Source organism: Zafaria sp. Z1313 (genome assembly GCF_050563205.1).
GTDB lineage: Bacteria > Actinomycetota > Actinomycetes > Actinomycetales > Micrococcaceae > JAZDCJ01.
The window spans coordinates 111,297-166,434 of record NZ_JBNWUK010000006.1; the positions used below are offsets into that span (position 1 = coordinate 111,297).

Genomic DNA, 55,138 nt, shown 5'->3' on the forward strand with positions numbered 1-55,138 from the left:
GATCTGCGTGGTCAGCGGGTTCCAGACCAGGCCCAGGCCCTCGACGAACGTGCGCGAGACCTCCTGCCAGTCGGCCCCGGGGACGGCCGCATAGTGGGCGGCGTAGGTGCCGGTGGCCCCGTTGATCTTGCCCAGGTACTCGGTGCGCGCGATCCGCTCGAGCTGGCGCGTCAGGCGCCACGCGGTGACGGCGAGCTCCTTGCCGAGCGTCGTCGGCGTGGCGGGCTGGCCGTGCGTGCGGGAGAGCATCGGGATCTCGCGCGTCGCCTCGGCCATCGCGCCGATCTGCTCGACGAGCGAGCGAGCGGCCGGCAGCCACACGTCTTCGACCGCTCCCTTGACGCCCACGGCGTAGGAGAGGTTGTTGATGTCCTCGCTCGTGCAGCCGAAGTGCACCAGCGGTGTGAGGTCCTCGATGCCGATCGCGGGCAGGCGGCGGCCGATGTAGTACTCGACGGCCTTGACGTCATGCACCGTGACAGCCTCGATCTCCGCGAGCTCGGTCACCGACTCGCCGTTGAACCCGGTGACGATCCCGCGCAGCGCATCGACCTGCTCCGCGGTGAGCGGGGAGGTGCCCGGCAGCACGGACATCGAGGTCAGGTGGATGAGCCATTCGACCTCGACGTGCACGCGGTCGCGGTTCAGGGCGGCCTCGGAGAGGTAGTCCACCAGCGGGGCGGTGGCGGCACGGTAGCGGCCGTCGAGGGCGCCGAGGGCCAGGGGTTCGGAAGCAAGGGAATAGCGCGCGGATTCAGCCATGGGCCCCATTCTTCCATGGGCGGGGGCGCCGGACGGAGCCGGTGACGCCCCCTCCACAGCTCCCGTGGGCGGGCCCGGGTGCACAGGTACGACGCCGGAGCCCGGCCGGGCGGCACCGCGTCCCTAGCGTGGGTGGACAGGGAGGGCCCCGGCCGGGGCCGGTGGAGAGGGGGAGTGATGAGCGGAGCGGACGAGGCGTGGCAGGAGCTGCGTCGTCGGGCCCGGTGGGCCGTGGAGCACGTCGGAGGCGCGCGGACACTGCTGCTCGAGTTGGAGTCGATCCGGTGGCAGTCCGCCGCGGGGACGGCGTTCCATGGGCAGTTGCGCCGCGTGGCCTTCCAGCTGGCCGTCCTGTCGGCCGGCCTGCAGGCGCTGGAATCGGAGGTCGGTGTGGCGGCTAGCCAGGCGGCCGCGGCCCGGGAGGAGCTCCTGGCGGCGCTCCTGCGCGCGTCGATCGGGACGCTGCCGTGAGCACCGCGGGCGGGTACCTGACCCGCGGCGGCATCGGCGGGGCCGACTTCAGCCTCGCCGAGCTCGAACGGGCCGTCGGCACGCTGGCCGCCGCCGCGCTTCGGCTCCAGGCGGCCTCCGACGAGCTCGACGGTTCGTGGCCCGCGTTGGGGCGGATCCTGGCCTCCGACCCGCTCTTCGCATATCCCGTCGATGCGAGGCTGCGGCGGGCGAGCCTCGCGACCCGGGTTGAACAAGCGGAGCTGACGGCCTTCGCGCTCGCCGTGCGGTCCAGCCGCGAGGTCTACGAGCGCGTCGAGGCCGAGGTCGAGCGCCGGGTCAACGAGCTGCGCGGGCACGTGCCGGTCCTCCTGTTGAACTACGCGGCCGAGTCGCCCGGCCCCTACCCGTCGACGCGCGTCACGGAGGACGTGATCAACCAGTCGCCGGCGCTGCTCGGCATGGCGCTGCCGCTGCTCTTCCCGTCGGCGTTCCCCGTGGCCGCAGGGCTCGGCAGGCTGCGGGACCGCCGGCACGGGGGCGACTTCGACACCACGGTGGCCGAGAGGCTCTATCCGCAGCTGGCGGGAGCCGCGCAGGTGATGGGCTGGGTCCGGATCGGGCCGGTCCAGGTGCGCGGGGCGACTCCGGGGAGGACCGTGCAGTTCGGCGGCGACCTGGAGGCCGTGATGGAGCTCCAGCGACTGGCCGAGATGGACCGGGCCGGCCACGGGGCCCTGGGCGTGGCCACCGTGCCGACGCCGCGGGGGAGGGTGCACGTCGTCTCCCTGCCCGGGACACAGCCGCAGGTGCCCGGGCAGCTGAACCCGTGGGACACGGGCGGGGTCGTGGAGGCGGCGGGGCTGGGCAGCCAGCACACGGCCGCGGCCGTGCTGGAGGCGCTCGAGCGGGTCGGCGCGGAACCCGGCGAGGCCCTCGTGTTCACGGGATACAGCCAGGGCGGCATCCACGCCGCCAACCTGGCCGCCGATCGGAGGATCAACGGGATCTACGACGTGGAGCACGTCGTCACGGTCGGCTCGCCGGTGGGCAACATCGAGCTCCCCGACGGAGTGCGGGCGTTGCATCTGGAGCACCAGCACGATCTGGTCCCCGGGCTCGACGGCGCCCCGAACCCGGACCTGGCGGGGAGGGTGACCGTGTACTTCGCGGACTACGCCCCGGGCGTCGATCCCGCCTCGACCGACGCGGGCGGCTTCGGGCCGGCCCATAAGCTCGAGAACTACCGGCACCTGGCCGCGGCGCTCCCCACGGCCGGGGCGGCGGGCATCGACGACGCGGCCCCGGACCCGGTGGTGGTGGAGGCCCAGGCGGCGCTCGGCGCGGTCTTCGCCGGGGCGGGTACCGCGACGGTGCGGACGGTGCAGCTCGTCCGGAGCACGCCCCACGCGCTCGACCGGCCCGGCCCTGGCCCCCTCGGGTCGCCGACCCGGCCGGGAAACGAGCGCGAGCGGAGGACCTGGGGAGCCAAGGGGTACCGGCTACCGTGAACGGCCATCGCCGGCCGCCGAGATGGCTTCGATGCGATTCGGCGCCTTCATGGCGGCCATCTCGCGGCGCATGCAGCAAGTCAGCGCCGCGCGGTCAACCGGGGGCCGTCGTCGGGTGGAGAAGGTCGCGGATGATCTCGGTCGTGTCGTTCATTCCGTAGAGCTTGTCGAGGGTGGCCAGAATCTCGGAGACGGCGAGGGCCGGATGGTGGCGTCCCGTCCGTCGGGACATGGCTTGGACCGCAGCCAGGCCCAGATCGGGGCTCATGCTCACGGTTTCGTAGGCGAAGTCCCGTGCGCTGACGATCTGGATCCCGGCCGGCACCATTTCGGGAGGGAAGTCGCGCAGGTTGTCCGTGACGATGCTTCCGGCGCCCGCGACGACCGCTGCGGCCAACACGTGTTCGTCATCGGGGTCCGGAAGGCCATAGGTTCCCTCCAGGCCTTCCCAGTCACGGACGATCGAGTCGTCGAAGACGGTGCGCATTCGGGTAGCCAGGTGGTGGGCCTTGGCTTGGGCGTCCTCAGGGCGGTCTCCGCGTTCGAGACGCTTGATCTCCTCATTGACTTCGACCTCGTTGAGGATCGCCTCGCTGAAGACGAAACGGTACGCTCCCTCGAAGGCCAGGGAAAGGACGAAGTCCCGTTGCGTGCTGGGCCAAAGCACGCAGCTGTCCAAGAGCGCGGTGAACATTCGTCCCTATCGTGTCACCGTCACGCGGTCCTGCGGCGGCGCGCGGCCTCGCGGCGGGCCTCCTTCATCCTGTTGGCCGTGGTCTGGGGGTCCTCGTCGTCCACGGCGCCCAGAGAGGCAAGGGCCGCGTACTGCTCTTCCTTGCGGGACTCCTGGTAGGCGAGAACGTCCTCGAGCCGGACCCTGCGGTGCGTGCCTGGCTTCTCGAAGGGAATCCGGCCCTCGTCCAGGAGCCTGACGACTGTGGGCCGCGTGACGCCCAGGAGTTCGGCTGCCTGTTGAGTCGTGAGCGTCAGGGAGCTCGGGGTGAGAGTGACGGCGAGCCCCTTGCGCATGGCCTCGACGGCCTTGACGAGAACCTGATAGACCTCGTGGGGGATCTCCACCTGGTCCCCGGTCTCCGAACCGGAGAGGAAAAAGCGCGGTTCCGGCCGGAATCCCGTCTTGGCCGTGTGGGCCTCGATGAAGTCGTAGAGTTCCCCGGTGTCCGGTGCCTCGGGCGCGAAGAACGTTTCCTTACTGGCGGCGCTGGTACGCATGGAGTCCCTCACCCATCACGATCGATGGCCTTTCGTTTCTTTCGTTTCTTCGATCGTAGCCGCGGCGAATGGCCGAGTCCAGTGGGACGGGAAGGCTGGTCGGATACCCAGACATGATCTGCGGTGCGCGTCCATCAGCGGGGCATGCCCCAAAGGGCGCCACGGCAGTCTCCTGCTGGGCGGAGAACCATGCAGAAGGACCGTCAGCTTGAGGCGTTCTGTGAGGCTGGATTGATGGGGCAACGCGGCCTACGGCTTCCGCTTCCGTCGCGCCATCAGGAACGCGGCCAGCACGGCGCATGCCAGATAGGTGGCGGCGACGGCGACCCATCCGCCCTGGAATCCGCCCGTCGCGCCGATGAACGCACCCATGACGAGGGGTCCCAGCGTGAAGCCCGCGAACATGCCGGCGGAGACGATCCCGCTCGCCGAGGCCATCGACGTCGCCGGGACGCTGCGCAGCAGGGCGGCCATGAGGACCACGGAGACACCGAGGGCCGAGGCGCCGTGCAGTGCCACCGCGAGCCACAGGAAGCCGGCCATGCCGGTGGCGCCGGCGGCGAAGAACACGCCCGCCCCGGCCAGCGCCAGGAGCGCCAGGGCCAACAGGAGGACCGGGGCGGCCGTCCCGCGGGACATGACCCGTCCCCAGCCCACGCGCGCTGCCACGCCGATCGCGCCCGCTGCCGCCGCGGCGGCACCGCCGAGGACCAGGCTGAATCCCAGCTCACGGACCGCGAACAGCGGCAGGTACACATTGGTGGCCTGGACGCCCAGGCCGTTGAGGAAGCCGAAGGCGGTCAGCGCGGCGATGATGAAGTGCTGCTCCCGGTACGGTACCGGGCCGCCCGGGGGACGGGTCGGCGTCGTGCCCGTGGCCGGTGCCGGCGTGACGGACGGGCCCGCGCGGCCGGCGTCGAGGGCGAGTGGCGGGACCGCCGAGAGGGCACGGAGCGTCAGGAGCAGGAGGACGCCGGCGAGTACCGCGCCGAGCAGGGAGGCGCCGCGCCAGCCGATCCACACCGCGAGGGCCGGGAACGCCAGGCTCGCCACGAGCTGGCTGGCCTGCACTCCCGACTGCTTGATCCCCGTCCAGCCGATCCGCTGCCCGGCCGGGACGCGTTGGAGCAGGATCCGGTTGGTGACGCCGTTGGGGAAGGACTGCGCGACGCCCGAGAGCCCGGTGGCGGCCAGGAGCAGCCAGTAGCCGCCGGGGACGGCGGCGAGCGCCAGGGCCAGCCCGGCCAGGACGAAGACGGCGGTCATCAGGACGCGGTCGGAATGCCGGTCCGCGAGTCGGCCCAGGGCCGCGTTGCCGACTGCTGCGCACGCGAAGCAGGCCGTCGCCAGCAGGCCGAACTGCGCGGCGCTGATGCCGAGGTCGGCGATGACCAGGTCGCTCGTGGCGCTCAGCCCGTACGTCAGGAGCGGGCCGATGCCCACGGCGCCGAGCAGGACGGCGAGCAGTCCGGGTCCGGCCGTCCGCCGCGCCGGCCTGCGGTCCACGGTGGTCCCGGTCCGCGTCTAGTCGCGGCGGCCGGGCAGGACCCAGCCGATGACCGCGGAGACCACGCTGATGATGATGGAGCCGAGCACGGCGTCCCAGAAGAACGTCTCGACGTGGAAGCCGATCGGCGTGTAGCCGGTGATCCACGACGTCAGCATCAGCATGGCGGCATTGAGGATGATCGCGAACAGGCCCAGGGTCAGGCACGTGATGGGCAGCGAGAGGAAGCCGATGACCGGCCGCACCACCGCGTTCACGAGCCCGAAGACGAGGCCCACGAACAGGTAGGAGAGCACGACGCCGGCCGTTTCGTTGCCCGTCGCCCGCGTGGCGGCCTCCGAGCCGACGGTGATGCCGGGCAGGATCCAGGCCGCGGCGGCGAGGGCCAGGGCGTTGACGATGACGCGGACGACGAAACTCAGCATGCCCCCATCCTCACACAGCACGGACCCTCCGGCGTCAGGCGGGCAGGGGCGCCGCGGCCCGGAGCATCGCCTCGATCTGCTCCTTGCAGCCGCCGCACCCCGTGCCGGCCCGGCAGGAGGAGCCGACCTCCTCGACCGTGGCGCAACCGGCGTCGAGCGCCGCGGCGACCTCGCCGTGGGTCGCCCCGCTGCACCGGCACAGCACGTCCCCGGGACCGGCCGGCCGGGCGGCCGCCGGCGCCCCGGCGTCGTCGAGGCGGAACAGGGTGCTGCGGTCCGCCGGAAGTTCCGTCCCGCGCTCGTAGAGCAGCACGAGCTCGGCGGCCGTGCGCGGCATCCCGATCGCCGTGAAGCCCGTGAGGACCCCGTCGCGCGTCACCATCTTGCAGTACCGCCCCGCGCGCGGATCGGCCCACACCGCCACCCGTTCCGGTCCCTCGTGCCACGGCCCCGGCGTCGGATCCCCGCCCGTGGACAGGTCGATCCCGCGGGCCTTGAGCAACAGCACCGCGGCCGGCTCCGGGGGCAGCGGCGCGAGCCCGTCGTCGGCCGGCTCCGGCCCGCCCGCCGGCGGCGCGGCGTCCAGGGGCCGCGCGGCAAGGTACCCGGCGAGCCAGGCGGCCTGCGTCCACCCCGGCCCGATCAGGCCCGAGGGCCCGCGCCCCTCGACGGCGGCGCAGTCGCCGATCGCGAATACGCGGTCCTCCGTGTCCGCCCGCAGGTTCCGGTCCACGCGGATGCCGCGCTCCACCACGAGCCCGCAGCCCTCGGCGAGCTCGCCACGGGCCCGCACGCCCACGGACAGCACGAGGAGGTCCCCGGCAACCACCGTGCCGTCGTCCAGCTCGAGCCCCTCGAACCCGGCGCCGTGGCGGACGGCCACCGCCTTGGCCCGCAGCACCACCTCGACGCCCGCGGCGCACAGGAGCGAACCCAGGAGCCGCCCGGCGTCGTCGTCCAGCGCGCGGGACAGTGGGTGGCCCCCGTGGTGCACGAGCACCGCCTGCCCGCCCTGTTCCTGCACGGCGAGGGCCGCCTCGACGCCCAGGATCCCGCCGCCGAGGATCACCACGCGCCCGCCGGAACGGACCACCGGGAGCAGGGCCCCGGCGTCGTCCAGGTCCCGCAGCGCCACGACGCCGCCCGGGAGCCGCGGCTCGACGTGCGGCGTGAAGTCCAGCCCGCGCAGCGTCGGCACGACGGGCCGGGCGCCGGTCGCGAACACCAGGCGGTCGTACGCGACGGCCCCGCCGTCCTCCAGCAGCACGAGGCGGCGGGACCGGTCCACGCGGCGCACCGCGGTGCCGAGGCGCACATCGACCCCGGCCGCCGTGAGCTCGCCGGCGTCCGCGAGCGAGATCCGCCCGGCCGTCGCCCGCCCCGTGCCGACCTCCGCGACGAGCACGCGGTTGTACGCGGCGTGCGGCTCGGCGCCGAGCACGGTCAGGCGGAGCGTGCCGGCCTCGACGCGGGGCAGCAGTTCCTCGACGAGCCGTGCCGCGACGGGGCCGAAGCCGATCACCACGACGTGCTCGGCCGCCGTCACGGCGCCACCTCCGCCCCGAGCGGGGTCAGCGTGACGCGGCTGTTCTTGAACGCCGGCATGAAGCTGTGCGGGTCGGTCGCCGTGGTCGTGAGCAGGTTCGCGCTGCCGGTGCCGGGGAAGTGGAACGGCACGAACACCGAATCCGGCCGCAGGTCCGGGCTCAGCACGGCCCGGACCACGATGCGGCCCTGGGCGTTCTCGAGGGCCACGGAGTCGCCGTCGGAGACCCCGCAGGCCGCGGCCGTGGCCGGGTTCAGCTCCGCCCGCGCCTCGGGCTGCGCCGCTGCGAGCCCCGCCACGCGGCGCGTCTGCGTCCCCGACTGGTAGTGCTCGAGCAGACGCCCGGTGAGCAGGGTCAGGACGTGGCCCCGCGCGCCGGTTCCGGACCCGGGAGCACGACGCCGGGGCCCGCGCTGCCCGCCCGCGTCGCCGGCGGGCACGGGGCCGGGTTTCACCGCGACGAGGCGGGCGCGGCCGTCGGGGTGGGCGAAGCGGTCGAGGAAGAGGCGGGGCGTGCCGGCCGGCTCGGCGCCGGCCGGGCAGGGCCAGTAGCGTTCGGCGCCGGCGTCGAGGTCCGCGTAGTCGATCCCCGAGTAGTCGGCCAGCCCGCCGCGCGAGGCCCGGCGCAGCTCGGCGAAGACCTCCCGCGGGTCCACGGGGTAGCGGCCCGGGGCGTCGAGCCGCCGGGCGAGCTCGGCCAGGATCCACAGCTCGGACCGGGCCCCCGCCGGGGGCTCGGCGGCGCGGCGGCGGCGCAGCACGCGCCCCTCGAGGTTGGTCATGGTGCCCTCCTCCTCCGCCCACTGCAGCACGGGCAGCACGACGTCGGCCTCCGCCGCCGTCTCGGAGAGGAAGAAGTCGGCGACGACGAGGAAGTCCAGGGCGCGCAGGCCGTCGACGACGCGGGCGGCGTCGGGAGCGGAGACCGCCACGTTGGCGCCGTGGACGAACAGCATCCTCGCGCCCCCGGGCATCCCGAGGGTGTGCAGGAGCTCCGTCGCCGGGACGCCGGGTCCGGGGATGAGCGATTCGTCCACGCCCCAGGCCTCGGCGACGTGCGCGCGGTGGGCCGGATCGGTGATCTTGCGGTATCCGGGCAGCTGGTCCGATTTCTGCCCGTGCTCGCGCCCGCCCTGGCCGTTGCCCTGCCCCGTGAGCGTGCCGTAGCCGCCCGCCGTCGTACCCGGCAGGCCCAGCAGCAGCGCGAGGTTGATCGCCGCCGTCGTCGTGTCCGTGCCGTTGGCGTGCTGCTCCACGCCGCGCCCGGTGAGGACGTAGACGCGGGGCCCCCCGGCGCGGGCCGCGCGGGCGGCGGCGCCGAGGCGGTGCGCGGCCTCCCGGATGAGCGCGGCCGGGACGCCCGTGACGGACTGGACGCGTTCGGGCCACCACGCCGCGAGCGAGCGGGCCACGGCGTCGCGGCCCTGCGTGCGGGCGTCGAGGTACGCCTCGTCGGCGAATCCGTCGGCGGCGACGACGTGGCTGATGCCGAGCAGTAGCGCGAGGTCCGTGCCGGGGGTCGGCTGCAGGTGCAGGCCGCCGCCCTCGGCCGTGAGCCGCGCCGTGGCCGAGCGGCGCGGATCCACGACGATCAGGCCGCCGGCGTCCCGGGCCCCCTCGAGGTGGCGGACGAACGGCGGCATGGTGTCCGCGACGTTGGAGCCGAGCATCAGGATGGTCCCCGCGCCGCCGAGGTCCGCGAGCGGGAACGGGAGTCCGCGGTCCAGGCCGAACGCGCGGTTCCCGGCGGCCGCCGCGGAGGACATGCAGAAGCGGCCGTTGTAGTCGATCCGCGAGGTGCCCAGCGCCAGGCGGGCGAACTTGCCCAGCTGGTAGGCCTTCTCGTTGGTGAGCCCGCCGGAACCGAACACGGCCACCGCGTCTGCCCCGTGCCGGGCCCGGATCGAGCGGGCGCGGTCCGCGACGAGGTCGAGCACCTCGTCCCAGGGGGCAGGGGCAAGGTCTCCGTCGGCGCCGCGCACGAGCGGGGCGGTGATCCGCTCCGGATGGTCCAGGAGCTCCGCGGCGGAGAAGCCCTTGCGGCACAGCGCTCCGCCGTTGGTCGGGAACTCGCGCCCCTCGATGCCGAGCGCGCCCGCGGGGCCGGCGTCCGGCGTCGTCCTCCCGGCCGCCGGCCCCCCGGGCGTCAGCGTCATCGCGCACTGCAGGGCGCAGTACGGGCAGTGGCTCGCGGTCCCCGCGGCCGGCATGCTCAGACCCCCTGCCGGGCGAACGCGGTGCCGGGGCGCAGGTAGCAGAACCAGGTCACCGCGAGCATCAGCAGGTAGGCGGCGACGAAGCCCGTGAACGCCGCGGCGTAACCGCCCGTCGCGCCCGCCGAGGCGCCGAGGGCCTGCGGGATGAGGAAGCCGCCGTACGCGCCGATCGCCGAGATGAGCCCGAGGGCCGCGGAGGCCTTGCGCTCCGGGGTGATCGTCCCCGGGTCCCCGCCGCCCGGCAGCAGGTCCAGCGAGCGCAGCGAGAACACCGTGGGGATCATGCGGTAGGTCGAGCCGTTGCCGATCCCGCTCGCGGTGAACAGGAGGATGAACAGGCCCAGGAACACCCAGAAGCTCCCCGACGGCAGGGTGAGGATGACGGCCGTGGTGATCGCGGCCATGACCGCGAACGCGGCCACGGTGACGCGGGCTCCGCCGATCCGGTCCGCGAGGCGGCCGCCGAGGGGCCGGGCGAGGGAGCCGACGAGGGGGCCGAGGAATGCGAGCGAGAGCGAGGCGCCGAGGACGGCGAACGTCGAGAACTCGGGGAAGGTGTCCTTGATGAGCTTGGGGAACACCGCGGAGAAGCCGATGAAGGAGCCGAACGTGCCGATGTAGAGCAGGGAGATGATCCACAAGTGCGGTTCGCGCAGCGCCGCGAGCGCGCCGGAGACGTCGCCCTTGGCGTGGGAGAGGTTGTGCATGTGCTTCCGGGCGCCCCACGCGGCCCACAGGATCAGCGGGATCCAGACGAGCCCCGCGAGCGGCAGGTTCAGGGCGCCGGCCGCGAACGCGGTCACGGCGATGGGGACGACGAGCTGTGCGACGGCGGCGCCCAGGTTGCCGCCCGCGGCGTTCAGTCCCAGCGCCCAGCCCTTTTCCCGGGCCGGGTAAAAGTAGGTGATGTTGGCCATCGAGCTGGCGAAGTTGCCGCCGCCGAAGCCCGCGGTGCCGGCCAGGAGCAGCAGGACCCAGAAGGGCGTGGCCGGGTTGGAGACGGCGAGGGCGAGCCCGCCCGCGGGGATGAGCAGCAGCAGCGCCGAGACGATCGTCCAGTTCCGCCCGCCGACCTTGGCCACCATGAAGGTGTACGGGACGCGCAGGGTGGCGCCGACGAGGCTCGGCATGGAGATGAGCCAGAACAGCTGGCCCGTGGTGAGGTCGAACCCGGCGGCCGGAAGGTAGATGGCCACGATCGACCACAGCTGCCAGACGACGAACCCGAGGAACTCGCAGAAGATGGACCACTTCAGGTTCACGCGGGCCGTGGCCCGGCCGACGCCCTCCCAGAAGTGGGGGTTCTCGGCGTCCCAGTTGTCCACCCAGCGGCCGGGGCGCACCGCGAGGGCGGGCGCGGTGCCGGTGCGCAGTTCGTTGACGGTGCTCATGGTGCCTCCTGGGGCCCGGTGGTGCGTGGTGTTGCCTCCACGATCCCAAGCGCAGGTTTCGGGGCGTGTTTCCGTGTGTTGCGGTTTGCGAAACCGTCGCTCACCGGGCGCCGGGGTCCGCGTGAGGTCCGGGGCGCGCGGTGGCGGGCTCCGGCTACGCTTGAGGCATGACCCACGAGAACACCGTGCTGCCCAACGAGGTGCAGCCACGCCCCGTCCTTGACAGGCTCCCGAAGTACGCTGCCGGAAAACCTCCGGCCGCCGTCGAGGGCCTCACCCCGTTCAAGCTCTCCTCCAACGAGAACCCGCTGCCGCCGGTCCCCGGCGTGCTCGCGGCCATCGAGCGCGGAGTCGACTACAACCGCTACCCCGATCCGCTGGCGACGAAGCTGCGGAACGCGTTGGCGGGCTTCCTCTCCGTCCCCGCGGAGGACATCGTCACCGGCGCCGGGAGCCTCGGCGCGCTGAACCAGATCCTGCAGACCTTCGCGGGCCAGAACGACGACGGCGTGCCGGACGAGGTCGTCTACGCCTGGCGCTCGTTCGAGGCCTACCCGATCTGCGTCGGCACCGCCGGGGCCCGCTCGGTCCAGGTCCCCGTGCTCGCGGACGGCCGGCACGACCTCGACGCAATGGCGGCCGCCGTGAACGACCGCACCTCCGTGGTGCTGCTGTGCACGCCGAACAACCCGACGGGTCCGGCGCTCACGACGGCCGAGGTGGAGGGCTTCCTCGCGAAGGTCCCCGCCAACGTCCTGGTGGTCATCGACGAGGCCTACACCGAGTTCGTTCGCCTCGACGACGCCGTCGACGGGATCGAGATGTACCGGAAGCACCCGAACGTCGTTGTGCTGCGGACCTTCTCCAAGGCCCACGGACTGGCGAACCTGCGCGTGGGCTACTCCGTGTCCCAGCCGCACATCACCCAGTACCTGCGCGTCATGGCGACGCCGTTCGCCGTGTCCTCCCTCGCCGAAGAGGCGGCCTCCGCCTCGGTTGAGAACATCGAGCAGGTTGTGGAAAGGGTACAAACCCTCGTCGACGAGCGGGACCGCGTGGTGGAGGGCCTGCGGGCGCTCGGCTGGGAGGTCCCCGACGCGCAGGGCAACTTCGTCTGGCTCGGCCTCGGCGCCGATACCCCGGAGTTCTCCCGGCTCGCGGGGGAGCAGGCGCTCTCGGTGCGGGCCTTCGGCGAGGAGGGCGTCCGCGTGAGCATCGGCGAGGCCGAGGGCAATACGCGCTTTCTCGAGCTTTGTAGCAAGTATCCAAAAGCGCCACGCCTTTCCTAGCCGGTAACAGAACGCGGCCGGGCGCCGCGTCGCCGTTAGGGTTGGAGGAGCACTTCCGTTATATGCCTCCCGCGGAATGCATTCCGCAGGAGGCATATTTCTGGGCGGGGGAGCCGAACGGCACGGGCGAACGAAGGGTTGGGCGCATGGCAGGCAACGCACGGGGAGCGGCCGTGGACAGGGTGGACGGCTCGTCCGCGCGCGCGCAGGACGGCCGCTCGGACGCGGGCGAAGGCGTGGGCGTGGATATCGACGCCGACCTGGTCCAGCTGCTCGCGCCGGACGGCACGCTCGGCGCGGACCCGGTCTACTCGGCCTATGTCGGGGACGTCGACGCGGCGATGCTGCGCGGCTTCTACCGCGACATGGCGCTGACCCGCCGCTTCGACGCCGAGGCCACGGCGCTGCAGCGCCAGGGCCAGCTCGCCCTCTGGGTCCCGCTGCGCGGCCAGGAGGCCGCCCAGATCGGATCGGGCCGCGCGACCCGGCCGAACGACTACATCTTCCCGACCTACCGCGAGCACGGCGTGGCCCTGACCCGCGACGTCGACTTCCCGCAGATGCTGCGGATCTTCCGCGGCATCTCCAACGGCGGCTGGGACCCGCGGGAGAACAACTTCCACATGTACACGATGGTGCTCGCGGCCCAGCTGCCGCACGCCACCGGCTACGCGATGGGCGTGACGCGGGACCAGGCCGGCTGGGACCGCGCCCGGCTCGAGGAGGACGGCACCGCCGTCGTCGCCTACTTCGGCGACGGGTCCTCCTCGGAGGGCGACGCCCACGAGTCCATGGTCTTCGCCGCGAGCTTCAACGCCCCGGTGGTCTTCTTCTGCCAGAACAACCAGTGGGCCATCTCGGTGCCCTTCAGCGTCCAGTCCAAGGTCCCGCTCGCCCGTCGGGCCGCGGGCTACGGCATCCCGGGCGTGCGCGTCGACGGCAACGACGTCCTCGCGGTCCTGGCCGTGACCCGCTGGGCGCTCGAGCGCGCCCGCCGCGGGGAGGGCCCCGTGCTCATCGAGGCGCAGACCTACCGCATGAGCGCCCACACCACGGCGGACGACCCGACGAAGTACCGGCTCAGCACGGACGAGGAGCCGTGGGCGGCCAAGGACCCCCTGACCCGGCTCGAGCGCCACCTGCGCGCCTCCGGCCAGGCCGACGACGCGTTCTTCGAGGAGACGGCCGCGGCGGGCGACGAGATGGCGGCCCGCGTGCGCCGCGAGGCGCTGGCCTTCCCGGCCCCCTCGCTCGAGGACGCGTTCGGCAACGTCTACGCCCAGGCCCACCCCCTCATCCAGGAGGAGCTGGCCTGGCACCGCGAGTACGAGTCCGGATTCGCCGACGCGGGGGAGGACGCCCGATGACCACCATGACCATCGCCAAGGCCCTCACCGCGGGGCTGCGCCGCGTCCTTGCGGAGAACCCGAAGTCGCTGCTGATGGGCGAGGACATCGGCCGGCTCGGCGGCGTCTACCGGATCACCGAGGGGCTCATCGACGAGTTCGGCACTGACCGCGTCGTCGACTCCCCGCTCGCCGAGTCCGGGATCGTCGGCACGAGCATCGGCCTGGCCCTGCGCGGCTACACGCCGATCGCGGAGATCCAGTTCGACGGCTTCGTCTTCCCCGCCTTCAACCAGATCACGACCCAGCTGGCCAAGATGCATGCCCGCTCCGAGGGCCGGCTCACCGTACCCGTGGTCATCCGGATCCCGTACGGCGGCGGCATCGGCTCGATCGAGCACCACTCGGAGTCCCCGGAGGCGCTCTTCGCCCACACGGCCGGCCTGCGCATCATCACGCCCTCGACCGCGAACGACGCCTACTGGATGATCCAGCAGGCCGCGGCGTGCCCGGACCCGGTGATCGTGTTCGAGCCCAAGCGCCGCTACTGGCTCAAGGGCGAGGTGGACACGGAGAATCCGGCGCCGGACCCGTTCACCGCCCAAGTGGTCCGCGAGGGCACCGACGCCACGATCGTCGCCTACGGCCCGCTGGTCCCCGTGGCGCTCGCGGCCGCCGAGGCCGCCGTGGAGGACGGGCGCAGCATCGAGGTCGTCGACCTGCGCTCGATCAGCCCGATCGACTTCGACACCGTCACCGCCTCGGTGCTCAAGACCGGCCGGCTGATCGTCACCCACGAGGCCCCGACGTTCGGCGGCATCGGCGGCGAGATCGCGGCCCGCGTCTCCGAGCGCGCGTTCCTCTCCCTCGAGGCCCCGGTCATCCGGGTCGGCGGATTCCACATGCCCTACCCCGTCGCGAAGGTGGAGGAGCAGTACCTGCCGGACATCGACAAGCTGCTCGAAGCCCTCGACCGTTCCTTCGCCTACTAGCCGAGCCCGCCCAGGAGGCACCGTGAGCACCTTCAATCTTCCCGACGTCGGCGAGGGCCTGACCGAGGCGGACATCGTCTCCTGGAAGGTCCGGCCCGGCGACGCCGTCGAGGTCAACCAGGTCTTCGTCGAGATCGAGACCGCCAAGTCGCTCGTCGAGCTCCCGAGCCCCTTCGCGGGGACCGTCACCGAGCTGCACGCCTCCGAGGGGCAGACCCTCGAGGTCGGCGCGCCCCTGTTCTCCGTCCAGGAGGCGGGCACGACGCCGGACGCGCCCTCCCAGCCGGACGCCGGCTCCCAGCCTGGCGCCGGGGCGACGGAGGCCCCGGCCGAGGCGGTTCCCGAAGCGGGTCCCGAGGACGTTCCCGGAGTGCTCGGCGAATCCGGGCTGCCCGGCCCGCTCGTGGGGTCCGGGCCCAAGGCCGATCCGGTCCGCCGCCGCGCTCGCACGAGCCGGCCGGCGCCGTCGTCCGCCGTCGCCGCCCCGGCTTCCACTCCGGCCCCCACCCCCGCCGCCGCAGCGGCCCCCGCGAGCCGGGCCCCGGCGTCGTCCCCTCCGGCCTCCCCCTCCCGCCCGCAGCTGCCGCGGCCCGACGTCGGCGCGTTCATCGGCCGCGTCCTCGCGAAGCCGCCCGTGCGCAAGATCGCCAAGGAACTCGGCATCGACCTCTCCAAGGTCCCCGGGACCGGCGGCCGGGGCGAGGTCACGCGGGAGGACCTGCGCTCCTACCAGGCCCAGCGCGAGGCCGAGCAGGCCGCCGCGCCCACGTTCTGGACGCCCGGGCCGGGGCTCGACGGGCGGATCGAGCGGATGCCCGTCAAGGGCGTGCGCAAGGCGACCGCGAAGGCCATGGTGGAGTCCGCGTTCAGCGCCCCGCATGTGAGCATCTTCGTGGACGTCGACGCGTCGCGGACCATGGAGTTCGTGCAGCGGCTGAAGAAGTCCCGTGACTTCGAGGGCATCCGGGTCTCCCCGCTGCTGATCCTCGCCAAGGCCGTCATCTGGGCCGCGGCCCGCAACCCCAGCGTCAACGCGAGCTGGGTCGACCTCCCGGACGGCACCGCGGAGATCCAGGTCAAGCACTTCATGAACCTCGGCATCGCGGCCGCCACCCCGCGCGGCCTGCTCGTGCCCAACATCAAGGATGCGCAGGACCTGAGCCTCAAGGAGCTGGCCGTGGCGCTCAACGGGCTCGCCACGACAGCCCGCGCGGGCAAGACCCAGCCCGCGGACATGCAGCACGGGACGCTGTCCATCACCAACATCGGGGCGCTCGGGATCGACATCGGCACGCCCATCATCAACCCGGGCGAGGTCGCGATCGTCGCGTTCGGCACCATCCGGCAGAAGCCCTGGGTGGTCTCCGGCGAGGTCATCCCGCGCTGGATCACCACGCTCGGCGGATCGTTCGACCACCGCGTCGTGGACGGGGACCTCTCGGCCCGGTTCATGGCGGACGTCGCCGCGATCATGGAGGAGCCGGCGCTCCTGCTGGATTAGCCGCGGCCCTCCGGCGGTGTCGGGGAAAGCATTGGAATACGTGCGGCGACCCTGCATCTTCCCCGACACCGCGGAGGGGCGTCGGGGGATCGGGGGCACGACGCCGACTGGAGGGGGCGTCTCGTGAGCTGACGCCCCAAACGTCACCGATTCGCCGCCGCACCGTTCTCGAGGCGGCGCATCGACCGGTGCTACGGTGCCGCCATGAGCGAGAACCCAGCACCATCCGGCCGCAGCCGGAAAGCCCTCGTCGCCGTCCTCGCGGTGGCCCTCGTGGCCGCCCTGGTGTGGGTGGTGGTCCTGCTGATGCAGCAGGCTTCCGGTCCCGGGGCCGGCGCCCCCGGCACCTCGTCGCCCGCCGCGAGCCCGACGGACACGCAGGCGCCGGGAACCACCTCGCCGCCGCCCACGACCATGCCGGCCCCCACGAGCGCGCCGACGACCCCGGGGCTCCCCGCGGAGGAGGCCGCCCAGGTGGTGTGGCCCGATCCGGCCGGTACCCTGCGCTACGACACCCCCGAGGACGCGGCCGCGGGCTTCGCGGAGGACTTCGCCGGCTTCACGGACCCGCTCTACGGCGAGTTCCAGCAAGGCGACTCGCGCTCGGGCGAGCTGGAGGTCACGGCCGTTACCGACGGCGCCGTCACCACCGTGCTGCTGCGCGAGCTCTCCGACGGGAACTGGTACGCGATCGGCGCCACGAGCAGCGAGATCCAGGTCGAGGTCCCGGAAGCGGGTGCGCAGATCAACGCCCCGGTGGCCGTGTCCGGGCAGTCCCGCGCCTTCGAGGCCGTCGTCGAGGTCGCCGTCCGCGCCCACGGATCCTCCGAACCTCTCGGGACCGGGATCGTGATGGGCGGCGCGGGCCCCGAGCTCGGGCCGTTCAGCGGGAGCATCGACTGGAACAACCCGGAGTCGGGGGCCGGTGCCCTGCTGTTCTTCCAGAGCAGCGCGAAGGACGGCACGGTATGGGTCGCGGCGGCCGTCCCGGTGGGCTTCGCCCCGCAGCCGTAGGCCGCCGTGTCGGCGCCGACGTGTTCCAACGCTGATCTCATCGACCAGGCCTCGAAACGGATGTGCTGGATTCATCACGCCTGACGTGGTCGCGGCAATGCTCGACGGGAACCGATGCGGGAACGCATCATCCTGGCGTAGCCTCGGCAGAAGAAGAGTTGTGGCGCATTCTCCAGCTGGGCGCTGACGGGCGGGCTATCGGCCGTGGTCGGGCTGCAGCCGGCGTACGACCATAGCCAGTTCGGATCCTCGCGATGGACCGTCGTGGCCGCGTGTTCCGAGGCCGGCACGGTGGAGGCGAGTTCCACGATCGAGATCGCCGTGGTCCCTCGTGAAGCGCTGGGCAGTGAGGAGGTCGAGGCCGCCCGCCACGGAAAGTACAGGGAAGCGGTAACGTGCGACTTCTCGACCGAGGAGTCGTGACCGGCGTCCGTCCCAGTGGGCTTCGCCCCGCAGCCGTAGGCGCCGTCCGTGACATCAAACGGTTGCCGCGGACAACCATCGTTACGGCTTCGTGATGTGCAGAAGGCCCCGGGCGTGCCCAGACTGGACACAGACCAGCTGAAGGACAAACCCGGCCTCGAGCCGGTACGACCCGAGGGGAAGCCATGTCCCGCACCACCGTCAGCCCGCCCGCCGCCCGCCCCGGCCCCCGCCGCGCCCTGACCGGCGCCGCGCTCGCCGGGCTGCTCGCGCTCACCGCGTGCGGGTCCCAGGGCCCGGGAACCGGGGACGACGACGGAAGCGGCGCCCCGGCGTCGTCCGCGTCCTCCTCGGCGCCCCCGAGCGCGAGCGGCTCCGCCTCGCCGGGTCCGGGCGCCCCGACGGAGTCCACGCCGGCCCCCGAGCCCTCCGCCGACGCCGGCGGGATCTCCATGGAGGGCTGGAAGACCTGGTCCAAGTGGGACCTGAGCTTCAAGTACCCCGCCCAGTGGAGCGTCGAATGGCACCCCTACGACGTCGAGAACGAGTACTCCAGCTACGACGTGTTCGACGCCCGCGGCAAGCTGATCGCCACGTTCGCCGGGGTCTCCGCGACCGATACCGACGGCGACATGGGCACCTACGAGTACACCGACCTCGAGCGCACGCCCCTGCCCGGCTTCGCGGACGGCGACCCGGTGCTGATGTTCGAGCACATGGACATCACGCAACCGGACGACCTCCCCGAGGGTGCCGACGTCGAGGACTCCCAGCGCGCCCGGCTCATGCTCACCGACGAGTACACGGTCGACCAGCGCGGTGACCGGCCGACGCTCTCCGGATTCCGCTTCAGCACCGAGCGCAACCCGGACTTCGTGAGCGCCGAGGGGTTCCTGGACTTCAACGGGATCGACCCGACGGCCGTCACCGTCGACCAGGCCCGGGAGTTCATGAAGACCGAGCGCTACCGGGCGCTGCGCCAGATGATGCTCTCGCTCGAATACACCGGATAGCCCGCGCGAATCGCGCGCCGCCCGGCCCGTCGGATAGGCTCCGCTGTGGAGAGGCGAGGTGGTTCGATTGGCCCAGAAGACCGAGGAAGTGGTGCTGCTCGGGGCGTACCAAGAGCCCATCGGGACGGCCCCCAAGGCCACCGTGCACACGGAGGCCACGCCCCTGCATCTGGCGTTCTCGTGCCACGTGTTCGACGCCGACGGGCGCGTCCTGGTGACCCGCCGGGCCCTCGATAAGAAGACCTGGCCGGGCGTCTGGACGAACTCCGTCTGCGGCCACCCCGGCCCGGGCGAGCCCGTCGAGGACGCCGTGCACCGGCGCGCCGGGTTCGAGCTGGGCCTCGAGATCGAGGACCTCGCCGTGGCCCTGCCCGAGTTCAGCTACCGGGCCGTGGACGCCTCCGGGATCGTCGAGAACGAGTTCTGCCCCGTCTACACCGCCCGCGCGGCCGGCGTCCCCGATCCGCGGCCGAGCGAGGTCTCCGAGTTCCGCTGGGTGCGGCCGGGGGACCTGGCGGCCGCGGCCGCAGCGGCGCCGTGGGCGTTCAGCCCGTGGATGGTGTGGCAGCTCGAGGAGTTCTCCCGCCGCGGGCTCGGGCTCTACGCGGGCTGAGGCCGGCGCCGGGCGCGTGGCGCCCGAGGTGGCGTCAGCGCCGGCCCTGGTTCCAGTCGGCCAGGGAGATGCGGTCGACGCCGAACACCTCGCCGAGCGCGGACCACTGGTTCCCGCCGAGGCGGGCCAGGGGATCGAGCTTCGCGGCGTCAGGCCGGCCCTTCTCGTTGAGCGCCTCCTCGGCGACGGCGATGTGCCGCACGAGCCCGAGCACCAGGAACGAGTTGCCGACCTCCACCACTCGTTCGAGCCCGCACTCGATCGCGGCCGGCGAATCGGCGACGCGTGGAGGGGCCACGGTGAGGCTGGCCTCGGGCCGGACCACGGCCTCCGCGAACTCGCTCGTGCCGTGCGGGAAGGACGTGCCCGTGGCGTTGACCTGGGTCAGCAGCTTCCGCGGCGCCAGGTTCACCACGAACTCGCCCGTGGCCTCGACATTGCGCAGGGTGTCCTTGCGGGCGGTGGCGGTGAACTGCACGATCCCCGGATCGGTGGAGGCGACCGTGAAGAAGGAGTGCGGGGCCAGGTTCGGTACGCCGTCGCCGTCGATCGTGGAGACCCAGGCGATCGGGCGGGGCAGGACGAGCGCGGTCAGCAGGCGGTAGACGGCCACGGGATCGAGATCGGCGGCGGAGTAGTCGATGCGCATGCCTCCATCGAAGCACACTGGGCGGGCGGATCGGCCAGGAGATCCAACGACGTCGGGCCGCACCCCGGCGGGTGCGGCCCGACGAACGGCAGCCTAGTTCGCGACCGTGAAGCGGCGGTGGCGGTTCTTCGGCTCCTCGAGCTCGTCGAGGACGGCGACGGCGAAGTCCTGGGTGGAGATGCGCTCGCCGACCGGCGAATCCACGCCGGGCTTGTACTGGCCCGTGCGCTCGCCGGGGGCGATGACGGGCGCGGGGGCGAGCATGGTCCAGTCCAGGCCGGACGCCGAGTTGTAGTTCTCGAGCACGGCGACCATGGCGCGCGCCTCGGACTCGTACTCCGCGGGGAAGCCGGGCTGGTCCACCAGGAGGCCGCCGTCCACGACGGTCCCGCCGGCGCCGCCGACGACGAACACGCGGGCCGGGACCAGGGTCTCGCTGATGGCCTCGTGGGCGTCGACGAAGTCCTGCGGGTCGCCGCCCTCGCGGGACGGCGGGACGGAGAACACCACGGCGTCGTGCTGGGCGGCGAGCGTCCGGTAGGCGGCGAGGTCGCCGAGTTCCGCGGCGGCAGACGCGGCGCCTTCGACGGCCCGGCCCTTCCGTGACACGGCGGTGACCTCGTGGCCGCGGGCGAGCGCCTCGGCGACGATCTGGCTGCCGACCATTCCGGTGGCTCCGTAGACTGCGATCCTCATCTGCATCCCTTCGTCCGTGGGGCGTGCGCCCCTGTTGCGCGGGCCTCTCCCCGCGGTGGCGGGCTCCGTGGCCCGACGACTGCAATGGTATCTATTTGATACCGGGCACTTCAACGTCATATGGTTACCCCATGGATACCCCGGCGGCGTTCAACGTGATGATCCCCGACTGCCCCTCCCGCGTGGTCCTGCAGCGGATCGGCGACAAGTGGACGCCGCTTGTGCTGCATGCCCTGGCGGACGGCCCGCTGCGCTTCACCGTGGTGCGGCAACGCGTCGGAGGGGTCACTCCCAAGGTACTGACGCAGACGCTGCGCGCCCTCGAGCGTGACGGATTGGTACGCCGCGAGGTCCACGCGGAGGTCCCGCCGCGGGTCGAATACGAGCTGACCGGCCTCGGGCGGACCCTGCGTGGCCCGCTCGAGGCCGTGCGCGAGTGGGCCGAAGCCAACGCGGGGTCCATCCTCGACGCGCGGGACGCCTACGATTCCCTCCACGGGGTCGGCGCATGAGCGCCGCGTGGCTTGATGCGGCCACGACCGTCCTGTTGCGGGACGGCGCCGCCGGTCCCGAGGTGCTGCTGTTGGAGCGGCTGCGCCACCGGGGATCCTTCGCCGGCGCCTGGGTGTTCCCCGGCGGGCACGTGGACCCGGAGGATGACGACGGCGGGGCCGGGCCGGGCGCGTCGGCGGAGGAGGCGCTGGGGCGGGCGGTGCGACGGGCCGGCGCCCGCGAGGCGTGGGAGGAGACCGGTTTGCGGCCAGATCCCGAGGAGCTCGTGCCGTTGTCCGTGTGGATGCCGCCCGCCTCGGCGCCGAAGCAGGTGCGGACCTGGTACTTCGTGGGCACCGCCCCGGAGGGCGACGTGGTGGTCCACGACGCCGAGCACCATGGATACCGCTGGCTGACGCCGGCGCGGGCCCTCGAGGAGCATGCGGCGGGGCGGATGCAGCTCGTCCCGCCGACCTTCGTCACCCTGACCCGTCTCGCCGGGCACCCCGACGCCGCCGCGGCGCTCGAGGCGGCGCGGGCCTCCGGCGTCGAACGCTATTCCAGCCGCCTGCTCGAGGCCGGCGGACGACGGCTTGTGCTCTGGGATGGCGACGAGGACTACGACCGCGCGGACCACGCCGCATCAGGCCGGACCGCATCCGGCCCGATCGATTCCGGCCTGACCGGAGTGGACGAGGCCGGGGAGGGGCGGCCCGCGGCGGCCGGTCCCGCCGGAGCGCGCCACCGCCTGGACGTCACCGGGCTGCCGTGGCGCTACGAGCGGACCGTGTGAGGCGCCCCGGCCGCCGGCCCGCCCTGGCCGCGGCCGCGGTGCTGACGGTCGCGCTCGGCCTGGGCGTCCGGGGCCTCGGCGAGGGGGCGTGGACCGGGCCCGCGGGCGACGCCTTGTATGCGGTCCTGGTCTACGTCCTGGTCGCGTTCGTGCTTCCGCGCCGGCCCCGGGCGTTCGTGGCGCTCCTGGCCGTCGGCGTGTGCGCGGGCATCGAGCTGTTCCAGCTCACGGGCCTCCCGGCGGAGCTCGGCCGCGCGTGGCCGCCGGCCCGGCTCGTCCTCGGCACGACGTTCGGCCTGGCGGACCTGGCCGCGTACGCCGTGGGCGTCGCCGCGGCGTGGACGGCCGACTCGGCCGCGGCCCGCCCCGCACCCTAGACCGGGACCCGCCTCACAGCCTCGACCACGACGCACTCCGCAGCCTTGACCGCGGCCCGCCCCACCGAGACTCGACCACGACTGACTCCGCACCCTCGCGCCCAGTTCACGTCATCTCGGCGAGACAACCAACCGGAAGCGACAGCACGGGGTAGACCCCATGGTCTCGCCCAGTAGACGTGAACTGGGCACGGGGGGGGAATTGGGGACGGGGTGTCAGGCGTTGGAGACGGCCTTCGCCAGGACCGGGGCGAGGCGCTGGACACCCTCGCGGATCTTGTCCGCCGCGACCGCACTGAAGGCCAGCCGCAGCTTGTTGCTCGGCGCGTCGCCCGGCGAGAACGCGGCCCCCGGAATGAAGACCACTCCCGCCTCGATCGCCTCATGCAGCAGGGGGTACGTGTCGACGCCCTCCGGGAGGGTGACCCAGATGAAGAAGCCGCCCTCCGGCGTCGTCCACTCGACGCCCGCCGGCATGAACTCCTCGAGCGCCGCGAGCATCGCCGCGCAGCGCTCCGCGTAGAGGGCGCGGTACGCGTCGATCTGCCCGCGCCAGTCGTGGCCGTCGAGGTAGGCGCTGACGATCATCTGGTTCAGCGTCGGCGGGCACAGTGTCACGGCCTCGCTCGCGAGGTAGAAACGGCGGTGCAGGTGGCGCGGCACGAGTGCCCAGCCGATCCGCAGGCCCGGGGCCAGGATCTTGGAGAACGAGCCCATGTAGAGCACGTCTTCCGGGTTGTCGGCGCGCAGCGGGCGGTGCGGGGCGCCCTCGAACTTCAGCAGGCCGTAGGGGTTGTCCTCCATGACCAGGATGTTGGCCTCGCGGCAGATGTCCACGATCCGCTGCCGGCGCTCGGCGGACAGCGTAATGCCGGAGGGGTTGTTGAAGCTGGGGATCGTATAGAGCAGCTTGATCGAGGCGCCCTCGGCCCGGAGCTCGGCGATGCGCCGCTCGAGCTCCTCGGGGACCAGTCCGTCCTCGTCCACGGCGACCGGCTCCGCACGGACCTGCTGCGCCTCGAAGGCGTTGAGCGCGCCGACGTAGGTGGGGTCCTCGACGAGGACCACGTCGCCCGGGTTGCAGAAGACCTTGACCGCGACGTCCTGCGCGGACTGCGAGCCCGTGGTCACCACGATGTCCTCGGCGGACGCGTCGGTGATGCCCTCCTCCGCCATGACCTCGCAGATCTGGCGGCGCAGCTCGTCGGTGCCCTGCCCGCTGCCGTACTGCAGCGCCGTCAGCCCCTGCTCGGTGACGAGCCGGTAGGCCATCCCGCCGATCTTCTCGAGCGGCAGCGATTGCAGGAACGGGTTGCCGCCGGCCAGGGAGACCAGGCCGGGGCGCAGCGAGATCTCGAAGACGTCCCGGACCGCGGACTGCTTGATGTTGGCGGCGCGCTCCGAATACAGCGATTCGTGGCGGTGTGCGGCGCCCGCGCGGGCGAGGGCCAGATCGGCCTCGGTCGCGAGCTGCTCGCCGGACGTGGTGGAGGGGGTCAGGGGTGTGGTCACGGACACATTCTAACCACGGAGGTTGCCGAATAGGCAACGGTTGTAGCCTCAGGCCAGTAGTGCGACGCACCCTCAGCCGCTCGCGTCGAGCAGCCGCCCGATCGGCGTCCCGTCCACGAGCACCACGGCCTCGCCGACCCCGGCCGCGAACCGTGCCGTCTCCTCGAGCTGCTCCCGCAGGCGCGGGGCATCGCACGTGCCGGCCGAGACGAGCCGGCCCGTGAGCATCACCGTCACGCTATCGCCGTCGACCGTCGCCGAGACGAAGCGCAGCTCGGAGCGAGCCAGGGCATTGACGAGGCCGGCGTCCCGTGGCGGGGTCCCGGCGTCGAGCAGGCGTTCCAGGGACGCCTCGAGCTGGTCCGTGAAGCGCACGGGCTCCGTCGCCGCCGCCACAAGCGAGTCACCGCACCCGATCCGGCGCCCCGCGATCCCGCGGTCGTCGAGGGCCACGTAGTACACGGTCAGCGCGGCCGTCGCCGGGCTCGGGGCGGAGGCCCGGGGTACGACGGCGTCCGCCTCCGTTCCGGCCGCGGGTTCCGTGGCGTCAGGCCCGGCATCGGGCCCGGTTCCGGAGGAGGAGCCCGGCTCGGCGGTGGGGCTCGGCGGAGCGGTGGACGACGGCGGCTGCGTTCCCGGGGCGGCGCATCCGGCCAGCAGCAGCGCGGCGGCGATCAGGGCGGCGCCCGCCCGCGACGTCGCCGTTCGCGCAGAGGGCCTTCGCACGGTCGGCGGTCGCCCGGTGACTGCTCGCGCGGTAGCTGCTCGCCCGGTAGCGCTCCACGCGCTCGTGGCGCGGGCCGATGCCAGGTGCCTCATCCGCGTCCTCCCGCCCCCGGCCGGTCCCGTGCTGGCGGGCCGGCGTCGCTTCCTGGGGCCAGAGTAGGACCGCATCCGCGGCGGCCACAGCACGGCCGGGTGGCGGATCGGGCAACGATCCGGCACCGGACCGGACGGGCGGACGGGGCTCAGGTCACGGCGAGGGCTCGGTGTCCGGGGCGGCCACCGGGGTGCCCGTCTCCGCGGCGCTGGCCTCATGCTCCGCCTGGGCGGCCGTCCGGGCCGCTTCCCGCGCCGCGAGCCAGGCCTGCACGTCCTCCGGCCTGATCCGCCGGTGCGTGCCGCGGTACTGCACGGGGATGGTTCCGGCGTCGGTGAGCTGGCGCATGTACGTGTTGGAAACGCCCGCGAGCTGCGCCGCCTGCGAGGTGTTCAGCCAGCGCTCGGCCGTGCTCACCGAGACCGATTCGTGGCCCGCAAGCCGCTCCAACACGTCCACGACGGCGGCGACGGCACCGTCCGGCAGGCGCACCGCGGTCCCGTCGACGAACACGGTCACGTCACCGGACTCCTCGAGGGCGCGGGCCAGCCGGTCCGCATCGGACGCGGGCAGGGCGGGGTGCCGGGTGGTCTTGGTCAGCGCGGAGGTCTCGGCGGGCATGGCACCATCATGCCCCGGCCGCGGCGCCCGTGCCGGCCGCCGCATACTCGAGGCGGTGCTGGAGCACCTTGCGCAGCCAGTGGTAGGAGGCCTTGGGCGTCCGCGCGAACGTGTCCCGGTCCACGTGGACCAGCCCGAACTTCTGCCGGTAGCCCGCCGCCCACTCCCAGTTGTCCATGAGCGTCCAGATGAAGTAACCGCGCAGTTCCAGGCCCTCCGCGGGACCGCCCGGACCCACGGCGTCGAGCGCCGCAAGCAGGTGCTCGTAGAGGTACGCGGCGCGGTTGGCGTCCTGCACCTGGCCGTCCAGCGGCACCTCCTCGAAGCTCGCCCCGCCCTCGGTGATGTAGACGGGCGGCAACTGCGGGTAGCGCTCGCGCATCCGGCCCAGCATCACTCCCAGGTGGCCGGGGACGACGGGCCACCCGTAGGCCGTCTTGGCCGCGTGGGGCCACTCGACGACGTGCAGCGGGGTCGGCGCCGAACCGTCCACGGAGCCGCCCGTCGGCAGGACCATCGACGCCGGGAGCGGGCCGTCCCTGCCGGGCCCCGCGGCCACGAGCGTGGGCATGTAGTAGTTCAGGCCGTAGAAGTCGAGCGGCGCGGAGACCACGGCCAGGTCGCCGTCCTCGATCTTCAGGCCCGCGACCCCGGCCACCGCGTGGACCGCCGTCGGATAGTCGCCGAGCAGCACCGGATCGGCGAAGATCCGGTTGTACGTCGTGTCCACCAGGTCCGCCGCCGTCCGGTCCAGGATGCTCCCCGGGTCCCTCGGCTCGACGGGGGAGTGGACGTTGGAGAGGCCGATCCCGCCGGCCACGCCCACGGCCCGCAGCGCCCGGGCGGCGAGCCCGTGGCCCAGCAGGAGGTGGTGCACGGAGCGCAGGGCCGCGACCCCGTGGTTCCCCGCCGGGGCGTGGACGTCCGCGGCATAGCCGTTGCCCGCCACGGTCGCCGGTTCGTTGACGGTGCACCACCAGCGCACCCGGTCCCCGAGGACGCGGCCCACCTGCTCCGCGTAGTCCGCGAAGCGGTAGGCGGTGTCCCGCTCCATCCATCCGCCGGCCTCCTGCAGGTACTGCGGGGTGTCCCAGTGGAAGAGCGTCGCCATCGCCTCGATCCCGGCCGCGCCGAGCTCGTCCAGTAGCCGGTCGTAGAAGTCCAGTCCCTTGCGGTTCACGGTCCCGCCGGGCTCCGGGACGATCCGCGGCCAGGCCACGGAGAAGCGGTAGGCGTCGAGCCCCAGGCCGCGCATGAGCCCCACGTCCTGCGGCATCATCCGGTAGTGCTCCGCCGCCCGCCGCGCGTCCGAGCCGTCCACGGTCCGGCCGCCGTCCGCGAGCCACGCGTCCCACACCGATTCCGTGCGCCCGTCCTCCCGCGTCGCGCCCTCCACCTGGTAGGCGGCCGTCGCCGCCCCCAGGACGAAGTCCGGGGGAAGTCGCCGCGCGAGCGTGCGGGCCGAGATGCTCAACTCGACGTGTGCGGGACCCAGCTGTTCGGGCGCGACCGGGGCCCCGGCGTCGTACGGAAGGGCGGACATAGGGACATTGTCCACCCCCGCCGCCCCGTGCGTAAGATTCCCGGCCGGTTTCCCTTGCGGGCCCCGCGGGCCGTACCGTGGGAGCACGGTCTAAAGAAAGTACTGACCAGCTGCGAACGCGCCGCGCGCCGACACCCCCCGGCCGGCCACCGCAGAGCAGGCAGGATCACACGCGTCCAAAGGCGGCCGCGGATCCCGCGGAACCCGCGCCATGCCCGCCGACCGATCAGGCACTTTCACAGGAGCAGCCCCATGCCCACCGCCACCACGCCCCAGACCGCCCCCATCACCGACGCCGAGATCTTCGAGGCGCACGAGGGCGGCAAGCTCAGCGTCGAAACCACCCGCCCGCTCGATTCCAAGCGGGCCCTCTCCATCGCCTACACGCCCGGCGTCGCTCAGGTCTCCCGCGCCATCGCCGCCGATCCGGCCCTGCACGCCACGCACACGTGGGCCTCGCGCCTCGTCGCCGTCGTCTCCGACGGCACCGCCGTCCTGGGCCTCGGGGACATCGGCGCGGCCGCGTCGCTGCCCGTCATGGAGGGCAAGTCCGCGCTGTTCCGCGAGTTCGGCGGGCTCAACTCCATTCCGCTCGTGCTCAACACCACCAACGTCGACGAGATCATCGAGACCCTGGTCCGGCTCCGCCCCAGCTTCGGCGCCGTGAACCTCGAGGACATCTCCGCGCCGCGCTGCTTCGAGCTCGAGGAGCGGCTCATCGAGGCCCTCGACTGCCCCGTGATGCACGACGACCAGCACGGCACCGCCGTCGTCGTCCTCGCGGCGCTCACCAACGCCGCCAAGGTCACCGGCCGGGAGATCTCCCAGCTGCGCGTCGTGATCTCGGGCGCGGGCGCGGCCGGGATCGCGATCGCCGAGATCCTGGTCAACGCCGGGGCCGGCGACGTGCTGCTGCTGGACTCCAAGGGGATCATCCACCGCGAGCGCGACGACCTCAACGCCATCAAGGCCCGCTACGCCGTCAAGACCAACAAGGAGAACCTGATCGGCGGGATCCGCCAGGCCCTCGACGGGGCGGACGTGCTCGTCGGCGTGTCTTCGTCGAAGGTCGCGGAGGAGGACCTCGCGCGGATGGCGCCGGAGGCGATCGTGTTCGCGCTGTCCAACCCGGACCCCGAGGTCATGCCGGACGTCGCCGCGAAGTACGCCGCCGTCGTGGCCACGGGCCGCTCCGACTTCCCGAACCAGATCAACAACGTCCTCGCCTTCCCGGGGATCTTCCGCGGGGCGCTCGACGCCGGCGCCCGACGCATCACCCCGGCCATGAAGCTCGCCGCCGCTCAGGCGATCGCCGCGCTCGCCGCCGAGGACCTCGCCCCGGACCACATCGTGCCCTCGCCCCTGGACCCGCGGGTCGCCGACGCCGTGGCCGCCGCGGTCGCCGAGGCCTCGCGGGAGCAGTAGCGCCCGACCCCGCCGGGCAGGACCGGGGAACGACGCCGGGGCCGCACCTTCGCTTCAGAAGGTGCGGGCACGGCGTGCCCACTTCACGTCGTCTCGGCGAGACAGCCGGCCGGCATCGAGAGCACGGGGTCTACCCCGCGCTCTGGCCGGCAGGCCATGAGCTCGCCGACAAGACGTGAACTGGGCGGGGGTCGGATGCCGTCATCGTGTCCGGGTCGGGGAGCGGGCGTGGACGGCCTGCCCACTTCACGTCGTCTCGGCGAGACAGTCGTCCGGCGTCGAGAGCGAGGGGTCTACCCCGCGTTCTGGCCGGCAGGCCATGAGCCCGCCGAGACGACGTGAACTGGGCCGGGTATGTCTCGACGGGCCCGCGACGTTCCGGCGTGATCGCGGGACGGCCGAGCAGCGGACGCAAGGGAACGACGCCGGGGCCGCACCTTCTGAAGCGAAGGTGCGGCCCCGGCGTCGTACTGCTGGGCAAGCGGCGTCAGCGGCTCACGAGCTCCGCGCGCTCCCGCGCCACCTTGGCCTCGTGCGCGGCCCGGATCCGGGCATGCTCCGGATTGCGGCGCAGCAGCAGATAGCCGGCCCCCAATGCCACAAACCACAGCGGCGTGAAGAGCAGCGCCTGCAGCGTGTCGGTCTGGGTCGTCAGCGCCCAGAGGATGAACACGAAGAAGCCCATGACGACGTACGGCATGAACGACCCGCCCGGCATCTTGAACTTGCTGGCCGCGTGCAGCTGCGGGCGGCGGCGGCGGTAGACGATGTAGCTGACCAGGATGATGGTCCACACGAACATAAAGCACAACGCGGAGACCGTCGTGACCATCGTGAACGCCTCGGAGACGCTGCCCTCCGCGTACAGCAGGACGACGCCCGCCAGCAGGAACATGCAGGAGAACAACAGCGCGTTTCGGGGCACGCCGCGGCGCGAGAGGATGCCGAAGCGCTTCGGCGCGTCGCCCTCCAGCGCCAGGCCGTAGATCATCCGCGACGTCGAGTAGATGCCCGAATTGGCGCTCGAGGTCGCCGACGTCAGGACCACGAAGTTCACGACGCCGGCCGCGCCGACCAGGCCCGCAAGGGCGAACATGCCCACGAAGGGGGACTCGTCCGCGGTGAAGCCCGTCCACGGCCGGACCGCCATGAGGATCACGAGCGCGCCCACGTAGAAGAGCAGGATGCGGATCGGGATCGAGTTCACCGCGCGCGGCAGGTTCTTCTCCGGGTCCTTGGTCTCCGCGGCCGTCGTGCCGACCAGCTCGATGCCGACGAACGCGAAGACGGCGATCTGGAAGCCCGCGACGAAGCCCATGAAGCCGTGCGGGAACATGCCGTCGTGGGCCCACAGGTTGGAGAAGGAGGCGCGCGCGCCGTCGTGCTCGAAGCCCGTGATGATCATCGCCAGGCCCACGACGATCAGCGCGAGGATCGCGACGATCTTGATCAGCGCGAACCAGAACTCGGTCTCGCCGAACGCCCGCACCGTGGGGAGGTTGAGCGCCACGAGCAGCAGGATGCACGCCAGGGCCGGAATCCACAACGGCAGGTCCGGCCACCAGAACGCCACGTAGTGCGCGATCGCGACGACGTCCGCGATGCCCGTGACCACCCAGCAGAACCAGTAGGTCCAGCCGGTGAAGAAGGCTGCCCAGGGGCCCAGGATGTCTCCGGCGAAGTCGCCGAAGTTCTTGTACTCCGTGTTGCTCAGGAGCAGCTCGCCCATGGCGCGCATGACGAAGAACAGCATGAAGCCGATGATCATGTACACGAAGATCACGGACGGACCTGCGACGGAGATCGTCTTGCCGGAGCCCATGAACAGCCCCGTGCCGATCGCCCCGCCGATCGCGATGAGCTGGATGTGGCGGTTGGAGAGCGCGCGCTGCAGGTGCGGGGCCTCGTCCTGGGGTCCTCCGCCGGCCGGACGCGCGTCCGTGGTGTCGGTATGGGTCATGGAACTTCCTTGGAACTCGGGTGGAACTCGGTCGGGGGCGCGCGCATCCGGACGTGATCCGGACAACACAGCAAACCGTTCGAGGGTACGCCCCGCAGCCAGGGGGACCGTGTGGCGGATCCCGGGGTCCGGCGTCGTCATGCGGTAAACGACGGGCCCCGCGCGGTGAGCAGCGCCCAAGGTGGGCCATGCCACAGGGCCGGGCATCGCCGTCGTCCGGCGGGGAAGGCGCGTCAAGCAGTGGAACGCCGCGCGCGCAGGTGAGTAGGCTGGACGCATGTCCCTCCGCAACCGCCGCGCGGCCTCCCTCCCCGCCAAGCTCTCCCGTTCCTGGCTGCTGGTGAACGCCGCCAAGCCCGAGACCTACGCCCCGGCGCTGGCCTCCGAGGCGGACTCCGTGATCTTCGACATGGAGGCGGCCGTCCCCGACGACCAGAAGGACGCAGCGCGGGCGAGCGTCGTCGAGGCGCTGAACAGCGGGATGACGGCCTGGGTGCGCGTGAACGGCATCGACACCGACTTCTGGGCCGAGGACCTCTCCGCCCTGTCCAAGACCAAGGGCCTGCGCGGCGTCATGCTGGCCATGACCGAGAAACCGGAACAGGTCACCTACACGGCCATGCGTCTGCAGGCCGGCACGCCCGTGCTCGCGCTCATCGAATCCGCGATCGGGATCGAGAACGCCACCGCCATCGCGTCCGCACCCGGTACGTTCCGCCTCGCGTTCGGTACCAACGACTTCCGCAAGGACACGGGCGTCTCCGACGACCCGCTGGCGCTCGCGTATGCCCGGGGCAAGCTCGTGGTGGCCTCGCGCGTCGGCCAGCTGCCCGGCGCCATCGACGGCCCGGCGCTCGGCACCGCGGCGCGCGACGAGGTCCACGAGGCCTGCCGGGTCACGGCGTCGATGGGCATGACGGGCAAGCTCGCCCTGAACGTGGACCAGGTCGACGACGTCAACAAGGGCCTCTCCCCGAGCGAGGACGAGCTGTCCTGGGCGCACGAGCTGCTCGTGGCCCATGCCGAGGGTGCGTCCGTCGGCGACGGCTCCTACCTGCCCCGCCTGGCCCGAGCGCAGAAGATCGCCGACCTGGCCGACTCCTACGGGCTCTGGAACGCCTGACCCGCGACCGCCGACTCACGGCCCGCCGGACCTGCCGCGCGGCCCCGCGCATTCTCACCCACTTCACGTCATCTGGGCGGCACCACGTTGATCGGGCCCCCGCGATTTGCCCAGTTGACGTCATCTGGGCGAGACCGCGGTTTGCTGGCGACCGCATGGCGTAGACCCCGTGAAGTCGCCGACGCTTCGTGAACTGGGCGGACGAGGGCGGGCCGCCTGACCGCACAACGACAGCTAGCTGGCAGCAAGGCCCGCCGTGCGGCCGGCCGCACGGATCGCCGGCTGCAGATGGGCGACGAGGCGGTCCTTGAGCCTGGGGTCGTCCAGATCCTTCCACCACAGGTTCAGCGGCTTGAGTCCGGCCTCCATGAGGGCGGCCTCCCGCTTCCTTTCGGCGAGCACCTTGGACTCGACGCTCCCGTCGAGCGCATACTTGCCGTCGCCGTGGACCTCGACGACCAGGCCGAACTCGGGCCACGCGAAGTCGGGCCGGTAGACGCTGCCGTTGATCAGGTACTCGCGCTGAAGCACCGGAGCAGGAAGCCCGAACTCATGCATCAGGAGGCGGAGCCTCGACTCGGCGGGCGACTCGGAGCGCCGGTCCGCGAAGTCGACGGCGAACGCGGCCCGACGGACGCCGCGCGCCTTGGGCGACTTCTCGAGGAGGTCACGCAGCTGTTGTCGGGAAACGCCCCGGCGCAGGACCGAGTCGAGCAGGACGACGGCGGCAGACATCGGCAGCACGCGGGCACAATCGGCCGCCGTCTGGAGGAGATCCGTGGTCCGCAACCCGTTGACGGTGGCCAGCCGCCGATCCGGATAGCGCAGGCTGTGGTTCACCGTGACGGGAGTTCCCTGGTCTCGTCCGCGCCGTCTGGGCCGTGCCACGTGGATCGCGGAGTCGACACGGTAGAGGTCAAGCTGCCAGATACGCGCTGCCGACGTGAAGCAGTAGATGGGCGGCGCCGCGGCGGTCAGCGCGTGCGCGTGGATGGATACCACGGACCGGTCCCAGGGCCGAAGGGGCGCGTAGGCGTCGGCCGATACGTAGACCCCGCGCCGGATGCGGATCAGTTGGCCCGATTCGCGGGCGAGCCGCACGTCGTGGGCCAGGAGGCCGCGGGAGGCAAGCTCGGTCGACGTCGTGAGCTCGTCGACCGCCTTCGCCAGCCGCTTCGGATAGTACGTCGTGGATTCTAGGAGAGTGTGCATGCGACGATGCTGCCCCGCAGTCCACCCGTCCTCCGGCCCGCATGCGCTGGTTGTGGATAACGACATCGTCTGGCCGGCAGTGGCGGGCGAGTCGACTTCACGTCGTCTCGGCGAGGGCGTGGGGTGTGCGGCGTGGTCTGGCCACCCCAAGGTTGTCTCGCCCAGTAGACGTGAACTGGGCCGGGGTGGGTTTGGACGGGCGTCGGGGGGTAGGTGCGTGGAGAGGCGGGCGGGCGTGGAGAGGCGGGTGGGCGTGGAGAGGCGGGCGGGCGTGGAGAGGTGGGGCCGGCGGGCGGGTCAGGGCTCGACCAGGATGCCGTCCTCGTCGCTCCACAGCCGGGCTCCCGGCCGGAAGACGACGCCGCCGAACTCGACCTCGACGTCCACCTCGCCGACCGAGTCCTTCGCCGACTTGCGCGGGTTGGAGCCGAGGGCCTTCACGCCCAGCTGGAGACCGGCCACGGCCACGCGGTCCCGGATCGCCCCGTGGATGACGACGCCGGCCCATCCGTTGGCCACCGCGGCCTCGGCGATCATGTCCCCCATGAGCGCCGACTCGAGCGAGCCGCCGCCGTCGACCACGAGGACGGCGCCGTCGCCGAGGGAGTTGAGGATGGACTTCACCAGCCCGTTGTCCCGGTGGCAGCGGACCGTCCGCACAGGCCCCGTGAAGCGGGGCAGGCCGCCCAGGTTCAGCAGCGGGAGGGAGACGGATTGCAGCGATTCGTCGGCGTCGAAGAGGTCGCACGTCGTGAAGTCCATGGGCCCAGCGTAGGCGAACCGACCGCGCCCTGGCAGGCCCGTTGCGCCGTGCGGGCGGGCGGTGGAGACTGGCGGCAACGAGCAGCGGCCAGCGGTGGAAGGAGGACGCGTGGGCCTCTACGCCAAGCACGTCCTGCCGCGGCTCCTCCACGCCAGCTGCGGCAACCACGAGCTGGACGCCCTGCGCGCCGAGGCCTGCGCGCCCCTGGCGGGCCGGGTCGTGGAGATCGGTTTCGGCTCCGGATCCAACGTGCCGTTCTACCCGGACGCCGTGGAGGCGGTCGACGCGGTCGAGCCCTCCTCAACCGCCTGGAAGCTGGCCGGGCCGCGCCTCGCGGCCTCGCCCGTCCCGGTCCGGCGCAGCGGGACCGACGGCCAGGCCCTGCCCCATCCGGACGCGTGCTTCGACGCCGCGCTGAGCACGTGGACGCTGTGCACCATCGAGGACCCAGCGCTCGCGCTCGCCGAGCTCCGCCGCGTCCTGGTGCCGGGCGGGAGGCTGCTCTTCCTCGAGCACGGGCTGGCCCCGGACCCCGAGGTGCGTCGGCTCCAGCACCGGATCGAGCCGTGGCAGAAGCGACTCGCCGGCGGGTGCCATCTGACGCGCCGGCCCGTGGAGCTCCTGGAAGACGCCGGCTTCGAGATCACCGTGGTGGAGTGCTTCTACCAGCCCCGGGTGCCGCGGTTCGAGGGGGCGGTCTGCCGCGGGACCGCGGTCAGTCCCTGAAGCCCCGGCCCTGTGCGGCCAGGGCCTCGCGGAGGATCGCCACGGCCTTGGGTCCGACCCCGTGGAGGGCCAGGAGCCCGCGTTCGCTTCGGGCGGCGACGTCGTCGAGCGTCGTGATGCCCTCCGCCCTCAACGCGGCGGTCGCGGGCCGCCCGATCGCCGGCAACGCGTCGCCGCCCCGTGGATCGCCCCCGGCCTCCGAGCCGCCGCCGAACCGCTCGGCTTCGAGGCGTTTCGGCGCCTTGGCCAGCCACGCCTGAAGGAGCAGCCCGTTCAGATCCTTCCCGCCGATTCCGTCGAGGGGCACGCGGATGCCGATCGGCGTCCCGTTCCGCACGAGCTGCTCGGCCACCGGGTGGGCGGCCAGCGCGGCGCCGGCGTCGGCGTCGGACAGGTGGAGCTGGACGTGGGCATCCCGGGTGAGCACGGCGAAGTTCCGCCCGCGCACGGCGAACGATGGCAGGCCGAAGTGCGTTCCCTCCTCGACCTCGGGCAGGGACAGGGCGCTCTTGCGGGCGTGGGACCGGGTCGTCATGTCACTCCGCGACGATGCGGTTCCGCTGCGTGCCGAGGCCCTCGATCTCGGTCTCCAGCACGTCGCCGTCGACGAGCCACGGGTGCCGTCCGGCCTCGTTCCGCCGGCCCAGCGCGACGCCGGCCGGCGTGCCGGTGAGGATCAGGTCGCCGGGGCGGAGGGTCACCATCGTGGAGAGGTAGGAGACCAGCTGCGCCGGCCCGAACACCTGGTCCGCGACGGAGTCCTCCTGCACCACCTCGCCGTTCACGCGCGTCGTGATCCTCGCGGCGGGATCGAACTCGTCGGGCGTCACCAGGAACGGGCCGACGGGTGTGGAGGCCTCCCAGCACTTGCCCTGCGTCCACTCGCTCGTCCGGCCCTGCCAGCCGCGCATCGAGACGTCGTTGGAGACCGCGAAGCCGGCGATGTGCGCGGGGGCGTCGGCCTCGGAGATCCGCCGCCCGGCGCGCCCGACGACGATCGCGAGCTCGCCCTCCCAGTCGATCCGGTGGTCCTCCGCCGGGATCCGCACGTCGTCGTGCGCGCCCGCGAGCGAGTCGGCGAACTTCGTGAAGACGGTCGGGAAGCGCGGCTCCTCGCTGCCCGTCTCGGCGATGTGGTTGCGGTAGTTCAGCCCGATGCAGAAGACCTTCGACGGCGCGGTGACCAGCGTCGCGAACGCCGCGTCCCCCAGCGGCACCCGCTCGGCCGCCGCCTCGAGCGCGGCCCGGCGTCCGGCGTCGTCCGCGGCCAGGAAGGCGCCCACGTCCGCGAAGCCCGGCAGGAGCGCGGCGGTGTCCCCGAGGACGACGGCGGCGCTCGTCCCGCGCGTGATGCCCGCCTCGGCGGGCGGCTCGGGGGAGGGCTGGCCGGCGGGCAGGCGGAGCGTCGCGAGTCTCATGGCCCCATCCCATCACACGGCCGGATTCAATATGAACAGTACGGCTGCAGGGCCGTCATGTGCCGCGGGCCACCCGGTGTCCTTGCTAGGTTGACTCATCGAGTCAAGAACGTGCTGGCCGCGCCGAACCCGGCCGGCCGCGGAGAAGGAGGCAGGCATGACGAGCGTCAAGGAAGGCGAGCCGTCGCTGAAGAAGGTGCTGGGGCGCCTCGACGTCCTCGCGCTCGGCTTCGGGGCGATGATCGGATTCGGCTGGGTGGTGCTGACCGGAGACTGGCTGTCCAACGCCGGCACGATGGGCGCCGTGCTGGCCATGGTCACGGGCGGCGTCATCATGGCCGTCGTGGGGCTCACCTACGCCGAGCTCTGCGCCGCGATGCCCAAGGCCGGCGGCGAGCACAACTACATCATGCGCGCGATGGGCCCGCGGCCGTCGTTCATCGGCTCGTGGGCGATCATCGGCGGCTACGTCACGATCGTGGCGTTCGAGGCCGTGGCGCTGCCGCGGACCGTTGAGTACATCGTGCCCGGGCTCAGCCAGGTCCCCCTGTGGACCGTGGCCGGCGACCACGTGCACCTGACCTGGGCGCTCGTCGGCGCCGTCGCCGCCGTCGTGATCACGTGGATCAACATCCGCGGCGTGAAGGAGGCCGGGATCGCGCAGAACTTCGTGGTGCTGTTCCTCCTGGCCATCGGCGCCGTCATGGTGGTCGGCGCGTTCACGGGCGGCGAGCCGGCCAACATGGAGCCGTGGTTCACGGGCGGGACCGCCGGGTTCTTCGCCGTGCTCGTCGTCGTCCCGTTCCTGTTCATCGGCTTCGACGTCATCCCGCAGTCCGCCGAGGAGGTCAACATCCCGGCCCGGCAGATCGGCCGGCTCGTGGTGCTCTCCGTGGTGCTCGCGACGGTCTGGTACGTCATGGTCATCCTGACCACGTCCTCCGCGATGCCGGCCGGCGAGCTGGCGGGGGCGGACATCGCCACCGCCGACGCCTTCGGCGTGCTGTTCGGCTCGGACATCATGGCCAAGGTCCTCATCGCCGGCGGCATCGCGGGCATCCTGACCTCCTGGAACTCGCTGCTGCTCGGCGCCTCGCGGCTGATGTTCTCGCTGGCCCGCTCCGGCATGCTCCCGGCCTGGTTCGGCCGCCTGCACCCCAAGTACTCCACGCCGCACAACGCCCTGATGTTCATCGGCGCGCTGAGCTTCATCGCGCCGTTCTTCGGGGCGGAGATGCTCGGCTGGCTCGTGGACTCCGGGGCGCCGAGCATCGTGCTGGCCTACACCCTCGTGGCCGTGTCCTTCCTGATCCTGCGCCGGCGCGAACCGGGCATGGACCGGCCGCTGCGCATCGGCGGCCGTGGCCAGGGCGGCATCGCGATCGGCATCGCCGCCGTGATCCTCGGCGCCGCGCTGTTCAGCCTCTACATGCCGGGCATGCCCGCGCAGCTCGGCCTGCAGCCGTGGATCCTGTTCGGCCTGTGGTGGGTCGTCGGACTCGTCTTCTACCTGCGCGTTCCCGGTGGGGTCGCGGCCGGGGAGGACGCGGAGGAGCGTTTGCTCGCGAAGCTGCGCGGCAAGTAGCCCGTGCCCGGTCCGGACTGCGGCGTCCGGTTCCGCGCAGTCCCGTCCTGCGGGGGCTCGTTTCGCGGCGCTCCGGCCCGTGGCGCCCCGGCCCGCCACGCCGCGACGGCGGCGAGCAGCAGGCCCGCGCACAGGACGGCGCCGTGGGCGATCCGCAGGCCGGCCGGGGCGAAGAACTGCGGCAGGTAGAGGGCCAGGGCGCTCCCGGCGAGGACCCCGCCCCAGCGCGCGAGGGGGCCGGAGCTCAGGAGCGCGCGGGCGAACTGGACGCCGACGACGGCGAGGCACGCCAGGCCCAGCCCGAACGTGGTCATCGCGAACGGCGCGTAGCGGAATGCGTCGGCGATGGACAGGACCGCCGGGTCGCCGGTCTCGACGGCGTAGCGCCCGAGCTCGTTCAGGCCGTACGCCTCCGCCCCGTAGTAGGGCAGCAGGAGGACGACGGCGGTCCACGCCCACGCCTCCATCGCCCGCCCCGGGCTCGGGGGTCCTTCGGAGACGTGGTGGGCGGCCCTGCCCGGGCCGGCCGTGCCCGAGCCCGCGGAACTCGTCCGGTCCGCGCCGGCAGCTCGGCTTTCGGCGGCGGCGCGGAGCCCGAAGGCCAACAGCGTGAAGCCGGCCATGCCCAGCGCGTGGGACGCGAGCCAGGCCGTCGAGGCGAAGTCCGCGGCGCCCTCGGGTCCGGCCTCGGGGCCGTAGGGGCGCAACGCCGGATAGAGGATGAAGGCCAGGCCGGACGCGGCGTAGAACGCCGCGGTCGTGCGGTCCGGAGTGAGATGGCGGCGCATGGACTGCCCTTTCTGTGAGCGCTGCTCTCTATTGATGGTTCGAGTGTCCACCCGGCGTCGGCGAATTGCAAGAGCGGTGCTCACTTAAGTGACCGGTGATCCCGAATATGGCAAGCTGTCTCCATGCCCCAGGGACCCACGCCGCGGCAGCGCGCCCGCGCCGACAACATCGCCCGGATCAAGGAGCTCGCCCTCGGGCAGCTCGCCGAGTCCGGGGCCGCCGATCTCTCGCTCCGGGCGATCGCCCGCGAGCTGAACCTGGTCTCCAGCGCCATCTACCGCTACTTCCCGAGCCGCGACGAGCTCATCACCGCCCTCATTGTCGACGCCTACAACGACCTCGCCGCGTCCCTCGAGGCGGCCGGCTCCATGCGCGCCCCGCATCGCGTTCGGTGGTCGGCCGTCACCGGCGCCTTCCGTTCCTGGGCCCGGGAGCAGCCGCATCGATTCGCGCTGGTCTACGGCTCGGCGATCCCCGGCTACCGGGCCCCCGGCAACACGATCGAACCCGCGGCCCGCGTGGTCCGCGCCTTCTGCGCCCCGGCGGTCCGGGGTCCGGGCGCCCGGTTGCCGGGAGGGGCGGCGGATGGGCTGGCCGGGCAGCTCGACGTCTTCGCCGACGCCGTCGGCGTGGAGCGCGACCCCGATGCCGTGCTCGATCTCGCAGCGGCGTTCGCGAGGATGGTCGGCGCCGTCCAGCTCGAGCTCAACGGCCATTTCGTCGGCACCTTCGACCCGGCCGACGCGCTCTTCTCCCGGCTCGCCGAGCGCGAGGCGGATGCGCTGGGACTCTAGCCCCGGCGTCGTCCTCCGCCGCCCCGCCCGTCCCCCGGCGCCCCGGGACTAGAGCCGGTCCACCGGCACGATCTCGACGTCCCGCAGCGCGCCCGCGTCGGCGACCGCCCGGAGGTAGGTGCAGGCAGGCTGGCGGCGGCGGTCGGTCGGGGAGCCGGGATTGAGCAGGCGCAGGCCCGTCTCCGCGACCGTGTCCCACGGGATGTGGCTGTGCCCGAACACCAGGACATCGGCGTCCGGGAACCGCTGCGCGCAGCGCGCCTCCCGCCCGCGCGCCGGCCCCGTCTCGTGGGTCATCGCGAAGCGGACGCCGTCGAGCTCGAAGCGCGCCGTCTCCGGCAGCCGCGCGCGCAGGCCGGGCCCGTCGTTGTTCCCCCACACGCCGATCAGGCGCCGCGAGCGCGCCTCGAAGGCGTCGAGCGTGGCCTCGTCGACCCAGTCACCGGCATGCAGGACCACGTCGGCGTCCTCGATCCGCTCCCAGAGCTCCGGGTGCAGTCCGCGGGCGCGCAGGGGCAGGTGGGTGTCGGCGACGATCAGCAAGCGGGTGGCCATGCCCCCATCGTGGCACGGGGCGCCGGGCGTCCGGGGCCCGCCTAGCATGGTGGGCATGGAGCGGACGACGGCGGAGCGCGCGGCCTGGTGGATCAGCGAGCTGTATGCGCCCGCCGTCGTCGCGACCGCGTACCTGCTGAGCCGGCCCCTCGTCGTGCCGGGCATCGGCTGGCCGCACGCCCTCGTCGCGGTCCTGTTCACCACGGTGCTGCCCTTCCTCGGGGTGCTGTGGTTCGCCCGCGGCGGCGTCGTCTCGAGCCGGCACATCCCCAAGCGGCGGCAGCGCTACTGGCCGTTCCTGACCTCCGGCTTCTCGATCCTCGGCGGGGTGTGGACGCTGCGCCTCATGGACGCGCCGGACGCGTTGTTCCTCGATCTCGGCGGGATCTTCACGGGGCTCGTGCTGTGCCTCGTCGCGAACGCGTTCTACAAGGTCTCCGTGCACACGGCCGTCGCGGTCTACGTGGCGCTGCAGTTCCTGGGGCCCGTGCCGGCCGTGGGGGTCGCCGGGCTCGCGGCGGCGGCCGCGGTGGGCTGGTCGCGCCTCGTCCTGCGGGCGCACACCCCCGGCCAGGTGGCGGCCGGGGCGGCGATCGGCGTCGCGACGCACCTGCTCCGCACGCTCGTCTACGGCTGAGGCCCGCCGCCCCGGCCCCGCATCACGATCCCGATTTCCGTTGTATGAGCGGCCCATCACCGCCCGGGAGTGGATAACGTGGGGGGATGGCGGGTGACGGATCGCGATTGGTGTTCGGCTGCATGGGACTCGGCGGCGGGTGGGACGACGCGCCGCCGGACGCCGGCGACCTGGCCACCGCCCACGCCGCGGTCGACGCGGCCCTCGAAGCGGGCATCACCCTCTTCGACCACGCCGACATCTACACGCGCGGCAAGGCGGAAGAGGTCTTCGGCCGGGTCCTCGCGGAGCGGCCCGGCCTGCGGGACGATATCGAGCTGCAGTCCAAGTGCGGGATCGTGCTCGCGGGCCCCGACGGGTCGGGCGGCCGCTACGACTCCTCGCCCGCCGTCCTCACGGCCCGCGTCGAGGACATCCTGCGCCGGCTCGGGATCGAACGGCTCGACGCGCTGCTGATCCACCGCCCGGACCCGCTGACCCCGATGGAGGACGTCGCGGCCGCGTTCGCCGGGCTGCGGGACGCCGGCAAGGTCGGCCGGCTCGGCGTCTCGAACATGTCGGCGGCCCAGATGCGCGCGCTCCAGGACGCGCTCGGCGAGGCGCCGGCGGTCAACCAGCTCGAGATGGGCCTGCACCGGCGCGATTGGCTCGAGTCCCAGGTCCTCGTCAACCACCCCGAGGGCGGGGCGCTCTCCTTCCCCGAGGGCACGATCGAGTACTGCCGCGCGGAGGGCGTGGAGCTGCAGGCGTGGGGCGCGCTGGCCCAGGGGCGCTACTCGGGCAGGAGTACGACGCCGGAGCCCGGCCCGGGTGCCGCGCCCCGCCCCGGGAGCGGGGCGGCGTCGCCCGAGGAGGAGGCGTCCGGCGTCGTCCGGGAACTCGCCGACGGCCTCGGCTGCGCGCCCGAGGCCGTGGTGCTGGGATGGCTCATGCGCCACCCGGCCCGGATCCGCCCGGTCATCGGCACCACGAACCCGGCGCGGATCGCCGCGTGCGCCGGCGCGGAGCGGGCCGCCGCGGCCATGGGGGCCGTGGACTGGTACCGCTTGTGGACCGCGGCCCGGGGGCGCCCGCTGCCGTAGGGTCCCGCCGTCGTCCGGCCCGCCGCGGCCGCTCGGGCCGGCCTCAGTCGGCGTTGACCGCGAGCTCGACGCTGACGGGGGTCGGCCGGGCGAAGAGGTCCAGCACCGGGCAGCGCGCGTCGACGACCTGGTGCAGCTCCTCGTAGCGCTCGGGGGTTTCCGGCCCGTTGAGGTGAACGGTCAGGCGCACCGCCGTGAAGCCGGGGCGCGTGTCCGGATCGGCGCCGAAGATCCCGCGGACGTCGAGGTCGCCCTCCGCCGTGATCTCGAGCGAGTCGATCGCGACGCCGAGCTGGTGCGCGTAGAGCCGGTAGACCACGACCTGGCAGGACACGAGCGCGCCGAGGGCGTACTCGACGGGGCTCGCGTCCGAATCGTCGCCGGCCAGCGCGGCGGGCTCGTCGACGACGAACTCGTGGCGGCCCGCCGTGACGCGCGTGGCGACGGAGCGCTCCGAGACGCCGTGGGCGCGGTAGACGGCCTTCGCGTTGGCCGTGTCCTCGCCGATGCGGCCCGCCCAGAAGGACGCGGCGTCGTCGAGGCGGCGGGCGCGCTCGGCGTCGAGGTCGGTGGTCCTCGGGGTGGCGGATCCGGTGGGAGACTGCTGGCCGGTGCCCGCAGCCTGTTCTGTGGTGGAGGTCATGTTGGGTCCTGCCCTTCGCGTCGTGGCGCATGCGGGCGCGTGCGCCGTACTTACGCCCGCCGCCGCGGCGGGCGTCGAATCGTCACCTGGGGCACCCCGCTACAGCGAGGAGGGTTGCCGCCCGACCGGCCAGGGCCTTCAGGCCGGGTCTCTTGATTCCTGGCCACGAGTCTCACGCTCCGGCCCGGGCCGCGGCAAGGACTTCCGTCACGCGGGGTCACCTCGTCATCCGCCGTCACGGGAGGCGGCCAAGGTCACGTGGCCTGCAGTTGTGCAAAGATTGCACTGGTGCATAAACTGTACCCATGCATGATTCACCCCTGAGCCTGCGCGAGCGCAACCGCCTCGAGACCTGGCGGGCCGTCCACGAGGCGGCCTCGGCCCTCGCCCTCGAGGACGGCCTCGCCGCCGCCACGGTCGATTCGATCGCCCGCCGCGCCGGCATCTCCAAGCGCACGTTCTTCAACTACTTCCCCTCCAAGGAGGACGCCGTCCTCGGGATGCGCGCCCCCGAGCTCCGGCAGGAGTTCATCGAGCGCTTCCGCGCCTCGGACGCCGAGCTGCTCGAGCGCACCGTGCGGCTCATGGCGGAGGTCCTGTCCACCGTGGTCGGCGATGGGAGCCGCTTCGAGCGCCGCAAGGAGCTCGTCGGCCGCTACCCCGAGCTGCGCGGGCGCGTGGTCCAGCACCTCAACGACGCCGAGGTCCTCGTGGACTCGGCCGTCAACGACCGCCTCAGCGAGGACCCGGCCACCGTCTCCGCCGAGCTCGGCGAGGACCCCGCGGCCCGCCGCGCGCTGCTCATGGCCGCCGCCACGATCGTCCGCTTCACCTACCGCCAGTTCCCCGGCGCCCCGCTCGAAGAGCTCGGCGCCCACCTCGGCGAATCCACCGACGTCTTCAGAAAGGTCCTGCGTCCCCGGCCATGACCACTTCCACCACCACGCCCGGCACCACCGCGCAGCCGCCCGCCCCCGAGGCGGACCGCAAGAACCACCTCGTCCTGCTCTTCGGCGGCCTCATGGTCACCATGCTGCTCGCCTCCCTCAACCAGACCGTGCTCGCCGCGGCCCTGCCGACGATCGTCGGCGAGCTGCACGGCGTCGAGCACATGGCCTGGGTCATCACGGCCTTCATCCTGGCCTCGACCGTGATGATGCCCGTCTACGGCAAGCTCGGCGACATGTTCGGCCGCAAGCCGCTCCTGCTCTTCGCGATCATCGTGTTCATCGGCGGCTCCGTGATCGGCGCCCTCGCCCAGGACATGAACGTGCTCATCCTCGGCCGGGCCATCCAGGGCATCGGCGGCGGCGGGCTCATGATCCTCTCGCAGGCGATCATCGCCGACGTCGTCCCCGCCCGCGAGCGCGGGAAGTACATGGGCATCATGGGCGGCGTGTTCGCCTTCTCCTCCGTCGCCGGACCACTGCTCGGCGGCTGGCTCACGGAGGGCCCGGGCTGGCGCTGGACGTTCTGGATGAACATCCCGCTCGGCGTGCTCGCCGTCCTCGCCGCCGTCTTCCTGCTGCACATCCCGCGCCCCTCCGCCGCCCAGCGCGGCCGGATCGACTACCTCGGCATGGCGCTCCTCGCCGTCGCGACGAGCGCACTCGTCCTCGCCGGCACGTGGGGCGGCGGGACCTACGCGTGGGATTCCCCGACGATCCTCGGCCTCTTCGCCGCGGCCGCCGTCGCCGGCGCCCTGTTCGTGTGGGTCGAGTCGCGCGCCGCCGAACCCGTCCTGCCGCTGGCCCTCTTCCGCAACCGCAACTTCAACCTGACCACGGTCGCCGGGCTCATGACCGGCATCGCCATGTTCGGGGCGATCGGCTACATGCCGACCTACCTGCAGATGGTCACGGGCTTCGGCCCCACCGAGGCCGGCCTGCTCATGATCCCCATGATGGGGGGCCTCCTGGTCACCTCGGTCCTCGTCGGCCGCCGCGTCTCGGTCACGGGCCGGTACAAGGCCGTCATGATCACGGGAACGCTCGTCACCGCGCTGGGCCTGGTCCTGCTCTCCACGATCCACGCGGACGCCCCGGTCGCCCTGATCTGCGCGTACCTCGCCGTCATGGGCATCGGCCTCGGCGCGAGCATGCAGCTGCTGACCCTCGTGGCGCAGAACTCCTTCCACCTCTCGATGGTCGGCACCGCGACGGCCGGGCAGAACTACTTCCGCCAGGTCGGCGCGACCCTGGGCTCGGCCGTCGTCGGCTCGCTCTTCGCCAGCCGGCTCAAGGAGCTCCTCGTCGAGAAGATGCCGGCCGGGGCCGGTGCGGGCGACGGCGGCAACTCGCTGACCCCCGCGCTCGTCGCCTCCCTGCCGGAGCCCGTGCGGGAGCTCATCGTCGCGTCCTACAACGAGGCCCTCGTGCCGCTGTTCCTGTGGATCGCGCCGCTCGCGCTCCTCGCGGCGCTCGCCCTGGCGTTCGTCACGGAGGACCCGCTCGCGACCAAGATCGAGCGCGATCTGCCGGCCGAGTCCCTCGGCGAGGGCCAGCTCGGCCACCTGCATGACACCCCGCAGGGCGGCGCCGGCGGGGAAGACGAGGGCGCGACCCCGCCCGTCGCGGCCGCCCCGGCTTCCGCGGGCGCCGCGTCCCCGGCCCGCCACGTGGCGGAGCCGCACCGGGACGCGAGGGGCTAGCTCCGGCGTCGTCCACGTCCCGCGCCGCCGCGGCATCCCGCGCGCGGCACCAGGGGGCCCGGTTTGCCGCCGCGGCCCCCTGCGGTGTGGGATGGAGGGGAACCCGCCGGGACCCCGGACGGGCAGCGTGAAGGAGCAGAGATGGCCGAGCCGATGAACGTCGGGTCCGTGGACGAGATCCCCGAGGGCGAGGCGATCGTCATCGAGGGCCAGGACAACCCCACGGGGAACGACATCGCCGTGTTCCACACCGAGTCCGGCGACTTCTACGCCCTCGACGACGAGTGCACGCACGAGACCGCCTCGCTCGCCGAGGGCTGGATCGAGGACGACTGCGTCGAGTGCCCCGTCCACGCCGCGAAGTTCTCCTTCGCCGACGGGGCCGCGCTGTGCCTGCCGGCCACGACCGGGGTCAGGACGCATAAGGTCGAGGTCGTCGACGGGCGGGTGCTCCTCTACCCCGGGACCCCCGCCGGATAGCCCGGCCCCTGGCTAGGACCAGGCGACGACGAGCCGCGCCGCGTCGCGGGGGATCGTCGGGTCGATGCCGGTCAGCTCGGTGAAGCGCCGCAGCCGGTTCATGAGGGTGTTGCGGTGGCAGAAGAGCCGCACGGCCGACGCGGAGACGCTCCCCGTTTCGAGGTAGGCGCCGACGGCCTCGCGGAGCCGGACCCGCTCCACCTCGCCGCAGCCCGCCAAGGCCAGCACGACGTCGGAATCGGCGCCCAGCCCGGCCTCGCCGAGGCGCACCCTGGCCAGACGCGCCCAGGCGGTGAAGGGGGTGAGCGCGGCGGTGTCGTCCGGAGTCGTCAAGAGGGCGAGCTCGCGGGCCAGCCGCGCCGCCGACCACAGGCCGGCGAGGCCCTCCACGGACGGGACCAGCCCGCAGCGCAGGCCCAGGACCCGCTCGAGCGCCTCCTGCCCGGCGGCCCCGCGGCCCGGCCCGGGCACCCAGAACGCCGCGAGCGCGTCGGCGAAGGGATGCGTGAACACCTCGAGCCCGCGCCGGGCGGCCAGCGCGAGGGCGACGCGGAGCCCGGCCGCGTCCTCCCCGGCAGCGACGGCCACGGCCAGGGCGGCGTCGGGATCGAGGCCGAGGCCGTCGGCGACGCGTTCGAGCTGCCCGGGCGGGGCGAGCGAGGGGCCGAACAGCGCGGCGACGAGGCCCTGCTTGACGGAGGACTCCTCCTGGGCCATCCGCGTCCGCTCGGCCATGTAGACGCCCTGGGTCTGGCTCGCGTAGCTGTCGACGACGTCCCACACGAGGTCCGCCCGGCCCACGAGCAGCGGCGCGTCCCCGGGGCCGGCGATCGCGGTCAGCGCGCCCCACAACACGGAGAAGTCGAGCCGGATCGCGGTCATGAGCGACTCCACCGGGATGCCGGCCCGCGCGCGGGAGACCCCGACGTCGGCGGCGATCCCCGCGAGGACCTCGGAAAGCCGGGCCGAATCGGGGTCCGGGCGCAGGCTCTCGATGAGCGCGGCGAACGACCCCGTGCCCGTGCGGCGGATCTCCGCGACGGGCAGGAGCGCTTCGGAGTAGTCGGAGAGGCCCAGGACGCGCTCGAGGAACGCCTCGGTCAGCGCGTCGACGGAGAGCCGGTCGAGCAGGGCGTCCCAGCGTCGGTCGAGCTCCTTGTTGTGTCCATCCACAGAACGTGATGCCTTTCGAGGGGTCACATGGGCACAAATTGTGCTTTTGCACACCATCGTGCGTCATTTCCGGGGCGAAACCAAGCCCCGTGACGGCCCTCACAGTGGAATGCTGGACGCAGGATCCCTCCCGTTCCGATCCCCACTCGTTCCCCTTCCCCACCAGCACCCCTTGCGGAGGCACAGCATGACCCAGACCAACCTCGAGGCCGGGGCCACCCGGACCATCACGGACAAGGAGGCCACCAAGGTCGCGGTCGGCGCCCTCGTCGGCACCGCGATGGAGTGGTACGACTTCTTCCTCTTCAGCGCCGCGGCCGCCCTGGTCTTCAACGTCCAGTACTTCACCAACGAGAACGCCACCGCCGCCGCGATGGCCTCCTTCGCCACCTTCGGTGTGGGCCTCGTGGCCCGCCCGATCGGCGGCATGATCTTCGGCGCGATGGGCGACAAGATCGGCCGCCGCAAGACGCTCATGGTCACGATCGTCGGCATCGGCATCATCACGGGCTTCATCGGCCTGCTGCCCACCTACGCCGCGATCGGCATCGCCGCCCCCGTCCTGCTGGTCCTGCTGCGGATCGCCCAGGGCCTGTTCGTCGGCGGCGAATGGTCCGGCGCCATGACGATCGTCGTGGAGAACGCCCCGCTGCAGCGCCGGGCGCGCTACGCCGCCCTGCCGCAGATCGGCTCCCCGATCGGCACGATCTTCTCCTCCGGCGGCTTCTTCCTGATGACGCTGTTCTTCTCCCAGGAGTCCTTCGATTCCTTCGGCTGGCGCATCCCGTTCCTCGCGGCGTTCCCGATGCTCCTGATTGCCCTCTACATCCGCTCGCGCCTCGACGAGTCGCCCGTGTTCCTCGAACTCCAGGAGCAGGAGCAGACGGAGCACGCCCCGGTCCGCACCGTGCTGCGCGAAAGCTGGAAGCACATCATCATCGGCATGGCCGCGGCCCTGCTCGGCGTCGGCGGCTTCTACCTGGTCACGGCGTTCGTGGTCTACTACGGCACGCAGATCCTGGGCTACAGCGCCTCCCTGATGCTGGCGGGCACGGTCATCGCGGCGATCGTCGAGATCCCCGTCCTGATCGCGGGCGGCCGCCTCGCGGAACGCTTCGGCGCCTCCAAGGTGATCATCTACGGCGGCATCGCCTCCGCGATCGCCGCGATCCCGGCGTTCCTCATGCTCGAGACGGGCGTCGACGCCCTCGTGATCGGCGGCATGGTCCTGGCCGTCTCCACGCTGTCCTTCCCCTACGCCGCGTCCGGCACGGTCCTGACCGGCCTCTTCCCGGCCCGGACCCGCTACACCGGGGTCGGCTTCGCCCAGAACGTCGCGGGCATGGTCTCCGGCTTCATCCCGCTCGCCGCGACCGGCTTCGTCGCCGCCGCGGGCGGGCACTGGTGGCCCGCCGCCGCGATGCTCGCCTTCCTCGGCCTGTTCACCGCCGTCGCCGGCTCGATCGCCCCGCGCATGAGCGTGGACCTGCCCGGCTTCAAGCACTAGGACGACGCCGGCGCGCGCCCCGGGCGCGCGCCGGTTCCGTCTGGCGGCCATCGGTTCCGCCACCGCCGCCGTTCTCCCCGATGTCCCCGAAAGGACCCCGCATGCCGACCTCCGCCGGCCACCTGATCGTCCGCCAGCTCGAAGCCCACGGCGTGCAGCGCGTGTATTCGCTGCCGGGCGAGAGCTTCCTGGACGTGCTCGACGGGCTGCACGATTCGCCGATCCGCACCGTCGTGGCCCGGCACGAGGGCGGCGCCGGGTTCATGGCGCTCGCCGAGGGCCGGCTCACCGGGTTGCCGGGCATCGCCATGGTGACGCGGGGGCCCGGGGCCGCGAACGCGCTCATCGCCGTGCACACCGCGTGGCAGGACGCGACCCCGCTCGTGCTGTTCGTCGGGCTCATCCCCGTCGCCGACCGCGGCCGCGACTCCTTCCAGGAGTTCAGCCTCGAGGGCTGGTTCGGCTCCACCGCCAAGCGCGTCCTGGTCCTCGACGACGAGCACCGCGCCGCCGAGCTCGTCGCCGAGGCGATGCATGCCGCCGCGTCGGGCCGTCCGGGTCCCGTGGTGGTGGGCCTGCCGGAGGACGTCCTGGTCCGGACCACGGAATCGGGCGCCGTCCCGCCGCGTCCGGTCCCGGCTCCCGCGCCCGACGCGGGGACCGCGGCCGAGCTCGCGGCCCGCCTCGCCACGGCCGAACGCCCGCTGATCGTCGCCGGCGGGGACGGCTGGACCGTGCCCGTCACGGGATCCGGGAACGACGCCGATGCCTCCTTCCCCGGGCGGCCGGCCTCGGGCGCGGCGCGGGACGATGCCGCGGGGGCGGGTCCACGGACCGCGGGCGCCGTCCTCGCGGCGTGGGCCGAGGCCGCGCACGTCCCGGTGGCCGCGGACTGGAGGGCGTACGACGCCGTCCCGCACTCCAGCGGCGCCTACGCCGGCTACCTGGGCTATTACCGTTCCGACGAGCTCGCCGCCCGCTACCGCGAGGCCGACCTGCTGGTGTTCGTGGGCTGCGGGCGCTCCGACGTTCCCTCCGATGGATACACGGCCGGGCTCGACGCGACGACCGTCGTCGTCCTGCCCGACCCGGGCGCGGCGACCCACGCGGGCCGGATCGACCAACAGATCGTGGCCACCCCGGCGTCGTTCGCCTCCGCTCTCCCCGCGCCGCGGGACGCGCGCGGCACCCGCGGCAGCGCGTGGATGGACGCGCTTGACGAGGCGAGGCGCCGCTTCGCCGACGCGGCCCCCGAGGACCCGGCGTCCGGCGTCGACCTCGGCGTGGCGTTCGGCCTGCTCGAGCAGAAGCTGCCCGCGGACCGCACCGTCACCTACGGCGCCGGGAACGCGACCCTGTGGGGCCACCGCTACCTCCGCCACGCCGGGCCCGGCACGCTCGTCGGCCCGCGCAACGGGGCCATGGGCGTATCCGTGCCCGCCGCCGTCGCCGCGTCGATCATCGACCCGGACCGCCTGGCCGTGGCCGTTTGCGGCGACGGGGACTTCCTGATGAACGGGCAGGAGCTCGCCGTGGCCGCGGCGCATGGCACGGCCCCGCTCGTCGTGGTGGTGGATAACGGGGTGTTCGCGACGATCGTCCAGCACCAGGAGAAGCACTACCCGGGCCGGCCCTCCGGCACCGGCATGACCAACCCGGACTTCGCCGCCCTCGTGGCCAGCTTCGGCGGCCACGGCGAGACCGTGCGGGACACCGCGGGGCTGGCCGGCGCGATCGACCGCGTCGTCGAGGCCGCCACGGTCCGCAGGGTCCCCGCCCTGCTGCACCTCGTGATCGATCCGGCGACCATGCCGCCCTCGACCGCGGCGGCGTCTTCGGCCGGGGAGCGCGCGTGAGGCTCGACCTGATCCTGCGCGACGCGGACATCGTCACCCTCGAGGCCGGGCGCCCGCGCGCCCACAGCGTCGGCGTCCTGAACGGGCGGATCGCCGGCTTCGACGAGGAGCTCGACGGTTGCACGGCCGATCAGGACCTCTCCCTCGGCGGCGCCACGGTGGTCCCCGGCTTCATCGACGCACACTGCCACACCACCTGGTGGGGGCTCGGCCTGGGCTCCGTGGACCTGTCCGCGGCGCGCGGGCTCGATGAGGTCTACGCGCTCCTGGAGGAGGAGGTCCGCCGGCTCGACGCGCAGGCGTCCATGGAAGCCGCCGCTCCCGCATGGGTCCACGGCACGGGCTTCAACCACGAGCACCACGGCGGCGCCTTCCCCGAGCTGGCCCGGCTCGACGCCATCACGGGCGGCCGCCCCCTTTACATCCGCCACACCTCGGGCCATCAGTCGGTGACCAACACGGCGACGCTGCGCCTCGCCGGGGCGCTGGTGCCGGGCTTCGAGGATCCCGTGGGCGGTTCCGTGGTCCGGGACGCGGATGGCGCGCCCACCGGCGTCGTCGAGGAATCCGCGCAGGCCCTGATCCAGGCGCTCCTGCTCCCGTACTCCCGGGAACGGATCGTCGAGGCGCTCGACGCCGCCACGTCCCGCTACGCCGCCGAGGGCATCACGAGCTTCACGGAGGCCGGGGTCGCCGGCGGGTGGATCGGGCACAGCCCGCTCGAGGTCGCCGCGTACCAGGCCGCCCTCCGCACGGGTCGGCTGCATGCTCGGGCGCAGCTCATGCCCACGCTCGACGCCCTCCACCCGGTCGCCGGCCACGCCTCCGACCTGCACGGAGCCGGCGAGGGCCGCGGCCTGGACCTCGGCCTCGCGGCCGGCTTCGGCGACGAGCGGCTCTCGCTCGGACCCGTCAAGGTGTTCCTCGACGGATCGCTGCTCGGCGCCACCGCCGCCGTGACGGAGGACTTCTGCGGGCACCCGCACAACCACGGCTACCTGCTGGACGACGCCGCCGCCTTCCGCTCCCGCGTCGACGACGCCTATCGCGCGGGCTGGCCCGTGGCCCTGCACGCAATCGGCGACGAGGCGATCGACCTGGCCCTGGAGATCATCACCGGCTGCCAGGAGGCGTACGGGCCCAACGCGCTGCCCAACCGGATCGAGCACTTCGGCATCGCGAGGCCCGATCAGGTCGAGGCCGTCGCGCGGCACGGGATCGCCGTGACCCCGCAGGCCTCGTTCATCGGCCCGCTCGGCGACCAGATGGCCGCCCTCGTCGGGCCGGAACGCGAGGGCTGGCTCTACCGCGGGCGGTCGCTCGTCGACGCCGGGGCGCTGCTGGCCGGCTCCTCCGACCTGCCCGTCGCCGACAACCGCGTCCTCCGCGCGCTGCAGTCCAGCGTGGACCGGCTGACTGACGGCGGGCGCGTCCTCGGCGGGACGACGGACGGAGTCCCGGCCGAGGGCCTCACACCCGAGGAGGCCCTGCGCAGCTACACCGACTGGGCCGCGAGGGCCACGGGCTGCGGCGCGGACAAGGGCACGCTGCGCGCCGGCAAGCTCGCTGACTTCGCCGTGCTCTCCGGCAACCCCCTCGAGGTCCCGGACATCTCCGCCCTCGAGGTCCTCGCGACCCTCGTCGGCGGCTGCTTCACCCACAACGCGCTGCCCCTCGACACGTCGACCCCCGACACCCCGACCCACCATGCGCTGCCCGGCGACCCGCCGGCGGCCAACGACCCGACCCTTCCCGCGCACGACGCGGCGTCCGGCACCCGGCCGGGCCCCGGCGTCGTCCTCCCCGCATCCTGACGAACGGAGCCGTGACATGAGCACCACCGCCACCACCACCCAGACCGCCCGCGCCGCAGAGGCAGCCCGGGCCTTCCTGGCCGACTTCCGTTCCATGAGCACCTTCGGCGCCACCGCCGGCGGGGGAGTGGACCGCCAGGCCGCGACCCCCGCCGACGGGCAGACCCGCCACTGGTTCCGCGGGCTCGTCGAAGGCCACGGCTTCGAGGTCCGCTACGACGCGGTCGGCAACCAGTTCGCCCTGCTCGAGCTCGTGCCCGGCGCGCCCTACGTCGCGATCGGCTCCCACCTGGACTCGCAGCCGCTCGGCGGACGCTTCGACGGAGCCTACGGAGTGCTCGCCGCGGCGCACGCCGCGATCCGGCTCCAGGAGCGCTTCGCGGCAGAGGGGGCGCCGGCCTTCAACCTGGCGGTCGTGAACTGGTTCAACGAGGAGGGCTGCCGCTTCAAGCCCTCGATGATGGGCAGCTCCGTGTTCACCGGCAAGCTCCCGGCCGAACAGGTCCTCGCCACGACCGACCCCCAGGGCGTCACCGTGCGGGAGGCCCTCGAGGCCATCGGCACGGTCGGCGACTTCAGCCTCGACGTGGCCGCGTACCTGGAGATCCACATCGAGCAGGGGCGATCGCTCGAGGACAACGGGCTGACCATCGGCCTGGTCGAGTCCACGTGGGGGGCCAACAAGTACGAGTTCGTGGTGCACGGCGAGCAGGCCCACACGGGCGCCACCGTGATCGCCGACCGCCACGACGCGCTGCTCGGCGCCTCCGCGCTGGTCGTGGCCGCGCGCGAGATCGCCGAGGAATTCAGCACCGAAGAGCACGCCGTGATCACCTCGTGCGGGGAGTTCACGGTGTTCCCGAACTCGCCCGTCGTCGTGGCGAGCCGCGTGAACCTCCTCGTGGACCTGCGCAGCACGGACGCCGAGGTGCTCGCCGCGGCCGACGCCGAGCTGCACCGGCGCGTCGCGGCGATCGAGGAGCGGGCCTCCGTGCGGATCGAGCGCGGGGCGGAGCACGTGTGGGCGTCCAAGGCCTACGACGCCTCCGGCATGGAGCTCGCCGCCGCGTGCGCCGAGGACCTGGGGCTGCCCTACGGCACGGTCCGCACGCTCGCCGGGCACGATTCGACCAACATGAAGGACATCGTGCCCACGATCATGCTGTTCGTGCCGAGCGTCGAGGGCGTCTCCCACAACGAGAAGGAGCTCACGAGCGATGAGGACATGCTCGCCGGAGTCGAGCTGCTGACCGAACTCGTCGGCCGGGTCGCCCGCGGGGAGTTCGTCGACGCCCCGGGCCGATAGGCCGTGCGGTGCGCCCGGATCCCGTGAAGTCGGCGAGACTGCGGTCTGGAGCTCAGTTCACGGGGTAGACCCCATGGTTTCGGCAACGGCCCGCGGTCTCGCCCAGATGACGTGAACTGGGCACGGGATGGGCATGCCGCGGACAGCATTCGACCCTGCCTGCGCCGTCCCGTCCTGATCTGGATGGCCGGTTCACGCCGCGGGTCGGCGCCGTGCCCACGTGAGCCGTCTCGCCTCTGACTGGTCCCGCGCGGTGCGCCCGGATCCCGTGAAGTCGGCGAGACTGCGGTCTGGAGCTCAGTTCACGGGGTAGACCCCATGGTCTCGGCAACGGCCCGCGGTCTCGCCCAGATGACGTGAACTGGGCACGGGATGGGCGGGCCGGGATGTCACGAAAGGGTCACGGTCTGACCGGTTTGACCGGATGAGCGCCCGGCGCGTCGAACCCTGTGTCTAGGGTGGAAATCCCTGACGAGGACCTGGAAAGCCCTGTCGGGAACTACGCAACCAGGGTGAAGAAGGTCAAAACGTGTGGGAATTCGTGGGCGAGAGGTCTCGCCAAATACTGTTTGCCTCGTGGCAGCACTTGAGCCTGGTGGTCCAGTGCCTTGTGCTCGCGACGGTGATCGCCGTCGTCATCGCCGCGCTCGTCTACCGCAGCAAGGCCGCCAGCAGCGCGGCCAACAGCGTCTCCGCGATCGGCCTGACGATCCCGTCGTTCGCGATGATCGGCCTCTTGATCGCCCCGTTCGGTTTCGGCGTCCCGCCGGCGGTGATCGTGGTGGCCTTCTTCGCCGCCCTGCCGATCCTGCGCAACGCCGTCGTCGGCCTGAACGGCATCCCCCCGAGCATCGTCGAATCGGCGCGCGGCATCGGCATGAGCCGGATGCGCACCCTGGCCACCGTTGAGATCCCCATGGCCTGGCCCGTGATCCTGGCCGGCGTGCGCGTGTCCGCGCAGATGGTCATGGGAGTCGCCGCCGTCGCGGCCTACGCGCTCGGCCCCGGTCTCGGCGGCTTCATCTTCTCCGGCCTGTCCCGCCTCGGCGGCGCCAACGCGTTCGAATCGGTCCTCGTCGGCGTCGTCGGCGTGATCATCCTGGCCTTCCTGCTCGATCTTCTCCTCGCCGGCCTCGGCCGGCTGACCACCCCGCGAGGTATCCGTGTCTGACACCCAAACCACCCAGGCCCATCGTCCCGAGGGCGTCACCGGCGCCTCGATCCTCCTACAGGAGGTCACCAAGCAGTACCCCGGGCAGGTCAAGCCCGCCGTGGGCGGCCTGACCCTGGAGATCCCGGCGGGCAGCGTCGTGATGTTCGTCGGCCCGTCCGGCTGCGGCAAGACCACCACGCTGAAGATGATCAACCGGCTCATCGAGCCCAGCAGCGGAAGCATCGTCATCAACGGCGAGGACGTCACCGGCATGGACGGGGACAAGCTGCGCCGCCAGATCGGCTACGTCATCCAGGCGGGCGGGCTCTTCCCGCACATGAGCGTCGCGACGAACATCGGACTGGTGCCCAAGATGCTCGGCTGGGACAAGGCGCGGATCGCGGCCCGGGTCGACGAGCTGCTCGAGCTGGTCTCCCTCGACCCGGACACCTACCGCGACCGCTTCCCCAAGGAGCTCTCCGGAGGGCAGCAGCAGCGCGTCGGCGTGGCCCGCGCGCTCGCCGCCGATCCGCCCGTCCTGCTCATGGACGAGCCCTTCGGCGCGGTGGACCCGATCACGCGCCAGCGCCTGCAGGACGAGCTGATCAATATCCAGTCGGAGCTGCAGAAGACGATCGTGTGCGTGACCCACGACTTCGACGAGGCCGTGAAGCTCGGCGACTGGATCGCGGTGTTCGACGAGGGCGCGCAGCTGGTCCAGTACGACTCTCCGGACCGCATCCTCGCGAACCCGGCCAACGAGTTCGTGGAGAACTTCATCGGCTCCGGCGCCGGCCTCAAGCAGCTCACCCTGGCGCGCGTCGACGACGTCGAGCTGGCGGAGGCCGTCACGGCGTCCCCGGGTGACCTCGCGAGCGACGTCCTCTCCCGCCTGCAGGGCGCCGGGCACAAGAACGCGGTGGTCCTGGACCGGCGCGACCGCCCCATCCAGTGGCTCTCGCGCCGTCAGCTGAGCCGCATGCAGGTCGTCACGGAGCAGGTGGACCCGAACCTCCCGCTCGTCTCGGACCGCTCCACGCTCAACGACGCGCTCGACGCGATGCTGGTCGGCAGCGCGAGCGCGGCCCTGGTCACGGGCCGCCGCGACGTCTTCCGCGGTCTCGTCACCGTGGACACGGTCATGGACTCGATCCGGGCCGCGCAGGAGGCCGCCCTCGAGGACTCGGATTCCCCGGTGGGCCTGAACAGCGGCGCCCTTCCGACGACGGCGGCGGCCTCCGCGGTCGCCGCGGCGGGGAACGACGACGGGGCCCCGCCTGCCGCTTCCGGCCCGGCCCCCACGACGCCCGGGGACGGCCCGGGGGAGGGAGGCGGGCGATGAGCACCGCCGCCGTCCCCGCCGCCGGCGGGCCCCGGGAGGTCGACGCCGGCCTCGCGACGTGGAAGGCGCTGTGGTGGCAGATCGGCGGGATCGGCCTCGCCTTCGCCGTCGTCGTGGCCTGGCTGCTGACCGCGGACCTCACGGAGACCGAGCGCACCACCCTGGCACCGTCGGCCCTCTGGGGCTACACGGTCGAACACCTGCAGCTCACGGCCGCCTCCGCGCTGATCGTCCTGCTCATCGCCATCCCGCTCGGCATCCTGCTGACGCGCGGACGCATGCGCCGCTACGCCGGGCCCATCATGGCCGTGGCGAACTGGGGCCAGGCCGCCCCGGCCATCGGCCTGATCGTGCTGCTCGCGATGTGGCTCGGCTTCACCGCGTGGACGGCCGTCGTCGCGCTCGTCGCC

Annotated in this window: 53 protein-coding genes and 1 riboswitch (2 of these 54 only partly in view); of the genes, 30 read left to right on the top strand and 23 right to left on the bottom strand. The window is 72.7% G+C overall.

The window, feature by feature from the left end:
- On the bottom strand, positions 1 to 762 hold the 5' portion of the coding sequence (purB, locus tag ACQ3I4_RS08215; RefSeq protein WP_430633304.1) for an adenylosuccinate lyase. Its footprint begins 648 nt before the window's first position; the window shows 762 of its 1,410 coding nt (coding positions 1–762); the start codon lies at positions 760 to 762; the stop codon falls past the left edge of the window.
- A 177-nt stretch (positions 763 to 939) separates the two neighbouring features.
- On the opposite strand from purB, the gene ACQ3I4_RS08220 reads away from it, so the two are divergent.
- Together ACQ3I4_RS08220 and ACQ3I4_RS08225 are read left to right on the top strand one after the other, a co-directional pair.
- Positions 940 to 1,233 carry a hypothetical protein gene (locus ACQ3I4_RS08220; RefSeq protein ID WP_430633305.1) on the top strand — a complete coding sequence of 98 codons (294 nt, stop codon included), beginning with the start codon at positions 940 to 942 and terminating at the stop codon, positions 1,231 to 1,233.
- Positions 1,230 to 2,723, top strand: coding sequence for a hypothetical protein (locus ACQ3I4_RS08225; RefSeq protein WP_430633306.1), 1,494 nt, complete (start codon positions 1,230 to 1,232; stop codon positions 2,721 to 2,723). Before ACQ3I4_RS08220 ends, ACQ3I4_RS08225 begins: the two co-directional genes overlap by 4 nt.
- 94 nt (positions 2,724 to 2,817) lie before the next feature.
- Here the strand turns inward: ACQ3I4_RS08225 and ACQ3I4_RS08230 are convergent, their stop codons facing one another.
- The 7 genes from ACQ3I4_RS08230 to ACQ3I4_RS08260 form a co-directional block, all read right to left on the bottom strand.
- Complete coding sequence (locus tag ACQ3I4_RS08230; RefSeq protein WP_430633307.1) at positions 2,818 to 3,390, bottom strand: PIN domain-containing protein; 573 nt, start codon at positions 3,388 to 3,390, stop codon at positions 2,818 to 2,820.
- Between the two features lie 47 nt (positions 3,391 to 3,437).
- Entirely contained in the window at positions 3,438 to 3,956 is a 519-nt protein-coding gene (locus ACQ3I4_RS08235) for a helix-turn-helix domain-containing protein (protein WP_329861209.1), read from the bottom strand.
- A gap of 249 nt (positions 3,957 to 4,205) precedes the next feature.
- Positions 4,206 to 5,462 (bottom strand): MFS transporter, encoded by a 1,257-nt coding sequence (locus ACQ3I4_RS08240; protein ID WP_430633308.1) that lies wholly within the window; start codon positions 5,460 to 5,462, stop codon positions 4,206 to 4,208.
- 18 nt (positions 5,463 to 5,480) lie between these two features.
- A complete protein-coding gene (locus tag ACQ3I4_RS08245) occupies positions 5,481 to 5,888 on the bottom strand; it encodes a phage holin family protein (RefSeq protein ID WP_329861206.1) in 408 nt (135 codons plus the stop codon).
- A 34-nt stretch (positions 5,889 to 5,922) separates the two neighbouring features.
- Positions 5,923 to 7,434, bottom strand: a complete 1,512-nt coding sequence (locus tag ACQ3I4_RS08250; RefSeq protein ID WP_329861205.1) for an FAD-dependent oxidoreductase — start codon at positions 7,432 to 7,434, stop codon at positions 5,923 to 5,925.
- Positions 7,431 to 9,644, bottom strand: coding sequence for a molybdopterin oxidoreductase family protein (locus tag ACQ3I4_RS08255; RefSeq protein ID WP_329861204.1), 2,214 nt, complete (start codon positions 9,642 to 9,644; stop codon positions 7,431 to 7,433). The genes ACQ3I4_RS08250 and ACQ3I4_RS08255 overlap by 4 nt, the downstream gene beginning before the upstream one ends.
- 2 nt (positions 9,645 to 9,646) lie before the next feature.
- Positions 9,647 to 11,041, bottom strand: a complete 1,395-nt coding sequence (locus ACQ3I4_RS08260) for an MFS transporter (protein WP_329861202.1) — start codon at positions 11,039 to 11,041, stop codon at positions 9,647 to 9,649.
- Between the two features lie 167 nt (positions 11,042 to 11,208).
- Between ACQ3I4_RS08260 and ACQ3I4_RS08265 the strand changes: the two genes are divergently transcribed.
- The 8 genes from ACQ3I4_RS08265 (at position 11,209) to idi (ending at position 19,232) form a co-directional block, all read left to right on the top strand.
- Positions 11,209 to 12,330: a histidinol-phosphate transaminase gene (locus ACQ3I4_RS08265; protein WP_329861201.1), complete on the top strand. Its 1,122-nt coding sequence runs from the start codon at positions 11,209 to 11,211 to the stop codon at positions 12,328 to 12,330.
- Between the two features lie 146 nt (positions 12,331 to 12,476).
- Positions 12,477 to 13,697: a pyruvate dehydrogenase (acetyl-transferring) E1 component subunit alpha gene (pdhA, locus tag ACQ3I4_RS08270; protein ID WP_329861199.1), complete on the top strand. Its 1,221-nt coding sequence runs from the start codon at positions 12,477 to 12,479 to the stop codon at positions 13,695 to 13,697.
- Positions 13,694 to 14,668, top strand: a complete 975-nt coding sequence (locus ACQ3I4_RS08275; protein WP_329861197.1) for an alpha-ketoacid dehydrogenase subunit beta — start codon at positions 13,694 to 13,696, stop codon at positions 14,666 to 14,668. Before pdhA ends, ACQ3I4_RS08275 begins: the two co-directional genes overlap by 4 nt.
- Before the next feature lie 22 nt (positions 14,669 to 14,690).
- Positions 14,691 to 16,169 carry a dihydrolipoamide acetyltransferase family protein gene (locus ACQ3I4_RS08280; RefSeq protein ID WP_430633309.1) on the top strand — a complete coding sequence of 493 codons (1,479 nt, stop codon included), beginning with the start codon at positions 14,691 to 14,693 and terminating at the stop codon, positions 16,167 to 16,169.
- A 204-nt stretch (positions 16,170 to 16,373) separates the two neighbouring features.
- Entirely contained in the window at positions 16,374 to 17,183 is an 810-nt protein-coding gene (locus ACQ3I4_RS08285) for a Gmad2 immunoglobulin-like domain-containing protein (protein WP_430633310.1), read from the top strand.
- A 264-nt stretch (positions 17,184 to 17,447) separates the two neighbouring features.
- Complete coding sequence (locus ACQ3I4_RS08290) at positions 17,448 to 17,606, top strand: hypothetical protein (protein WP_430633311.1); 159 nt, start codon at positions 17,448 to 17,450, stop codon at positions 17,604 to 17,606.
- A gap of 185 nt (positions 17,607 to 17,791) precedes the next feature.
- Complete coding sequence (locus ACQ3I4_RS08295) at positions 17,792 to 18,619, top strand: hypothetical protein (protein ID WP_329861192.1); 828 nt, start codon at positions 17,792 to 17,794, stop codon at positions 18,617 to 18,619.
- Between the two features lie 67 nt (positions 18,620 to 18,686).
- On the top strand, positions 18,687 to 19,232 hold the full coding sequence (gene idi, locus ACQ3I4_RS08300; RefSeq protein WP_329861191.1) for an isopentenyl-diphosphate Delta-isomerase: 546 nt from the start codon (positions 18,687 to 18,689) through the stop codon (positions 19,230 to 19,232).
- 34 nt (positions 19,233 to 19,266) lie between these two features.
- On the opposite strand, the gene ACQ3I4_RS08305 is transcribed toward idi, so the two are convergent.
- Together ACQ3I4_RS08305 and ACQ3I4_RS08310 are read right to left on the bottom strand one after the other, a co-directional pair.
- Positions 19,267 to 19,881: a flavin reductase family protein gene (locus ACQ3I4_RS08305; protein ID WP_329861189.1), complete on the bottom strand. Its 615-nt coding sequence runs from the start codon at positions 19,879 to 19,881 to the stop codon at positions 19,267 to 19,269.
- 93 nt (positions 19,882 to 19,974) lie between these two features.
- Positions 19,975 to 20,577, bottom strand: a complete 603-nt coding sequence (locus tag ACQ3I4_RS08310; protein WP_329861186.1) for an NAD(P)-dependent oxidoreductase — start codon at positions 20,575 to 20,577, stop codon at positions 19,975 to 19,977.
- Positions 20,578 to 20,708: 131 nt separating this feature from the next.
- Between ACQ3I4_RS08310 and ACQ3I4_RS08315 the strand changes: the two genes are divergently transcribed.
- From ACQ3I4_RS08315 to ACQ3I4_RS08325, 3 genes are read left to right on the top strand one after another with little or no spacing between them, the layout of a single operon-like run.
- Entirely contained in the window at positions 20,709 to 21,089 is a 381-nt protein-coding gene (locus tag ACQ3I4_RS08315) for a winged helix-turn-helix transcriptional regulator (RefSeq protein WP_329861185.1), read from the top strand.
- Positions 21,086 to 21,862, top strand: coding sequence for an NUDIX hydrolase (locus ACQ3I4_RS08320; RefSeq protein ID WP_430633312.1), 777 nt, complete (start codon positions 21,086 to 21,088; stop codon positions 21,860 to 21,862). The genes ACQ3I4_RS08315 and ACQ3I4_RS08320 overlap by 4 nt, the downstream gene beginning before the upstream one ends.
- Positions 21,859 to 22,239, top strand: coding sequence for a DUF2809 domain-containing protein (locus ACQ3I4_RS08325; RefSeq protein ID WP_430633313.1), 381 nt, complete (start codon positions 21,859 to 21,861; stop codon positions 22,237 to 22,239). The genes ACQ3I4_RS08320 and ACQ3I4_RS08325 overlap by 4 nt, the downstream gene beginning before the upstream one ends.
- 216 nt (positions 22,240 to 22,455) lie before the next feature.
- Here ACQ3I4_RS08325 and ACQ3I4_RS08330 read toward each other — a convergent pair whose 3' ends face one another.
- The 4 genes from ACQ3I4_RS08330 to ACQ3I4_RS08345 form a co-directional block, all read right to left on the bottom strand.
- Positions 22,456 to 23,751: a PLP-dependent aminotransferase family protein gene (locus tag ACQ3I4_RS08330; protein WP_430633314.1), complete on the bottom strand. Its 1,296-nt coding sequence runs from the start codon at positions 23,749 to 23,751 to the stop codon at positions 22,456 to 22,458.
- A 72-nt stretch (positions 23,752 to 23,823) separates the two neighbouring features.
- Positions 23,824 to 24,477, bottom strand: a complete 654-nt coding sequence (locus tag ACQ3I4_RS08335; protein ID WP_329861180.1) for a hypothetical protein — start codon at positions 24,475 to 24,477, stop codon at positions 23,824 to 23,826.
- 247 nt (positions 24,478 to 24,724) lie between these two features.
- Positions 24,725 to 25,192 carry a helix-turn-helix domain-containing protein gene (locus tag ACQ3I4_RS08340; RefSeq protein ID WP_329861179.1) on the bottom strand — a complete coding sequence of 156 codons (468 nt, stop codon included), beginning with the start codon at positions 25,190 to 25,192 and terminating at the stop codon, positions 24,725 to 24,727.
- 7 nt (positions 25,193 to 25,199) lie between these two features.
- A complete protein-coding gene (locus ACQ3I4_RS08345; RefSeq protein ID WP_430633315.1) occupies positions 25,200 to 26,735 on the bottom strand; it encodes a glycoside hydrolase family 1 protein in 1,536 nt (511 codons plus the stop codon).
- 252 nt (positions 26,736 to 26,987) lie between these two features.
- Between ACQ3I4_RS08345 and ACQ3I4_RS08350 the strand changes: the two genes are divergently transcribed.
- A complete protein-coding gene (locus tag ACQ3I4_RS08350; RefSeq protein WP_329861177.1) occupies positions 26,988 to 28,160 on the top strand; it encodes an NAD(P)-dependent malic enzyme in 1,173 nt (390 codons plus the stop codon).
- A 487-nt stretch (positions 28,161 to 28,647) separates the two neighbouring features.
- Here the strand turns inward: ACQ3I4_RS08350 and cycA are convergent, their stop codons facing one another.
- Entirely contained in the window at positions 28,648 to 30,120 is a 1,473-nt protein-coding gene (gene cycA / locus ACQ3I4_RS08355) for a D-serine/D-alanine/glycine transporter (RefSeq protein WP_329861171.1), read from the bottom strand.
- Positions 30,121 to 30,397: 277 nt separating this feature from the next.
- On the opposite strand from cycA, the gene ACQ3I4_RS08360 reads away from it, so the two are divergent.
- Positions 30,398 to 31,243, top strand: coding sequence for an HpcH/HpaI aldolase/citrate lyase family protein (locus tag ACQ3I4_RS08360; RefSeq protein WP_329861169.1), 846 nt, complete (start codon positions 30,398 to 30,400; stop codon positions 31,241 to 31,243).
- A 234-nt stretch (positions 31,244 to 31,477) separates the two neighbouring features.
- Here ACQ3I4_RS08360 and ACQ3I4_RS08365 read toward each other — a convergent pair whose 3' ends face one another.
- The gene (locus tag ACQ3I4_RS08365) at positions 31,478 to 32,455 is read right to left on the bottom strand and encodes a type IV toxin-antitoxin system AbiEi family antitoxin domain-containing protein (RefSeq protein WP_329861168.1); all 978 of its coding nucleotides are present in this window, start codon (positions 32,453 to 32,455) and stop codon (positions 31,478 to 31,480) included.
- Positions 32,456 to 32,752: 297 nt separating this feature from the next.
- Positions 32,753 to 33,217 (bottom strand): ribonuclease E activity regulator RraA, encoded by a 465-nt coding sequence (gene rraA / locus ACQ3I4_RS08370; protein WP_329861166.1) that lies wholly within the window; start codon positions 33,215 to 33,217, stop codon positions 32,753 to 32,755.
- Positions 33,218 to 33,326: 109 nt separating this feature from the next.
- Here rraA and ACQ3I4_RS08375 point away from each other — a divergent pair, with 109 nt between their 5' ends.
- Complete coding sequence (locus tag ACQ3I4_RS08375; RefSeq protein ID WP_430633316.1) at positions 33,327 to 33,944, top strand: class I SAM-dependent methyltransferase; 618 nt, start codon at positions 33,327 to 33,329, stop codon at positions 33,942 to 33,944.
- On the opposite strand, the gene ACQ3I4_RS08380 is transcribed toward ACQ3I4_RS08375, so the two are convergent.
- Positions 33,934 to 34,479, bottom strand: a complete 546-nt coding sequence (locus ACQ3I4_RS08380) for a hypothetical protein (protein WP_430633317.1) — start codon at positions 34,477 to 34,479, stop codon at positions 33,934 to 33,936. The two genes, ACQ3I4_RS08375 and ACQ3I4_RS08380, sit on opposite strands and share 11 nt — an antisense overlap.
- A gap of 1 nt (position 34,480) precedes the next feature.
- Positions 34,481 to 35,362, bottom strand: a complete 882-nt coding sequence (locus ACQ3I4_RS08385) for a fumarylacetoacetate hydrolase family protein (RefSeq protein WP_430633318.1) — start codon at positions 35,360 to 35,362, stop codon at positions 34,481 to 34,483.
- A 157-nt stretch (positions 35,363 to 35,519) separates the two neighbouring features.
- Between ACQ3I4_RS08385 and ACQ3I4_RS08390 the strand changes: the two genes are divergently transcribed.
- Positions 35,520 to 36,947 (top strand): APC family permease, encoded by a 1,428-nt coding sequence (locus tag ACQ3I4_RS08390; protein ID WP_329861160.1) that lies wholly within the window; start codon positions 35,520 to 35,522, stop codon positions 36,945 to 36,947.
- Here ACQ3I4_RS08390 and ACQ3I4_RS08395 read toward each other — a convergent pair.
- On the bottom strand, positions 36,869 to 37,735 hold the full coding sequence (locus ACQ3I4_RS08395) for a hypothetical protein (protein ID WP_430633319.1): 867 nt from the start codon (positions 37,733 to 37,735) through the stop codon (positions 36,869 to 36,871). The two genes, ACQ3I4_RS08390 and ACQ3I4_RS08395, sit on opposite strands and share 79 nt — an antisense overlap.
- 123 nt (positions 37,736 to 37,858) lie before the next feature.
- On the opposite strand from ACQ3I4_RS08395, the gene ACQ3I4_RS08400 reads away from it, so the two are divergent.
- Positions 37,859 to 38,530: a TetR/AcrR family transcriptional regulator gene (locus tag ACQ3I4_RS08400; protein WP_430633320.1), complete on the top strand. Its 672-nt coding sequence runs from the start codon at positions 37,859 to 37,861 to the stop codon at positions 38,528 to 38,530.
- A 48-nt stretch (positions 38,531 to 38,578) separates the two neighbouring features.
- On the opposite strand, the gene ACQ3I4_RS08405 is transcribed toward ACQ3I4_RS08400, so the two are convergent.
- Positions 38,579 to 39,085, bottom strand: coding sequence for a metallophosphoesterase family protein (locus ACQ3I4_RS08405; protein WP_329861154.1), 507 nt, complete (start codon positions 39,083 to 39,085; stop codon positions 38,579 to 38,581).
- A gap of 55 nt (positions 39,086 to 39,140) precedes the next feature.
- Here ACQ3I4_RS08405 and ACQ3I4_RS08410 point away from each other — a divergent pair, with 55 nt between their 5' ends.
- Positions 39,141 to 39,722, top strand: a complete 582-nt coding sequence (locus ACQ3I4_RS08410) for a phosphatase PAP2 family protein (protein WP_430633321.1) — start codon at positions 39,141 to 39,143, stop codon at positions 39,720 to 39,722.
- Between the two features lie 86 nt (positions 39,723 to 39,808).
- Positions 39,809 to 40,804, top strand: a complete 996-nt coding sequence (locus ACQ3I4_RS08415) for an aldo/keto reductase (protein ID WP_430633322.1) — start codon at positions 39,809 to 39,811, stop codon at positions 40,802 to 40,804.
- Positions 40,805 to 40,847: 43 nt separating this feature from the next.
- Here the strand turns inward: ACQ3I4_RS08415 and ACQ3I4_RS08420 are convergent, their stop codons facing one another.
- The gene (locus ACQ3I4_RS08420) at positions 40,848 to 41,447 is read right to left on the bottom strand and encodes an OsmC family protein (protein WP_329861150.1); all 600 of its coding nucleotides are present in this window, start codon (positions 41,445 to 41,447) and stop codon (positions 40,848 to 40,850) included.
- A 41-nt stretch (positions 41,448 to 41,488) separates the two neighbouring features.
- A riboswitch (SAM riboswitch) is annotated at positions 41,489 to 41,605 on the bottom strand.
- 147 nt (positions 41,606 to 41,752) lie between these two features.
- Between ACQ3I4_RS08420 and ACQ3I4_RS08425 the strand changes: the two genes are divergently transcribed.
- The 3 genes from ACQ3I4_RS08425 to ACQ3I4_RS08435 all read left to right on the top strand — a co-directional run bounded on the left by ACQ3I4_RS08425 (position 41,753) and on the right by ACQ3I4_RS08435 (position 44,577).
- On the top strand, positions 41,753 to 42,376 hold the full coding sequence (locus ACQ3I4_RS08425; RefSeq protein ID WP_329861148.1) for a TetR/AcrR family transcriptional regulator: 624 nt from the start codon (positions 41,753 to 41,755) through the stop codon (positions 42,374 to 42,376).
- On the top strand, positions 42,373 to 44,097 hold the full coding sequence (locus tag ACQ3I4_RS08430; protein WP_329861147.1) for an MDR family MFS transporter: 1,725 nt from the start codon (positions 42,373 to 42,375) through the stop codon (positions 44,095 to 44,097). Before ACQ3I4_RS08425 ends, ACQ3I4_RS08430 begins: the two co-directional genes overlap by 4 nt.
- Before the next feature lie 141 nt (positions 44,098 to 44,238).
- Positions 44,239 to 44,577, top strand: a complete 339-nt coding sequence (locus tag ACQ3I4_RS08435; protein WP_329861146.1) for a bifunctional 3-phenylpropionate/cinnamic acid dioxygenase ferredoxin subunit — start codon at positions 44,239 to 44,241, stop codon at positions 44,575 to 44,577.
- Positions 44,578 to 44,589: 12 nt separating this feature from the next.
- On the opposite strand, the gene ACQ3I4_RS08440 is transcribed toward ACQ3I4_RS08435, so the two are convergent.
- The gene (locus ACQ3I4_RS08440) at positions 44,590 to 45,750 is read right to left on the bottom strand and encodes a helix-turn-helix domain-containing protein (RefSeq protein WP_329861144.1); all 1,161 of its coding nucleotides are present in this window, start codon (positions 45,748 to 45,750) and stop codon (positions 44,590 to 44,592) included.
- Between the two features lie 187 nt (positions 45,751 to 45,937).
- Between ACQ3I4_RS08440 and ACQ3I4_RS08445 the strand changes: the two genes are divergently transcribed.
- The 7 genes from ACQ3I4_RS08445 to ACQ3I4_RS08475 form a co-directional block, all read left to right on the top strand.
- Positions 45,938 to 47,257 carry an MFS transporter gene (locus tag ACQ3I4_RS08445; RefSeq protein ID WP_329861143.1) on the top strand — a complete coding sequence of 440 codons (1,320 nt, stop codon included), beginning with the start codon at positions 45,938 to 45,940 and terminating at the stop codon, positions 47,255 to 47,257.
- 101 nt (positions 47,258 to 47,358) lie between these two features.
- Positions 47,359 to 49,113: a thiamine pyrophosphate-binding protein gene (locus ACQ3I4_RS08450; protein ID WP_430633323.1), complete on the top strand. Its 1,755-nt coding sequence runs from the start codon at positions 47,359 to 47,361 to the stop codon at positions 49,111 to 49,113.
- On the top strand, positions 49,110 to 50,927 hold the full coding sequence (locus ACQ3I4_RS08455) for an amidohydrolase (protein WP_430633324.1): 1,818 nt from the start codon (positions 49,110 to 49,112) through the stop codon (positions 50,925 to 50,927). Before ACQ3I4_RS08450 ends, ACQ3I4_RS08455 begins: the two co-directional genes overlap by 4 nt.
- Before the next feature lie 16 nt (positions 50,928 to 50,943).
- Positions 50,944 to 52,233 (top strand): M20 family metallo-hydrolase, encoded by a 1,290-nt coding sequence (locus ACQ3I4_RS08460; protein ID WP_329861140.1) that lies wholly within the window; start codon positions 50,944 to 50,946, stop codon positions 52,231 to 52,233.
- A 529-nt stretch (positions 52,234 to 52,762) separates the two neighbouring features.
- Positions 52,763 to 53,404 (top strand): ABC transporter permease, encoded by a 642-nt coding sequence (locus ACQ3I4_RS08465; protein WP_329861139.1) that lies wholly within the window; start codon positions 52,763 to 52,765, stop codon positions 53,402 to 53,404.
- Positions 53,397 to 54,728, top strand: a complete 1,332-nt coding sequence (locus tag ACQ3I4_RS08470; RefSeq protein ID WP_430633325.1) for an ABC transporter ATP-binding protein — start codon at positions 53,397 to 53,399, stop codon at positions 54,726 to 54,728. The genes ACQ3I4_RS08465 and ACQ3I4_RS08470 overlap by 8 nt, the downstream gene beginning before the upstream one ends.
- Positions 54,725 to 55,138, top strand: the 5' portion of a protein-coding gene (locus ACQ3I4_RS08475) for an ABC transporter permease (protein ID WP_430633326.1). The gene runs 363 nt beyond the window's last position; the window shows 414 of its 777 coding nt (coding positions 1–414); its start codon is at positions 54,725 to 54,727; the stop codon falls past the right edge of the window. The genes ACQ3I4_RS08470 and ACQ3I4_RS08475 overlap by 4 nt, the downstream gene beginning before the upstream one ends.

Bases quoted from the DNA above. Each gene is read 5' to 3' on its own strand.
- ACQ3I4_RS08220 (WP_430633305.1), top strand. From the start codon at position 940: ATGAGCGGAGCGGACGAGGCGTGGCAGGAGCTGCGTCGTCGGGCCCGG.
- ACQ3I4_RS08235 (WP_329861209.1), bottom strand. From the start codon at position 3,956: ATGCGTACCAGCGCCGCCAGTAAGGAAACGTTCTTCGCGCCCGAGGCA.
- ACQ3I4_RS08245 (WP_329861206.1), bottom strand. From the start codon at position 5,888: ATGCTGAGTTTCGTCGTCCGCGTCATCGTCAACGCCCTGGCCCTCGCC.
- ACQ3I4_RS08255 (WP_329861204.1), bottom strand. From the start codon at position 9,644: ATGCCGGCCGCGGGGACCGCGAGCCACTGCCCGTACTGCGCCCTGCAG.
- ACQ3I4_RS08260 (WP_329861202.1), bottom strand. From the start codon at position 11,041: ATGAGCACCGTCAACGAACTGCGCACCGGCACCGCGCCCGCCCTCGCG.
- ACQ3I4_RS08265 (WP_329861201.1), top strand. From the start codon at position 11,209: ATGACCCACGAGAACACCGTGCTGCCCAACGAGGTGCAGCCACGCCCC.
- pdhA (WP_329861199.1), top strand. From the start codon at position 12,477: ATGGCAGGCAACGCACGGGGAGCGGCCGTGGACAGGGTGGACGGCTCG.
- ACQ3I4_RS08275 (WP_329861197.1), top strand. From the start codon at position 13,694: ATGACCACCATGACCATCGCCAAGGCCCTCACCGCGGGGCTGCGCCGC.
- ACQ3I4_RS08285 (WP_430633310.1), top strand. From the start codon at position 16,374: ATGAGCGAGAACCCAGCACCATCCGGCCGCAGCCGGAAAGCCCTCGTC.
- ACQ3I4_RS08295 (WP_329861192.1), top strand. From the start codon at position 17,792: ATGTCCCGCACCACCGTCAGCCCGCCCGCCGCCCGCCCCGGCCCCCGC.
- ACQ3I4_RS08305 (WP_329861189.1), bottom strand. From the start codon at position 19,881: ATGCGCATCGACTACTCCGCCGCCGATCTCGATCCCGTGGCCGTCTAC.
- ACQ3I4_RS08310 (WP_329861186.1), bottom strand. From the start codon at position 20,577: ATGAGGATCGCAGTCTACGGAGCCACCGGAATGGTCGGCAGCCAGATC.
- ACQ3I4_RS08315 (WP_329861185.1), top strand. From the start codon at position 20,709: ATGGATACCCCGGCGGCGTTCAACGTGATGATCCCCGACTGCCCCTCC.
- ACQ3I4_RS08320 (WP_430633312.1), top strand. From the start codon at position 21,086: ATGAGCGCCGCGTGGCTTGATGCGGCCACGACCGTCCTGTTGCGGGAC.
- ACQ3I4_RS08340 (WP_329861179.1), bottom strand. From the start codon at position 25,192: ATGCCCGCCGAGACCTCCGCGCTGACCAAGACCACCCGGCACCCCGCC.
- ACQ3I4_RS08345 (WP_430633315.1), bottom strand. From the start codon at position 26,735: ATGTCCGCCCTTCCGTACGACGCCGGGGCCCCGGTCGCGCCCGAACAG.
- ACQ3I4_RS08350 (WP_329861177.1), top strand. From the start codon at position 26,988: ATGCCCACCGCCACCACGCCCCAGACCGCCCCCATCACCGACGCCGAG.
- cycA (WP_329861171.1), bottom strand. From the start codon at position 30,120: ATGACCCATACCGACACCACGGACGCGCGTCCGGCCGGCGGAGGACCC.
- ACQ3I4_RS08360 (WP_329861169.1), top strand. From the start codon at position 30,398: ATGTCCCTCCGCAACCGCCGCGCGGCCTCCCTCCCCGCCAAGCTCTCC.
- ACQ3I4_RS08365 (WP_329861168.1), bottom strand. From the start codon at position 32,455: ATGCACACTCTCCTAGAATCCACGACGTACTATCCGAAGCGGCTGGCG.
- rraA (WP_329861166.1), bottom strand. From the start codon at position 33,217: ATGGACTTCACGACGTGCGACCTCTTCGACGCCGACGAATCGCTGCAA.
- ACQ3I4_RS08380 (WP_430633317.1), bottom strand. From the start codon at position 34,479: ATGACGACCCGGTCCCACGCCCGCAAGAGCGCCCTGTCCCTGCCCGAG.
- ACQ3I4_RS08385 (WP_430633318.1), bottom strand. From the start codon at position 35,362: ATGAGACTCGCGACGCTCCGCCTGCCCGCCGGCCAGCCCTCCCCCGAG.
- ACQ3I4_RS08390 (WP_329861160.1), top strand. From the start codon at position 35,520: ATGACGAGCGTCAAGGAAGGCGAGCCGTCGCTGAAGAAGGTGCTGGGG.
- ACQ3I4_RS08395 (WP_430633319.1), bottom strand. From the start codon at position 37,735: ATGCGCCGCCATCTCACTCCGGACCGCACGACCGCGGCGTTCTACGCC.
- ACQ3I4_RS08400 (WP_430633320.1), top strand. From the start codon at position 37,859: ATGCCCCAGGGACCCACGCCGCGGCAGCGCGCCCGCGCCGACAACATC.
- ACQ3I4_RS08405 (WP_329861154.1), bottom strand. From the start codon at position 39,085: ATGGCCACCCGCTTGCTGATCGTCGCCGACACCCACCTGCCCCTGCGC.
- ACQ3I4_RS08410 (WP_430633321.1), top strand. From the start codon at position 39,141: ATGGAGCGGACGACGGCGGAGCGCGCGGCCTGGTGGATCAGCGAGCTG.
- ACQ3I4_RS08415 (WP_430633322.1), top strand. From the start codon at position 39,809: ATGGCGGGTGACGGATCGCGATTGGTGTTCGGCTGCATGGGACTCGGC.
- ACQ3I4_RS08420 (WP_329861150.1), bottom strand. From the start codon at position 41,447: ATGACCTCCACCACAGAACAGGCTGCGGGCACCGGCCAGCAGTCTCCC.
- ACQ3I4_RS08425 (WP_329861148.1), top strand. From the start codon at position 41,753: ATGCATGATTCACCCCTGAGCCTGCGCGAGCGCAACCGCCTCGAGACC.
- ACQ3I4_RS08430 (WP_329861147.1), top strand. From the start codon at position 42,373: ATGACCACTTCCACCACCACGCCCGGCACCACCGCGCAGCCGCCCGCC.
- ACQ3I4_RS08435 (WP_329861146.1), top strand. From the start codon at position 44,239: ATGGCCGAGCCGATGAACGTCGGGTCCGTGGACGAGATCCCCGAGGGC.
- ACQ3I4_RS08445 (WP_329861143.1), top strand. From the start codon at position 45,938: ATGACCCAGACCAACCTCGAGGCCGGGGCCACCCGGACCATCACGGAC.
- ACQ3I4_RS08450 (WP_430633323.1), top strand. From the start codon at position 47,359: ATGCCGACCTCCGCCGGCCACCTGATCGTCCGCCAGCTCGAAGCCCAC.
- ACQ3I4_RS08460 (WP_329861140.1), top strand. From the start codon at position 50,944: ATGAGCACCACCGCCACCACCACCCAGACCGCCCGCGCCGCAGAGGCA.